Raw genomic sequence first — 56999 nt, 5'->3', positions numbered from 1 at the left:
GGCGTGCTGGAGCGGGTGGGTCAGGCTTCGGCCCGGTCGGCCCACGCCGCCCGGGCCGCCGCGGGCGTGGCCGCCTCGATCCAGGAGCAGGCCGACACCGCCGCCGCGGAGCGCGAGCGCCTCGCCGTCGCCGCCGAAGCCGCCGCAGCGACCGCACGCAGCGAGGCGGACGCCGAGGCTGCTGCCGTCGCCTCCGCCGCATCCGCCCTCGACCGCGCGTACGCCCGCCTGGCCACTGCGCGCGGCACGACGCCCGCGCGGGAGAAGCAGGCGCATCTGACCGAGCGGGCGGAGGCGGATGCGGCCGCCCCCGGTGGCGCGGGAGCCGGCGGAGGCGGCCGGGGCGACGCGGCGCCACCCCCACCCGCGCCCGGACCGCCACCGGCACCGGTCCCTCCGCCACCCGGCGCGGGCCCGGTGATGTCGCCCGCCCAGGCCCAGGCCCACGCGCGCACGGCGATCTCGCGGTACGGCTGGGGCGAGGATCAGTTCTCGTGCCTGGTGCGGCTGTGGAATCGCGAGTCGGGCTGGCGCGCCGAGGCGCTGAACCGCTCCAGCGGCGCGTACGGGATCCCACAGGCCCTGCCGGCGGAGAAGATGGCCTCGGCGGGGCCGGACTGGCGCACCAACGCCACGACGCAGATCGCGTGGGGACTTGCCTACATCAAAGCCAGGTACGCCAGCCCGTGCGGCGCGTGGGACCACTCCGAACGCACCGGGTGGTACTGACCACGGCGGCGCGCTTAGGGTGGGGACATGAGCACTGAGGACAAGCCTGCGGGCAGCGCATCCGATGAGATGAAGCGAAAGTTCCGCGAGGCGCTCGACAAGAAGAACGCCGCCAGCCGCTCCGGTGAGGCGCACCTGGACGGCGACTCGGCCGTCCACGGCACACACGGTGCGATCGGCAGCAAGCGGGAGTTCCGCCGCAAGAGCGGCTGACCCCCGCCTGCACGCCGACATCTCTCGCGCAGGCCGTCACCCGGCCAGCGCGAGCGTGTGCGCGGCGGCCTCGGCGAGCGCGCGGCCGTACGCGGGGCCGTGGCCGGCGGCGTGCACGGCCAGCGGATGCAGCTGATGCACCGGGATGCGGTCCTCCCACCCCGCCCGCAGCGGCGAGCGCGCGTGGTAGGCGTCGCGGATGACGTCCAGGAACGGGCAGCCGAACAGCTCCAGCATGGCCAGATCGGTCTCGCGGTGCCCGCCGTGTGCTGCGGGGTCGATCAGCACGACCTCCTCCCCCGTCCACAGCACGTTCCCGTTCCACAGGTCGCCGTGCAGACGCGCGGGGGTCTCATCGTCGTCGAAGGCGCCCGCCGCGATCACCGCGCAGGCGCGCTCCACCAGGGCGGCATCCTCGCGCCGGAGATTGCCGGCGGCCACGGCCGGCGCCACGAACGGCAGAACGCGCTGCGCAGCGTAGAACGCGCCCCACGTCGCGGTGGGTTCCGCGCTCTGCCGCCGCCGGCCGATGAAGCTCGGCCCGGTCCATCCCGCCGGCGGGGAACCGAACGCCGCGGCGCCGGCCGCGTGCGTGTCGGCGAGCGCCCGCCCGAAGGCCGCCGCGGCCACCGCATCCGCCGGGCCGGCGGGGATCCGCTCGAGCTCGATGCGGCCGGGGCCCACCGAGAGCACGCGGGCCACGCGCACCCCGCCGGCCGCGGCGAGCCACCGCAGGCCCGCCGCCTCGGCCTCGAAGAACCCCGGCGGGGCGTCGGCGCGCTCCTTGACGATCCGATCCACGCCTGAACTACTCCCCGGCGAGCCCGCCGAGGAGATGCCCGAAGGAGCGCCCCTCCCCCAGGTACGACGCCGGATCGTACGGGTCCTCCTCGCGGATCGGCGCGCGTGCAGCGACCGCCGCGGCCAGTTCGCGCGCCGCCCGCTCCACGCGTGCGCCCAGGGGCGCGACCTCGTCCGCCCTGGCGCCCCAGTCCCCGGATGCGGCGAACACCCCGGTGGGCACCGGGTTGGCGTGCAGGTAGGTGAACAGCGGCCGGAGGGCGTAGTCGATCGCGAGCGAGTGCCGGGCCGTGCCCGCGTTGGCGCCGAGCAGGACGGGCGTCCCGGTCAGAGCGTCGGGGTCGAGGATGTCGACGAAGGACTTGAACAGCCCCGAGTAGCTCGTGGAGAAGATCGGCGTGACCGCGATGATCGCGTCGGCGGACACGACCGCGTTGATCATCGACTCCAGCGCGGGTGCGGCGAACCCGGTGAGCAGGTTGTTCGTGATGTCGTGCGCGTAGTCGCGCAGCTCGAACACGTCCACCTCCGCCTCGATGCCGTCCGGATCCGACGGCGTGGTCATCGCGCGCAGCGCGGAGACGGACGCGGCGGCCAGGCGGTCGGCGAGCATGCGGGTGGAAGAGGGGTTGGACAGTCCCGCCGTCACCACGGCGATCCGTCGAACGGCCATGTCAGGCCCCCGTCCGCGCGGCCGCGGCGCCGAAGGCGCTCCCGGCGGATGCGGCGGTGTCGCGGTACGGCGAGCCGCCGGTGAGGTTGTCGCCCCGGTTCGCGTTCGGACGCGCCTCCCGGGGCGCGGCGTCGCCGTACGCGGCGGCGACGAGGTTGGCGTGGGTGGGAGCATCCGGCACCGACGCGGGGCGGTTCTGCGCGAGCTCCTTGCGGAGCACCGGCACCACCTCGCCGCCGAGGATGTCGAGCTGCTCGAGCACGGTCTTCAGCGGCAGGCCGGCGTGGTCGATGAGGAACAGCTGACGCTGGTAGTCGCCGAACGCGTCGCGCATGCCGGCGTAGCGGTCGATGACCTGCTGCGGCGAACCGACGGTCAGCGGGGTCATCTCGGTGAAGTCCTCCAGGCTCGGACCGTGCCCGTAGACGGGGGCGTTGTCGAAGTAGGGGCGGAACTCGCGCACGGCGTCCTGCGAGTTCGCGCGCATGAACACCTGCCCGCCCAGGCCCACGATCGCCTGCTCGGGCGTGCCGTGCTCGTAGTGGGCGAAGCGCTCGCGGTACAGCGTGATGAGGCGCTGGTAGTGCTCCTTGGGCCAGAAGATGTTGTTGGCGAAGAAGCCGTTGCCGTAATAGGCGGCCTGCTCGGCGATCTCGGGCGTGCGGATGGATCCGTGCCACACGAAGGGGGGTACGCCGTCCAGCGGCCGGGGGGTGGAGGTGAACCCCTGCAGCGGCGTGCGGAACTTCCCCTCCCAGTCCACGACGTCTTCGCGCCACAGGCGGTGCAGCAGGTCGTAGTTCTCGATCGTCAGCGGCAGGCCCTGACGGATGTCCTTGCCGAACCAGGGGTAGACCGGACCGGTGTTCCCGCGCCCGAGCATGAGGTCGACCCGGCCTCCCGCGACGTGCTGCAGCATCGCGAAGTCCTCGGCGATCTTCACCGGGTCGTTCGTGGTGATGAGGGTGGTGGAGGTCGTCAGGATGAGCCGCTCGGTCTGCGCGGCGATGTAGGCCAGCGTCGTGGTGGGCGAGGACGACCAGAAGGGCGGATTGTGGTGCTCGCCGAGCGCGAAGACGTCGAGACCGACCTCCTCGGCGTGCCGGGCGATCGTCAGGGTCGCCTGGATCCGCTCGGCCTCACTGGGGGTGCGGCCGGTCGTGGGGTCCTCGGTGATGTCGCTCACCGTCATGATGCCGAACTGCATGCCCGGCCAGGATGTCTCGTTCACGTCTTCTCCCATGTCACCACCCACACTTCTATGCGGATGAATATACCCGGTGCAACGCTCGGACGCTCAGGCTATTCCCGCTCAGGCGGTGGCGAACAGGTCCAGCATGTCGCGCACCACCTGGTGCGGAGCGGTCTCGCACGGACTGTGGCCGGTGTCGTACACGGCGAAGCCCGCGCCGATGCGCACCGCGTACGCCCGGTGCTGCGCCGTGGGCCACAGGTCATGGCTGCCGACGGCGGACAGCAGCGGCACCCCCGCCTCCCTGAGCCGATCCACCACGTCGGGCATGTGCATCATGAGACCCACCATGTCGTCGACGCTCTCGCGCCGGGTCAGCGCGAAGCGCGCGCGGACGAACTCCAGGCGGCGCGGCGGCACGCCGTTGAGGTTGTTGCGGATCCCCCACAGCATGAGCGTCGCCCCGCGGTGCGGCGTCGCGAGCGAGGTGAGGCGCCCGATGCGCTTGATGCCGCGGAAGACGTTGCCGGTGGCGGGGGGTGTGGACAGCAGTGTGAGCGACGCGAAGAGGTCGCTGCGCCGCGCGAGCGCGACCTGGCCCACGAGGCCGGCGAAGGAGTAGCCCAGCACGTGCGCGGGCGTGGCGCCGTCTTCGAGCACGGCGACGAGATCGTCGACGAAGAGGTCGTAGTCGTAGTGCCGCCGCGGCGGGGACAGCCGCTCGGGGCCGGCCCGGTAGGACTCGTACTGGCCGGCGAGGTCGAACGCCTCCACGCGGTAGCCCGCATCCGCCAGCAGCGGCAGCATGAGGGCGAAGTCCTCCTTCGACCCCGTCGCCCCCGGGACGAGCACGACGCGGCCGCGCTCCCCCGATCCCATGGCCACGCGGGCCAGTCCGCCACTGGGTGCGGCGAAGACGTCGCTGACCGCCCCGACCGGCAGCTGCCGCCAGTCGAGATCGGACAGCGCCTGGTCGCGCTGCACGGCGTCGTCGAGGGTCGTCATCCCGCCGTACACTATCCCGCGCTCCCGCGAGGAGGGGTCGTCGGCACGCCAGGGCCCGGGATAGGGTGGCGCCGACATGAGCGACGCGACCGCCCCCGGGGGCGCTGATCCGACCACCGGCGGGACGGCTGCCGTCCGACCACGGCGACGCGTGCACTTCTGGGACAACGCCCGCTTCGCGTGCATCGTGCTGGTCGTGCTCGGGCATGCCGTGCAGCGGCTGACCTACGACTCCGACATCGCGCTGGGCATGTACCTCCTCGTGTACGCCTTCCACATGCCCGCGTTCGCGCTGATCTCCGGCTACTTCTCCAAGGCGGGAACCCCCACGCGCCCGCAGATGGCCCGCGTGCTCACCGACATCCTCGTGCCGTACGCCATCTTCGAGGCGCTGTGGACGCTGACCAAGTGGCTCGTGGAGGGCCAGGCCAACCCCAACCCGACTCAGCCGTCGTGGACGCTGTGGTTCCTGGTCGCACTCGGGATCTTCCGTGTCGTGCTGCCGTATCTCGCGCTTCTGCGCTGGCCGCTGCTGTGGACGGTCGTCATCTCGGTCGGCGTGGGGTATCTGCCCAACATCGACTCGACGTTCGCGCTCACCCGCACGCTGGGACTGCTGCCGTTCTTCACGTTGGGCTGGTGGCTGCGCGAGAACGACATCGTCGAGCGCCTGGGTCTGCTGCGCCGGCGCCCGTGGTGGGTGATCGCGGGTTCGGTCGCGACGTTCGCGGCGGCCGCCCTGGCGTGCTGGTACTTCGTGGACGTGTGGCGTGACGTCGATCTGCGCGCCTGGCTCTTCTACGACACCGCGTACGGCGAGATGGTCGGGCCGCAGTGGTGGGCCGGCGGGGTGCGGATGCTGCTGCTGGTGGTCGCGCTCATCCTGTGCACGGCGTTCTTCGCGCTGCTCCCCCGGCGCCAGACCTGGTGGACGCAGTTCGGCCAGTACACGATGTACGTCTACCTGCTGCACTCCTTCGTCCTGTACCCGTTCCGGGAGTCGGGGATCCTCCGCGACGCCGAGCCGACCTGGCTGTGGCTGCCGCTGGTGGTCGTGGCGAGCGTACTCATCGCGCTGGCGCTGGCCACGCGCCCGGTCCGCCGGGTCTTCCGCCCGCTCATCGAGCCGCGGCCCGGGTGGTTGTTCGCCGATCCCACACTCGCCTCCCGCGAGGGCCGGCGCAATGACCCGACGGGTTCGCGGCGCCCCCGCGACGGCGCGACGCGCGAGAAGGCGTCCGGCCCCGGCGACCGGTAACGCGACGCAACATTCGTGCGCCGCGCGAGGAACGCGATCTAGCCTCGGGGCATGTCCGATCTGAACCTTCCCGTGCTGGATCTGTCCCTCCTCGACCAGGGTCCGCAGGCCGCGGAGCGCTTCCGCGACGAGCTGCGCGCCGCGACCCACGACGTGGGCTTCTTCTACCTCACCGGCACCGGCGTCACGCCCGAGCTGGAGGGCAAGCTCCTGCAGGCGGCGAAGGACTTCTTCGCCCTCCCGGAGGCGGACAAGCTCGCGATCGAGAACGTCCAGAGCCCCCACTTCCGCGGGTACACCCGCGTGGGCGGCGAGCGCACGCAGGGCAGGGTCGACTGGCGCGAGCAGATCGACGTCGGCCCCGAGCGGGAGCCGGTCACGGATGCGGACGCCCCCGACTACGCGCGGCTGATCGGCCCGAATCTGTGGCCCGACGCCCAGCCCGAGCTGCAGGAGGTCGTCAGCGAATGGCACGACCACCTCACCGGGGTCGCCCGCAAGCTGCTGCGCGCGTGGGCGCTGTCACTGGGCGCCGAGGAGTCGTACTTCGACCGCCACTTCGGTGAGCCGCAGACCCTCATCAAGATCGTCCGCTACCCGGGCAAGGAGGACCCGTGGGCCCAGGGCGTCGGCGCGCACAAGGACTCCGGCGTGCTGACCCTGCTGTGGGTGGAGCCGGGCAAGGGCGGCCTGCAGGTGCAGCGCGACGGCGAATGGGTGGATGCTCCGCCGGTGCCCGGTGCGTTCGTGGTGAACATCGGCGAGCTGCTCGAGTACGCCACGCAGGGCTACCTCACCGCGACCAACCACCGCGTGATCTCCCCGCGCTACCCCGACGAGCGCATCTCGGTGCCGTTCTTCTTCAACCCGGCGCTGGACGCCCGCCTGCCGATCATCGAGCTGCCCGCCGAGCTCGCCGCCCAGGCGCGCGGCGTCACGGAAGACCCGAGCAACCCGATCCACGCCACCTACGGCGAGAACGCGCTGAAGTCGCGCCTGCGGGCCCACCCCGACGTGGCCGCCATCCACCACCCGGACCTCGTTTCCGCCCGCGCCGCCACGCCCTGACCCCCTCGCGCCCGCGCGGCTTCCGCGCGCCCGCGCGGCTCAGGTCCGCCCCTCCGCGAGACTGCACGCACGTGACGAGACCGCGACATCATGTCGCGGTCTCGCCGGTGGCGTGCAGTCTCGCGGATGGACGTGCGCGCGGGAACGAAAACGAGGGCCGCCCCACACCTGGGACGGCCCTCGAGAAGTGCGATATACGCCGGGTGGCGGTGCCTTAGCGGCGGAGCCCCAGACGCTCGATCAGCGAGCGGTAACGCGCGATGTCGATGTCCTGGAGGTAGCCGAGCAGACGACGGCGCTGACCCACCATCAAGAACAGACCACGACGCGAGTGGTGGTCGTGCTTGTGCTCCTTGAGGTGCTCGGTGAGGTCCTTGATGCGCTGCGTCAGCATCGCGACCTGCACCTCGGGGGATCCGGTGTCACCGGGGTGCGTCGCGTACTCTTCGATGATCGCCTTCTTAGCGTCTGACTCGAGTGGCATAGATGGGATCCCCTTTCTGCTTGTTGCGCGGCGCCCGACGCCTGATGCGTGGGCTCTCTTTCTCCGCGGCCGATCCAACGGCAACCGAACAAGTCTACCAGCGCGAAGCGGCAGGGGCGAACGCTCCCGCCGGCGACCGGACTAGCCTGGACGGATGCGTCGACACTCCCCCGCCGTCCGCGCGCGGCGACCGTGACCACCGGCCCCCGCCCCTCGCGTCGCCGAATGCTGCAGCGACACCATCTCGTCGATCTCCGACCGCTGAGCACACCCGCCTTCGCCCGGCTGTGGGTGGGATCCGCACTGGCGGGCCTGGGCGGACAGCTCACGGTCGTGGCGGTCATGCTGCACGTGTACGAGCTCACCGGCGATACCCTCGCCGTCGCCATGATCGCCGTCGCCGGGCTGCTGCCGATGATCGTCGCAGGACTGTACGGCGGGATGCTGGCGGATTCCTTCGACCGCCGCTCGGTCGCCCTGATCGCCGCCTCCGTGACGTTCACCTCCACCGTCCTGCTGTCGGCGCTGGCGTGGGCCGGCGGGGAGACGGTGTGGTGGCTCTACGCCCTGAGCGTGGTCAACTCCGCCGCGAACTCCGTCGTCATGGCCACGCGCGCGGCGATCGTGCCGCGTCTCATCCCGCGCGAGCAGCTCCCCGCCGCCGCCGCGCTGCAGGGGATCTCAGCCGGGATCATGGTGATGGGCGGCCCGGCGCTGGCGGGTCTCCTGGTCGCCTTCACGGGGTACGCCTGGACCTACACGATCGACGTCGTGCTCATGCTCGGCCTCTTCCTGGGGCTGTGGACCCTGCCGAAGATCGCCCCCGAGGGCGATGTCGTCAAGGCCGGCCTGGAGTCGCTCCGGGATGGCTGGCGGTTCCTGCGCCGCGCGTCGAACATCCGCCTGCAGTTCATCCTCGACGTCGTCGCGATGACGTTCGGTCAGCCCCTCGCGCTGTTCCCCGCCATCGGAGCCGTGCTGCTGGGCGGCGGCGCGATCACCACCGGCGCGCTGACCTCCGCGATCGCCGCGGGTGTGCTCCTGTCGAGCCTGTTCTCCGGACCGGTCGGACGCGTGCGCCGGCAGGGGCTGGGCATCGAGCGGGCGATCCTGGCATACGGGGCGGCGATCCTGCTGTTCGCCCTCGTCCTGGTGGCCGCCGCCCTCGGCGTGTCCGCCCCCGACCGCGTCGACGCCGAGTCCGCGAACGTCCCCCTCATCGTGGCGGCCATGGTCGCCCTGGCCCTCTCCGGCGCTGCCGACAACGTCAGCGCCATCTTCCGATCCACGATGCTCCAGGCCGCCGTCCCCGACAACATCCGCGGACGACTGCAGGGCGTGTTCATCGTGGTCGTCGCCGGCGGCCCCCGCCTGGGCTCGCTGTACGCCGGTGCGCTGGCCACCGTGACGGCGCTGTGGTTCCCGCCGCTGCTGGGCGGCCTCGCCATCCTCGCCCTCGTGGGCGTGCTGGTGCGCCTGAACCCCCGCTTCCGCCACTACGACGCCGCCGATCCCGTGCCCTGACGACGGCGGACGGCCGACCGTCGGCGGATTCCGGACGTCGCAGTCGGAACCGCCCGGAGGTGTCGCACGACGGCGCTATCGTCGGCGGGTGGCTGCTCCCCCGCTCGTGCGCACCCCCTCCTCCCTCTCCGTCGGCGTGCAGTTCGTCCTCGCCGGCATCGTGTGGGGGTCGAGCTTCCTGTTCATCGCCGTCGCCCTCACCGGGATGACCCCGGCGCAGGTGGCGTGGGCGCGCCTCGTGTTCGGCGCCATCGCCCTGACCGCGATCATCCTCATACGCAGGGAGCGGCTCCCCCGCTCACCGCGGGTGTGGGGTCATCTCACGGTGATCGCCGTGACCTTCTGCGTCATCCCGTACCTGCTGTTCGCGTGGGCGCAGCAGTACGTCACCTCCAGCCTCGCCAGCATCTTCAACGCCACGACCCCGATCATGACCGCGCTGATGGCGTGGGCGGCGTTCCGCGTCGAGCGACTGCGCACAGGGCAGCTCGTCGGCATCGCGATCGGCGTGGCCGGCGTAGTCCTCATCATCGCGCCCGGCGCGACCCTGGGCGCGACCAGCACCGTCGCCCAGGTGGCGATCCTCGGCGCCACCGCGTGCTACGGCTTCAGCCTGGCGTACATGCGCCGCTTCCTCGCCACCACGGGTCTGTCGGGGATCGCCCTGGCCGGCGGGTACATCGGGGTCGGGGCGGGGATCATGCTGCTGCTGTCGCCGGTGGTCTTCCTCGAGCCGGTGCGATGGAGCCCGCCTGTGCTCATCAGCGTCCTTCTGCTCGGGTTCCTCGGCACCGGTTTCGCGTACATCTGGAACCAGAACGCCCTGGCCGCGTGGGGGCCCACGCGCGCATCCACGGTCACCTACATCACGCCCGTGGTGGGGGTGATCCTCGGCGTCGCCGTGCTCGGGGAGAGCCTCTCGTGGAACGAGCCGGCCGGCGCGGTCATCGTGATCCTCGGCATCCTGCTCGTGCAGGAGCGGATCCGGTTGCGCCCGCGCAGCGTCGTGTGACGCGGGTCACGACGTCTTCGACGTGCCCGCCTCCAGGATGGACACGATCGAGAACAACGTGAAGCACACCGCGCCGAGTCCCGTGAGCACGCGCGCCGGGATGAAGAAGTCCGGATCGGTGGCGGCCGCCTCGGCGAGGAACGCGGCGAAGAACAGGCACGCAAGACACGTGAACACCGGGATGAGCGGCACGCGGTCGGCGAGGACGAATTCGCGTCGCCACACCGAGGCCAGCAGGAACACCTTCGAGATGATGCTGAAGCAGATGAGCCCCAGCCCGATGAGGATGCACCCGGGTGGGATCCGGTCGGCACGGTCGGATCCGAACAGCACGAACAGGCCCCAGACGATCGCGGCGCTGCCCATCGCCAATACCCAGATCGACCACATCCACCGCTCGCGCTCCCCGAACTCGTTGCGCACTTGGCGCCCGACCGTGGCCACGAGCGAGATGAGGCTCGCGCAGATGGCCGCGAGGCCGATCATGACGTGCCCGGCGACGTACCGTGGAGCATCGGCGGAGTCCGCCAGCAGGATCCCGGCCCACACGACGAGCACGGCGGCGGCGGCGGCGGCCGGCAGGCACATGAGCCCCACCGCGACGGCCCGACCGTAGGCTTCGTCGGGCGGGCCGTCCTCGGGCCGTCCCGCGGCGTTCTTGGTGATGAGGGTGAAGGCGCTCGAGGCGACGGCGACCGTCGTGACGCAGGCCGCGATGAGCCCCACGCCGAAAACGACGTGCCCGGCGACGAAGTCGGCGTTCGTCGGGCCGCTGCGGATTCCCAGGCCCCACACCGCGGTGGCCACCGCGACCCCGTAACCGACGATCGGCAGCACGACCTTCCACACCGGTGCGAACGTGTGCGTGAGCTGCCGGATGATCATCGCCGCGGTCGTGAACAGGGCGATGCAGATGGCGGTGAGCGAGATGAGCACGTGCCCCGCCGTGCGGTGGGCGGCATCGTCGCCGCCTGCGAAGACGTACCAGCCGAAGCTCAGGCAGACCGCCCCCATGAGAAGGGGGATCGCCCGGAAGAGGATGCTGATCCCGTAGTTCACCGCGCCGGCCCCTCACCGGGCGACCAGGACGCCGCCCTCGCCGCGCGAGCCTAAGATCCTCCCCCCGGCGACGGTAGAGTCCGCATGATCCGCCCGCGGGCACGGAGACGGCGATGGGGCCGGACGCCGCAGCATCCGACCCCATCGGGACGCCGGGCTCAGCCGACGGCGAGCAGATCGATGATGAAGATGAGGGTCTTGCCGCCGAGGAAGTGGCCGCCGGCGGGTCCGTACGCGAGGTGCGGCGGGATGACGAGCTCGCGGCGTCCGCCGACCTTCATGCCGGGGATGCCGTCCTGCCACCCCTGGATGAGGCCGCGCAGGGGGAACTGGATGCTCTCGCCCCGGCCCCACGACGAGTCGAACTCCTCGCCGGAGTCGTACTCCACGCCCGCGTAGTGCACGGTCACGGTGTCGCCGGGCTTGGCCTCGGGTCCGTCGCCGACGATGAGGTCGCGGATGACGAGGTCGGTGGGAGCGGGGCCCTGGGGTGCGTCGAATTCGGGCTTGGTGCGTTCGGTCATGCCTTCATCCAAGCACGCCGGGGCGCCCGGCCGCGGCACCCCTTGACACTCCCGGGCGCCCGCGCGATCCTGGGGACAGGCCAACTCAGCGCTCGGGAGACACGCAGGCATCGCCGCGGCACCGGGCGCTGAGTCCTGTTCCGCCCGGCGACACGACTCCCGGGTCAGGGTGCGAACAGTGCCAGTCGGGTGTGCGAGGAACGCGCGAGAAGCTCGCGTTCGGCCTCGGCGGCGTGCGGATCGCGGCCCGTGAGAGCGCGCTCCCTGGCGGCGGCGAGCGCCGTCGCGTCGGCGATGAACGAGCGCATGAGCGCACGGCGGTCGCCCCGCAGCGTGCGCGCCCACGCGAGCGCTGCGCGCCGGCCGGGCCCGGTGGCGAGCATGTCGACCTCCTGCGGCGTGAACCACCCGGCCGCGGCGTACTCGCCCAGGCGGGCGCGCGTCAGCCGTGCCTCCTCCCGCCGCAGCAGCACGATCCCCAGGATGAACACCACGAACAGCGGAACCTGGAGCGTGATGTACATGCCGAAGAAGTCTGCGAACACCGCCGAGCCGTTCCACAGCGCATGCAGCGCGATGGCCACGACGAGCCCCGCCAGGAAGTACCCCAGCGTCGTGCCGGCACCCGCCGCGCGGCGGGCCGCCAGGCCGAGGGCGAACCCCGTCATGGCGGTGAACATGACGTGCGCGAACGGGGAGAGCACGGCGCGCAGGAAGAAGGTGAGCGTCAGCTCGGCCACACCGCCTTCCAGCAGGCTCACGGCGAAGTACTGGATGTTCTCCGTGAAGGCGAACCCCGCACCCACCAGCGCGCCGTACACCACTCCGTCCACCGGCCCGTTGAAGGCCCGGCGCGCGGTGGCGTAGATGAGCAGGACCCCCAGGCCCTTCGCCACCTCCTCCACGATGGGCGCCTGCACGACGGAGCCCACCCACGACTCGCCCATCCCGAACAGCAGGACGAGCCCGAGGTCCACGGCCAGCGCGATGGCCACCGACGCGATCGCTCCCCACGCGATGGCGAAGACGACCAGTCCGCGCGGCTCCGGCTCCCACCGGTCGACGATCCGCACCGCCAGCCACACGCCGACGAACGGGATGGCGGCCAGGATCATGCCGGCCACGGATGCTCCGGGCCCGAGGAAGCGGACGAAGTAGGCCACGAGCGCCAGGAGTACGAGCACCAGCACGCCGCCGACCCAGATGAGGGCGGCGCCCGTGCCGCGGGACCGGCGTGGCGCGGGAGGCGGAGCGGGCGCCGCGGGGGCGGGGCGGATGGATGCGCCGACGCCGGGATGCGGCTGCGACAGCGGCGAGGGATACGACATGCGCTCAGCATAGGGGCGGCGGCGACCCCCTCCCGGCCGGGCGGAGCAGCCTGTCGCGACCGGTAGCGTGGAGGGATGCGTTTCGCCCATGTGGTCCCCTCGGCCTCGGCCGCGCCCCGCTTGATCCTCGTGCGCGAGGGCGAGAGCACCTTCGTCGACGAGCTGTTCCCCGGGGCGCCGGGCACCCTCGAGGAACTGATCGCCGGCGGCGATGAGCTGCTCGATCGCGTGCGGGATGCGCAGGACGACGCGTCGTGGCATCCGCTGAGTCGGCCCGTCTTCGCCTCGGCCGTGCTGACCCCTCCGGTCATCCTCGCGGTGGGCCTGAACTACGCCGCCCACTCGGGGGAGCTCGGGCTGAAGACCGACGCGACCCCGACGGTGTTCGTGCTGTGGCCGAACTCCCTCACCGCTCATGACGCGACCACCTCGTGGCCCCGCAGCCTCAGCCAGTCGGTCGATTACGAAGCCGAATTGGGCGTGATCATCGGGCGCCCGGCCAAGGACGTCACCGTCGACGACGCACTGGACCACGTGTGGGGGTACACCGTCGTCAACGACATCACCGCGCGCGACATCCAGTTCTCGGAGGCGCAGTGGTCGCGGTGCAAGTCCTTCGACGGATTCACCCCGACGGGCCCGTTCGTCGTGACGGCGGACGAGATCCCCGACCCGCAGGACCTCCACATCTGGACGGTGGTGGACGGGCACCGCGTGCAGGACGCCTCGACGGGCCAGATGGTGCGCTCGGTGGCGGCGCTCATCTCGCACCTCTCCCACTCGGTGACGCTGCTGCCCGGGACCCTCATCTCCACCGGCAGCCCGGGCGGAGCCGGCTACTCCCGCGACCCGCAGATCTTCCTCCGCGACCGCTCGACGGTCACCGTCGGGGTCGATGGCATCGGTGAGCTCACGACGCACTGCCGCATCCTGGACTGAACGCCCGGCGGCGTCAGTCCTCGGCGACGGGGTCAGTCGTCGGCGCGGGCGACGACGTTCTCGGCCGCGTGGATGATCGGCACCGCCTCCGTGATCGCCTCCAGCCCCGACAGCCGCATGGGCGAGAGCTGCTTGGTCACTTCCTCGCGCGTCATCAGCCCCGCCTCCACGACGAGGTCGGCGACGTTGTGTCCGGTCAGCAGCGCCGTCTTGGCCAGCGCCGCCGCCGCCGCGTAGCCGATGAACGGGGTGAGAGCCGTGACGACGCCGACGGAGGCGCCGACCATGGCCCCGAGCCGCTCGCGGTTGGCGGTGATGCCCTCCACGCAGTTGACCCGCAGCGTCCACATGGCCTGCTGCATCCACGTGAGCGACTGGAAGATGGAGTGCGCGATCACCGGCTCGAAGGCGTTCAGCTGCAGCTGGCCGCCCTCCACGGCCATCGTCACGGTGAGGTCGGCACCGGCCACGGCGAAGGCGACCTGGTTGACCACCTCGGGGATGACGGGGTTGACCTTGCCCGGCATGATGCTCGAGCCGGCCTGACGGGCGGGCAGGTTGATCTCCCCGAACCCTGCCTGCGGGCCGCTGGAGAGCAGCCGCAGGTCGTTGCAGATCTTCGAGAGCTTGATGGCGTTGCGCTTGAGCGAGGAGGAGAACGACATGAACGACCCGGTGTCGCTCGTGGATTCCACGAGGTCGGTCGCCGTCTCCAGATCCAGGCCCGTGATCTCGCGGAGGTGTCGCAGGACGGCGGCCCCGTAGGCCGGATGCGTCGTGATGCCGGTGCCGATCGCCGTGGCGCCCATGTTGATCTCGTACATGAGGTAGGCGTTCTCGGTGAGGCGGTTGTAGTCCTCCCCCAGCGTGGTGGCGAACCCGTTGAACTCCTGACCCAGGGTCATGGGCACGGCATCCTGCAGCTGCGTACGGCCGACCTTCAGCACGTCGCGGAACTCGGCGGCCTTGGTCAGGAACGCCTTGCGCAGCAGGTCGAGTTCGCCCAGGAGGGTCAGCAGTGTCAGCGACAGCCCCACCTTGATCGCCGTCGGGTACACGTCGTTGGTGGACTGACTGCGGTTGGTGTCGTCGATGGGCGAGAGGAAGGCGTAGTCGCCCTTGGCACGGCCCGCCATCTCCAGCGCCACGTTGGTGATGACCTCGTTGGCGTTCATGTTCGTCGACGTGCCGGCGCCGCCCTGGATGACACCAACCACGAACTGGTCGTGGAACTCGCCGTCGATCACGCGCTGGGCGGCAGCGTCGATCAGGTCGGCCTTGGCGGGATCGAGCACGCCGATCTCACGGTTGGCGCGTGCCGAGGCCTGCTTGACCATCGCGAGCGCGCGCACGAGGTTCGGGTAGACGGAGATGGGCCGCTTGGAGATGGGGAAGTTCTCCAGAGCCCGGGCCGTATGGATGCCCCAGTAGGCATCGGCGGGGATTTCCAGCGAGCCGAGGGAGTCGGTCTCGATGCGGGTGCGCGTCGTTGCGTCCAGTGCCATGTGTGGTGTCCTCGTGGGTCGTCTCACGGCGGTCGGGGGTTCTCCGAGCCTACCCGCCGCAGGCCTCCGGTCTCGCCGCCACCGTGTACCCCCGCCGCCCGGGACTGTACCCGGCGTACACCTCAGGGCGCGGGCGGTCGCTTGCGGGAGAAGGCCTCGAGTCGCTCCTCGGGCGTGAGCGCCGCCATTTCCTGCACCCATTCCGCGGTGAACGCGCCGGACGTCTCGGCGTCCACGACGGGCACCACGGCCGAGGTGATCGTGTCCTCGTACACGTGGACGAGATGGAAGGACTGGCCCGCGTCCATCCCGTTGACCTCCTCTGCCGGGCGCGCGAGGTCCATCGTGTAGCACGTGGCCGCCGCGACGCTCACGGGGACGCCGGCGAACATGCCGCTGGTGGAGTAGTGCAGGTGACCGGCGAGGATCTGCCGTACGTCCGAGCCGGCGATCGCGGCCGCGAGCCCCTCCTGGTCGCGCAGCTCCAGGATGTCGAACAGTGGGATGTGCGAGGGCAGCGGCGGGTGGTGCAGGGCGAGGATCGTTCCGAGCTCGGCCGGGGTGGCGAGCACCTCGCGCAGCCACTCCAGCTGCGCCGCATCCAGGTCGCCGTGATGCCAGCCGGGAACCGAGGTGTCCAGGGCGATCAGCCGCAGTCCGCCCAGATCCCACACGCCCGTGACCGGTTCCTCGGTGGGCTCCAGGCCCAGCAGCTCGCGGCGCAGCGCCGGGCGCTCGTCGTGGTTGCCGGCCACCCACACCACCGGCGCGCCCAGCCGGGCCGCCGCCGGCTCGACCGTGGCGCGGAGTGTGCGGTACGCCTCCGGCTCACCGAGATCGGTGAGGTCGCCGGTGAACACGATCGCGTCGGGTCGTACCCCCAGCCCTTCCACGGCCTCGAGGGTGCGGGTGAGGTGGCCGGCGGTGTCGTATCGACCTCCGAGCGGCCGGTCGCCGGCGAGCAGGTGCGTGTCGCTGACGTGGACGATCACCCGCTGGGCGGGTGGGTGCTGACCGAAACGGACCGCTGTGCGCATGGCTCCACCCTAGAGTCGGGCGCGGACGTCCTCAGTGCCCCACGACGATGAGGACGAGCCCGGCGAGCACCGCCAGAGTGCACACGAAGAAGCACGCGTAGGCCCCGTAGAGCGCGAGGCGCTTCTGGCCGGGCGTGAGCGGGTTCTTCTTCGCCGCCTTGGCCGCGGCCTTCTCCGCACGGCGGCGCTGCTTGTCGGTGACCACGGCGATCGCGTCGGTGAACGTCGCCGGCGCGACGACGGGCACGCGCCCGGCGCGCACGAGCAGCCGCAGTCCGAGCGCGTAGAACAGCACCACCAGCACGGCGCCCACCAGCGCCGCGGCGAACACCTGCAGGAACGACGTCCAGTCGATGGCGATCATGACCGGCTCCCCTCATCCGTGCGGGAGGGCTGTTCCTCTGCCGCCGCATCCGCACGCCGGCGCTGACGCCGCGTGGGGGGCGGATTGGGCGTGACCTTCACGGCACGACCCGACACCGCGACCTCGCTCATGGCGTTGGAGGAATCCACCCGGTTCCGCCGCGAGCGCAGGAAGAGCCCCAGGATGATCGCCAGCGCCAGCACCGCGTCGAAGGCGATGCCCCACGGGCCCAGCCACACCACGATGAGCGCCGCGAACGCGCCGACGGCGCCGGCTGCCGGCAGCGTCAGCAGCCATCCGATCATGATGCGTCCCACGGTGCCCCACCGCACGATCGATCCGCGCCGGCCCAGGCCCGACCCGATCACGGAACCCGAGGCCACCTGCGTGGTCGACAGCGCGAAGCCCAGGGCGCTGGAGGCGAGGATCGTCGCCGCCGTGGAGGTCTCGGCGGAGAAGCCCTGCGCGGGCTTGACGTCGGTGAGGCCCTTGCCCAGGGTGCGGATGATGCGCCATCCACCCATGTACGTGCCCAGGGCGATCGTGACCGCGCACGCCACCACGACCCACAGCTGCGGCTCGGGGTGCGCGGTGGACTGCCAGCCGACCGTGATCAGGGCGAGCGTGATGACGCCCATGGTCTTCTGGGCGTCGTTCGTGCCGTGCGCGAGAGCGACGAGGCTGGAGGTGAAGATCTGGCCCCAGCGGAACCCGTCGCGGCCGTCGGGCTTGGCGTCGTAGCGGCGAGTCACGGCGTAGGCGATCTTGGTCACGACGAACGCGATGATCCCCGCCGTCAGCGGTGCGATCAGGGCCGGAAGGATGACCTTGGACATCACCACGCCGAAGTCGATCGCTGTCGTCCCCACGCCCACCAGCGTCGCGCCGATGAGCCCGCCGAACAGCGCGTGCGAGGAGCTGGAGGGCAGGCCCAGCAGCCACGTCAGCATGTTCCACGTGATGGCGCCGATGAGCCCGGCGAAGATGATCGCCGGGAAGATCGTCACGGAGATCTCATCCTCGCGGATCATGCCTCCGGAGATGGTCTTGGCGACCTCTGTGGACAGGAACGCTCCGACGAGGTTCAGCACGGCAGCCAGCAGCACGGCGACGCGCGGCTTGAGCGCCCCGGTGGCGATGGGGGTCGCCATCGCGTTGGCGGTGTCGTGGAACCCGTTGGTGAAGTCGAAGAACAGTGCCAGCACGATCACCAGCACGATGACGAGAGTTGCGGTCTCCACCGTTCGCTTTCCGTAAGGGGATGTGGGGGGCGGCCGACGACGCGGCCGTGTGACGAACGAACAGTTCACCGTCTAGTCGTGTCCCGTTTTCCGGGCACCGCAGAATCCTGACACCCTCGTCCCCGTGGGTCAAACTTGCGCCCGCGCCCTGGCACGACACGCTCCACTACCGTGGGAGCGTGACCGACACCGCCGCATCCCCCCTCGCACCGCACACCGAGCGCAAGCCCGTCGCCCGCACGCACCACGGCGACACCTTCGACGACCCGTACGAGTGGTTGAGGGCCAAGGAGGACCCCGCGGTGATCGCGCATCTGGAGGCCGAGAACGCCTTCACGCAGGCGCGCACGGCGCACCTGTCCGGATTGCGCGAGCAGATCTTCGGCGAGATCAAGGGCCGCACCCTGGAGACCGACCTGTCGGTGCCGACTCGGCAGGGGCGGTGGTGGTACTACGGCCGCACGGTCGAGGGCAGCCAGTACGGCATCCAGTGCCGTGCTCCCATCGCCTCCCCCGACGACTGGACCCCGCCCGAGCTGTCGCCGGATGCCGAGGTGCCCGGCGAGCAGATCCTGCTGGACGCGAACGTCGAAGCCGACGGACACGACTTCTTCTCGCTGGGCAGCTTCGACGTCTCAGAGGACGGGACGCAGCTGCTCTACGGCGTCGACGTCGCAGGGGACGAGCGCTACACGCTGCGGGTGCGCGATCTCGCCACCGGCGAGAACCTGCCCGACGAGATCCCCGGGACCTTCGCGGGGGCCGGGTTCTCCCCCGACGGCCGCTTCATCGTGTACACGACGGTGGATGACGCGTGGCGGCCCGACACGGTGTGGTTGCACGAACTCGGCACCCCCGTCGCCGATGACGTGAAGCTGTTCACCGAGCCCGACGAGCGGTATTGGGTCGGCGCCGGGTTCACGCGCAGCCACCGCTACCTCATGATCGAGGTCGGCTCCTCCATCACGAGCGAGGAATGGCTCGTCGACGCAGACGACCTGCGGTCCGAGCCGCGCGTGGTGTGGCCGCGGCGCGAGGGCGTGGAGTACTCCGCATCCCACGCCGTCGTGGACGGGCAGGACGTCCTCTACGTCCTGCACAACGACGGTGCGCTGGATTTCGAACTGGTCCGGGTGGCTGCATCCGACCCCCAGGGACAGCGCTCGGTCGTGCTCCCGCATGAGCCGGGCCGGCGGCTGCTCGACCTCGACACGTTCCGCGACTGGGGTGTGGCCGCCTACCGCCGGGACGGGCTCGCGCGCGTCGCGCTGCTGGACTACGCCGACGGGACGCTGCGGGAGGTGGGGTTCGAGGAGCCGCTGTACAGCGTGGGGACGGCGGGGAACCCGGAGTGGGCGCCGCCGCTCGTGCGCCTGGGCTACGGCTCGTTCGTGACCCCCGGGACGATCTTCGACTACGACGTCTCCACCGGCGAGTTGCTGCTGCGCAAGCGCCAGCCGGTCCTGGGCGGCTACGACCCCGCCGATTACGCGCAGGAGCGCGTGTGGGCCACGGCGCAGGATGGAACCCGCGTGCCGGTGTCGGTCGTGTGGAAGCGTTCGTTCGGCGAGGCCGGCGCGGAGCCCCGCGCGCTGCACCTGTACGGGTACGGCTCCTACGAGCACTCGATCGAGCCCGGCTTCTCGGTCGCACGGCTGTCGGAGCTGGACCGCGGCGTCGTCTTCGCCGTGGCGCACGTGCGCGGCGGCGGTGAGATGGGTCGCCAGTGGTACGAAGACGGCAAGCTGCTGGCCAAGCGCCACACCTTCACCGATTTCGTCGACTGCGCACGGCATCTGATCGACGCGGGCTACACCACCCCCGACCGGATGGTCGCGGAGGGCGGCAGCGCGGGCGGCCTCCTGATGGGCGCCGTCGCCAACCTCGCCCCAGAGCTGTTCGCCGGGATCCTCGCCGATGTGCCGTTCGTGGACGCCCTGACGACGATCCTGGATCCCTCGCTCCCGCTCACGGTGATCGAGTGGGACGAGTGGGGCGACCCGCTGCACGATCCCGACGTCTACGCCTACATGAAGTCGTATACGCCGTACGAGAACGTGCGCGAGGGGGTGCGGTATCCCCGCATCCTCGCCGTCACCTCCCTCAACGACACCCGCGTGCTGTACGTCGAGCCGGCCAAGTGGGTCGCGCGCCTGCGGGAAGTGGGCGCCGACGCGATGCTCAAGTGCGAGATGGTCGCCGGGCACGGCGGTGTGAGCGGCCGATACAACGCATGGAAGGAGCGCGCGTTCGAACTCGCGTGGCTCCTCGACGTCGTCGGCCTCGCCGACGCCTGACCCCGCCGCGCGGCCCCCGTTTTCGGCAGGCTGTGTTGGGGCGCTCCCGGGTCAGCCGAAGAGTGCGGCGGCCTCTTCGTAGCGGTAGTAGGGGACGCTGTTGAGCTCACCGAGGGCGTCCGCGAAGGGAACGCGCACGATGTCGGTGCCGCGCATCGCCACCATCTGCCCCCACGCCTCGTCCATCAGCGCGTCGGCCGTGTGCAGGCCCAGGCGCGTGGCGAGCACGCGGTCGAAGGCGGACGGCGATCCGCCCCGCTGGATGTGGCCGAGCACCGTCGAGCGGGTCTCGATGCCGGTGATGCGTTCGATCTCGGGGGCGAGCACCTCGCTGATCCCGCCCAGGCGCGGGCGGTTGAAGGCGTCCAGGCCCTTGTCGCTGTAGGCCTCGTCCATGCCCTTGAGGGTGAAGCCCTCGGACACGACCACGAGCGGAGCGCGACCGCGGTCGTGCGCGCGGGAGACCTGCGCGCAGATCTCCTCGATCGACATCGGCACCTCGGGGATGCAGATGACGTGGGCCCCCGCGGCGATGCCGGCGTGCAGCGCGATCCATCCGACGTGACGGCCCATCACCTCGGCGACCATGCACCGCTGATGCGAGTCGCCCGTGGTGCGGAGGCGGTCCATCGCGTCGGTCGCGATGTTCACGGCCGTGTCGAAGCCGAACGAGTAGTCGGTGGCCCGGAGGTCGTTGTCGATGGTCTTCGGGACGCCCAGGACGTTGATCCCGTCCTTGGCGAGCCGGTCGGCTGCCGCGAGGGTGCCTTCGCCGCCGATGGCGACGATGCCGTCGATGCGGTGCCCGTACAGGGTCTTGGCGATGTTCTCCGCTCCCCCGCGCGGCCCCTCGTAGGGGTTCGTGCGGCTGGTGCCGAGGATCGTCCCGCCGACCTTGGACAGGCCCTTCACCTCGTGGCGGGTCAGCGGGAAGAAGTCGGCGTCGACGACGCCGCGCCAGCCGTCGCGGATCCCGACGAACTCGATGCCGTAGGTGGTCGTGCCCTTGAGCACGGTGCCGCGGATCACCGCGTTCAGGCCGGGGCAGTCCCCGCCGCTCGTCAGAATGCCGATCTTCATAGCTGGAGTCCTCGCTGTATCGGAGTGAAGTCGCGGCGACGCTGCCACCCTGACCCTAGCGGCCGCACCGGGCCGCTGCCACACGGCCCGGGTGGGTCCTCAGTCGCCGCCGAGAGCCTGACGCAGCAGGTGCGTGAGCGCGCTGAGCTGCACGGAGTCGCTGGATGCGGCATCCATTGCCACGCCGTCCAGGGCACGCAGCGCGAGCCCCTGCTTGGAGTCGATGAGCTCGGCGATCTTCGTGTCGATCGTGTGCGCGGCGATGATGCGCCACGCGGTGACCGGCTCACCCTGTCCGATGCGGTGCACGCGGTCGATCGCCTGCGTCTGCTCGGCGGCGGTCCAGCTGAGCTCGGCCAGCACGACGTTGGATGCGGCCTGCATGTTCACCCCGACGCCGGCGGCGGTCAGGGAACACACCGCGATGCCCACGCCCGGGTCGTTGTTGAAGGCGTCGATCGCCTCCTGGCGCGCGGGCGTGGTCTGGTCACCGCGGAGGGAGACCGTGCGCACACCGGATGCGGCGAAGTGGGCCTCCGCGGCATCCATCACGTCGATGTGCTTGGCGAAGAACACGACCTTGCCCACCGAGCGCTGCAGCTGCACGGCGTAATCGGCGGCCAGCTGCGCCTTGGCCTTGCCGATGCGGCGGACCATCGTGAACACGTTCTCGGCGCCCGAGCCGGCGGCCTTGGACTCGTCGAGCTCGTTCTGGGCGACCAGGCGCACGATGTCGTGGTCGATCTCGCCCGCCGCGAGTCCGCGATTCCCGCGGGCTTCCAGGATGCGGCGGTACTTCGCGGCGAGCCGGTCGGCCAGCTCGCGCTCGGCACGCCGGATCGAGCGGCCCTCTTCGTCGTCGAGCTCGACGGGCAGGTCGGCGATGAGCTTGTCGGGCAGGTCGGCGGCGACGTCCTTCTTCTTGCGCCGGACGATGCCCATGTCGATCACGGCGCTGCGGGCCTGCGGATAGAACGCCTTGTCGGCGGGGGTGAGCCCCGTCTCCTCCAGCTTCTCCATCAGCTCGGGTCCGGGCTTCTCGCCGTTGGTCCAGCCGAGGAAGCGCCAGATCGCGTCGAAGTCCTCGACGTCGTTGATCAGCGGGGTACCCGTCAGCGCGAGCAGCAGCGGGTCGCGCACCTGCTCGCGGATGCGGCCGGCCAGCGCCAGCACGTTCTGGGAGCGCTGCGAGGAGAGGTTCTTGATGAAGTGCGCCTCGTCGACGACCATGCCCTTCAGGCCGATCGAGCTGAGCCAGGACAGGTGGCGGTCGAGGATCTCGTAGTTGACGATGAAGACGTCGGCGAAGGCGTCCATGTCCTCGCCGTCACCGGAGATGACCGTCGCGCGCCGGTGCGGCGTCCACCGCTCCACTTCGCGCGCCCAGTTCATCTTCACGACGTTGGGGACCACGGCCAGCAGCGGGTATGCGCCGGCGACGGATGCCGCCAGCACCGATTCGGCGGTCTTGCCCAGGCCTGGCTCGTCGGCGAGGAGGAACGTGCGGTGCCCGGCGCGCACCGCCTCCAGAAACCGCGACTGGTGCGGCATGACGCCCAGGCCCTTGGGCGACAGACGGTCGAACTCGGGCACCTCGGGCAGGTCCATGGACGCCGCCGAGCCACCGGCACCGGTCTCGAACGCCTTGTAAAGCGGGCCCATGAGCTCCCAGCCATCGAGCCGTCGGCGGGGGGTGGGCTGGGGAGAGCGGGCGGTGAGGTCGGGGGCGAGGAAGGGGTTGGCCATCATCCGCGCCTCCACGGCGGGGGGCACGACCTGTCTCTCGGCGAGGGCGGCGGGAACGACCTGCTGCGTGGCGGGGGCGACGTCGGTGATGATCAACTCGTCCGGCGGCAGCTCCGCGCCGGATTCCAGGAGCCAGTCGCGTCGCATGCGGCGCGCCACCGGAGAAGCGACCTGGTCGGCCTCCAGCAGCTGGATGAGCGATGTGTCGCGTGCGGCGGTCTTGGCCAGGATCGTCGCGACCCCGTCCAGGCGCTTGAGCAGCTCGGAGCGGGTGGAATCGCTGATCTCGGAGTCGGCCTTCACGCGCGCCCGCTCCTCGCGGACGAGGAAGGCGATGACCTGGAACTTGACCCGGTTGGTCGGGCCGAGCTTGCCGCGCTGGGCCTTGGCCTCCACCTCGCGCACCTTGCGCGCGAGGATGGGGATGAGTGGGGCCTCGTCGTCGCGGCGTGCGGACGAGGATTTCCTGCGCTTCTGCGTGGAGCCGGAAGCGGCGGTCGCCGTGGTCGGCATGCTCCTCCTGAGCGTGTCATCCGGTTCGGCGTCGACGACGACAGATCCGGTCGGTGTGCGATCCCGGGGGGCGGTGTGAACCGTGACTCCCGCGGGGCGGCCCCTCAGCCGGTCGGAGGCGTTCGCTGAGCGAACTGCGTCGGCGGAGAAGGGGTTTCCGCCATCCAGTCTAGCGCGTCGGGGGCGCCTCACCCGCCGACTGTGTCGAGGATGTCCTCCGAGTATCCGTCGGGGGCGATGTTGAGCCACCCTGTCGCCACCCACAGTCCCTCGCAGGCACCCGCCCGCCCGCGGATGCCGAGGCCTAGGGTGGTGCCCATGGCGGAGCGCATGACGGAGCCCATGACGCGCGACCAGCGCCTGGTCCTGTGGATCGCGATCCTCGGGTCGTTCGTGTCGTTCCTGGATGGAACCGTCGTCACCGTCGCCCTGCCGGCGATCCAGGAGGAGCTCGGCGGCGGCCTGACGACGCAGCAGTGGGTGGTCGACGCCTACCTCATCACACTGGGCGCGCTCATCCTGGTGGCCGGCTCCCTCAGCGATGTGCTCGGGCGCCTGCGCGTGCTCACGATCGGGCTCGTCGGGTTCGGCGTGACGTCGATCGCGATCGCGGCGGCCCCGACGCCGGAGTTCCTCATCGTCGCGCGCGCCCTGCAGGGCGTGGCGGGGGCGCTGCTGGTGCCCAGCTCCCTGGCGCTGATCACGGCCAACTTCCGGGACGCCGCGCAGGCACGGGCCATCGGGATCTGGACGGCGGCGACGACCGCCGCCATGATCGCGGGGCCCGTGCTCGGTGGTCTCTTCGTGGATTTCGCGTCGTGGCGGCTGGTGTTCCTGATCAACGTGCTGCCCCTGGCGGTCACCCTGTGGCTGGTGGTGCGCCTCGGCCACCGTGATCAGCGCCGCCCGGGGGCGACGGTGGATCTGCTCGGCGCGGCGCTGTGCGCCGTGGGTCTCGGGGCCGGAGTGTTCGGGCTCATCGAGCAGTCCAGCCTCGGATGGGCGTCACCGGCGATCTGGGGCTCCCTCACGCTGGGCATCGCGGCCTTCACGGCGTTCCTCGTGCGCCAGCGGTTCGCGCGGCAGCCGATGATGCCGCTGAGTCTGTTCCGCGTGCGCAACTTCTGGACCGGAAACCTCGCGACCGCGTTCGTCTACGCCGCACTGTCGCTCAACGGATTCGTCATGGGCGTGTACCTGCAGCAGGGCGCGGGACTGCCCGCCACCCTCGCGGGACTGGCGACCCTGCCGGTCACGATCCTCATGATCCTGTTCAGCTCGCGGGTGGGATCCCTCGCCGGGCGATGGGGGTCACGCCTCTTCATGACGGCCGGTCCCCTCGTCATGGCCGTGGGCGTCCTGGTGCTGCTGACGGTGTCGGAGGACTTCTCGTACTGGTGGCAGGTGCTGCCCAGCGTGCTGGTGTTCGGGATCGGGCTGACCCTCACCGTCGCGCCCCTGACCTCGACGATCCTCGGCTCCATCGACGAGAGCCGCTCGGGCATCGCCTCGGCGGTCAACAACGCCGTGGCGCGGGTGGCGGGCCTCATCGTGATCGCCCTCCTGGCAACGATCGTCGGCGGCTCGCTGGATCTCCCCGGGTTCCACCGTGCGGCGGTGGTCACCTCGGTGCTGCTGGCGGCAGGGGGGATCGTGTCGTTCCTCGGCATCCGCGACCGCGCTCCGGCGCAGTCGCCCGATCGCGCGTCGGCCTAGGCTGGAGTCATGCCCGCCCTCACCGAACGCGACGTCGCCGCGACCATCGACCACGCCATCCTCAAGCCGGAGCTGACCCGTCCGCAGGTCGACGCCGAGCTGGACATCGCCGCGGAGTGGGGGGTGTTCAGCGTGTGCGTGCGACCGTCCGACATCGCCCACGCCGTCCGCCGGCTCGAGGGCACGGGAGTGGCGGTGGGCACCGTGATCGGCTTCCCGCACGGCACCACCTCCACCGCCGCAAAGGTGGCCGAGGTCGGCCAGGCGCTGGCCGACGGCGCCGTCGAGGTCGACATGGTGGTCAACATCGGGTTCCTGCGGTCGGGGTTCGACGACGCCGTCGTGGACGACATCCGCGCCGTCGTGGATGCGGCATCGGGCCGTATCGCGAAGGTGATCCTGGAGACCTCCTACCTCGACGACGAGCAGATCGCCCGCGGCAGCCGCTTGACCGAGGCCGGCGGTGCCGCCTTCGTGAAGACCTCGACCGGGTTCGGCGGCGGCGGCGCGACGGTCGAGCACGTCCGCCTCATGCGCGCGAGCGTCGGCCCCGGCGTGCAGGTGAAGGCCTCCGGTGGCGTGCGGGGACTGGAGACGGCCCTGGCGATGCTGGAGGCGGGAGCCACGCGCCTGGGCACCAGTGCGAGTGCCACCATCCTCGGAGAGCTGCGCGCCATCGGCAGCGGCGCGGGCCCCACCGGCTCGCGGGACGACTCGTCCTACTGAGCCGCGCGCTCCTGGGGCTCGGCCAGCACGGCGCGCACGCGCGCGACGTCGTCGGTCATCTGGGCCTTGAGCGCGTCGATGCCGTCGAAGGCGACCATTCCGCGGATGCGGGTGACGAAGCGCACCTCGACCAGGTGGCCGTACAGGTCCAGGTCGGTCTCGTCCAGCACGTACGCTTCGACCTGCCGCACCGGCACGTCGTCGAACGTGGGGTTCAGCCCCACACTGATGGCGGCGGCGTAGCGGGTTCCCGAGCGCAGGCCGTCCTGGGAGCGCTCGTCGATCAGCCAGCCGGCGTACACGCCGTCGGCGGGGACGAAGCCCTCCAGCCGCGGTGACAGGTTGGCGGTGGGAAAGCCCAGTTCGCGGCCGCGCTTGAGGCCGTGGACGACTTCCCCCCACACCGACGGAGCGCGCCCGAGGAGCTTGGCGGCGCGGGCCACGTCTCCCTCGGCGAGCAGTTCCCGGATCCAGGTGGAGGACACCCGGCGGTCGTCGTCGATCGCGCGGACATCGTCGACGACGTCGACGCGGAACCCGTACTCCGCCCCCATCGTGCGCAGCAGAGCCGGATTCCCCGCCCCGCCCTTGCCGAAGCGGAAGTCCTGCCCCACCAGCACGGTGCGCACCCCGAGCGCCTGCACGAGCACGTGACGGACGAACTCCTCCGCCGTCAGGCTCGCCAGAGCCTCGTCGAAGGTCAGCAGCAACGTCGCATCCACGCCGGCGCGCTCGAGCAGACTCAGCTTCTGGTGCACCCCGATGAGGTCGGGCGGGCTCAGCTCGGGCCGCAGCAGACGCAGCGGGTTGCGGTCGAAGGTCACCGCGACCACGCGAGCCCCGCTGGCGGCATCCACGCGCGCACGGTCGATCACGGCCCGATGGCCGGTGTGGACGCCGTCGAACTTGCCGATCGCCACGACGGAGGGCCCGAATCCGGGCGGGATCTCGGCCGGGTCGCGGAAGACGATCACGATGCCGCCCCCGCCCTCTGCGGCGCGGTGTCGGCGCGGTCGGTCGCCGCCTCCCGGTGGGCGGCGAGCCACCACAACCCGAGGAAGGGCAGGACGAGCGGGACGAAGAGGTACCCGTTGCCGAAGAGCGACCACACCGTCGGATGCTGGAACAGCTCGGGCAGCACGAGGCTGAGCGTCCCGACCACCAGGACGCCGACCAGTTCGAACACGATCGCCACCCACGCCACCAGGTACCACGTGCGACGGCCCGCGAACACGAGGGCGAGCGTGGCGAGGATGTACACCAGCGCGCTCACCGCCGACAGCGTGTAGGCCAGGGGTGCCTGGTCGAACTCGCTCACGATCTGCACGAAGGAGCGCCCTGTGGCGGCGAGGGCCATGATGAGGTAGACGATGACCAGAACGCGGCCGATGCCGGTCATCCGGCGGGGGTTTCGGGTTGCCATGACCCTTCAATCCTAGGCGGGAGCGGGCACCGCCCTCCCCCGCTCACGCGACCTGGACGGTCCAGATCACGTGCATGCGCCACACCATGACGGCCACCGCGAGGGCGGCGACTCCCATGATGACGGTGCTCCAGCGGCTGCGCTCGACGAGCGCCCATGCCACCCCCACCGGGGGCAGCAGCGCCGCCGAGACGAGATACACCCAGAACTCCAGCAGGCTCCCGGTGGGCGGGTTGCCGGCCAGCGGCGCGATGATCGCCGTGACGATCTGGGCGATCAGGAGCACCTCGATGAGCGCGAGCCCGCCGACGGTGACGTCGCCGGGCCGGCGGCCGGACAGGCCCGCCACGATCGCGACGACCCCGGCGAGGCCGGCGACGGCGACCTGGGCGATGGTGAACCACAGGATCATGGCCGGGTCTCCTCTGGCATGTTCATGGCGCTCTTGAGGTCCGTTCCGCAGGGCTCCACGATGCCCACGAGCGCTCCGTCGGGATCGATCGCCGCGGCGCGGATCCCGTCGGGAATCCGGTCGGCGGCGCCGGGGAGCCGTTTGCCGTGCCGCAGATCGCGCGCTTCCTCGGCGGTGACGGGCACGGCGCCCAGCACCGCGGTCGCCGCGGCGGACGGTGACAGCATCCGCTCGGGGGCGAGGGCGTCCAGCCCGGTCGCCTCGGCCACGCCGAACGGTCCGACGCGCTCGCGCCGGAGGGCGGTGAGGTGCCCGCCGACACCGAGCGCGGCGCCGAGGTCGCGGGCGAGGGCACGGATGTAGGTCCCGCTCGAGCAGTCCACGATCACATCCAGGTCGACGTGAGCGTCGAGGCGGCGGGTGGCGAGCACGTCGAACCGCGACACCCGCACCTGCCGGGGGGCGAGTTCGACCTCGACGCCGGCACGGGCCAGGTCGTACGCGCGCCGGCCCGCGACCTTGATGGCAGACACGCGGCTGGGCACTTGGGCGATGGCGCCGGTGAGGGCGGCCACCTCGCGGGTCACCGCGGCGTCGTCGACCGCGGCGAGGGCCGCCGCATCCGCGCGAGTGGTCGTCCGCCCGTCGGCGTCGTCACTGTCGGTGCCCTCCCCCAGCCGGATCGTCGCGGTGTAGGTCTTGTCCGCCCCCACCAGGAACGTGAGCAGGCGCGTCGCCCCTTCCACGCCGAGCACGAGCAGGCCGGTCGCCATGGGATCGAGCGTGCCGGCGTGGCCGATCTTGCGCGTCCCCAGCGCCCGGCGGGCACGGGCGACGACGTCGTGACTGGTCATGCCGCCGGGCTTGTCGACGAGCAGGATGCCGCTGGCTGCCATCAGCAGAAATCCCCGAAGACGCGGACGGGAGCGGCGAGGTCGGAGTTGTCGACGAGAGCCGACGCGGCCCGGCGGGGGTCGGCCTCCCGCAGGTAGAGCTCCTGACCCTGACGGTAGCGCGCGTTGGTGGGCGCATCGGGATCGGGATCGCTGCCGTCGCGCACCGCCATGCGGGCATAGGCGACCGGGAAGGGCACCTCGAGCCACACCGACCAGTCCCACAGCCCCCGCAGTTCGGGCCGGTGCAGGAAGATCCCGTCGACGATGAGCACCGCATCGCGCGGGGCGGTGACCCACTCCGACTCCACGGCCGCGTCGCGGACGACGTCGTGGACGGCCAGCTGGAAGCCGGCACCTTCGCCGGTGCGGAAGGGGTCGATGAGCACGCGGCGGAAGGTGGCGTAGTCGTACGAGTCCCGGTAGAACCCCTCCGGCGACGTGCGGCCGCGGGCGTACCGCTCGGCGCGGGGACGGTGGAAGCCGTCGATCGAGGCACGGAAGACCGCCGTGCCCTCCTCCGCGAACACTTCCGCAAGGCGATCGGCGAACACCGTCTTGCCGGCGCCGTCGACCCCGTCCACCGCTATGATCACGCGCCCCGCGCGATAGTGCTGACGCACCTCGTCGCGGAGTCCGCGCAGCAGGGTCGTGACCGGGGTGGTGGGGAGACGCACCCCTCCAGCGTACGTGTCCTGCCCGGTTCGCCGTGCCCGCGACCACCCGGTGCGGGCACCTAGGCTGATCGGGTGCAGGACCTCGCCACCCCGCTCTCCGCCTGGTACACCACCGCCGCGCGGGACCTGCCGTGGCGTCGCCCCGGGTTCGGCGCATGGGGCACGCTGGTCAGCGAGTTCATGCTGCAGCAGACCCCCGTGGCCCGGGTCGTCCCGCACCTGGAGGCGTGGCTGTCGCGGTGGCCGGAACCGGCGGATCTGGCAGCGGATGCGCCGGCCGAGGCCGTGCGCCAGTGGGCGAACCTCGGGTATCCGCGGCGGGCGCTGTGGCTGCATCGCGCGGCGGTGGAGATCCGCGACCGCCACGGCGGCGTGGTGCCGCGGGACGTGGAGACCCTCCTGACCCTCACCGGAATCGGCGACTACACCGCGCGCGCCGTGGCCGTCTTCGCGTATGGCGACCGGCATCCCGTCGTCGACACCAACACGCGCCGCGTGCTCGCCCGCGTCGTGGACGGACGCGCCCAGCCCGGCCCGCCCTCGCGTCGGGATCTCGACGCGATGGAGGCGCTCCTGCCCGCCGACGTCGCCGCATCCACCGTCGTCAACGCCGCCGCCATGGAACTGGGGGCGACGGTGTGCACGGCACGCGCGCCACGGTGCGACGCCTGCCCGCTGGTGTCCGCGTGCGCCTGGCGGGCCGCCGGCTACCCCGTCACGGAGGACCGGAGGCGCCGGCAGGCGCGCTACGAGGGCAGCGATCGGCACGCGCGCGGCGCGGTGCTGCGGATGCTGCGGGACGCCGCACCGCGTCCGGTCGCACTGGCGGAGGTTCTCGCCGAGTGGCCCGACCCCGCTCAGCGGGACCGCGCGATCGACTCACTCATCGCCGACGGTCTGGCCGAGGCATCCGAGGAACTGCTCCGCCTCCCCCGATGACGCCGGCGGAGCGGAGCGGAGCGGAGCGGAGCGGAGCGGGGTCAGGGACGGGGGCCGTCGTCCTCGGCTGTGTCGTCCGCGGTGGCGTCCTCTGCTGAGGCGTCGTCGTCCGAGTCCTCTTCCACCTCGTCGCGGGGCTTGAGGTAGGGGTCGGCGTCGCCGGCGTAGGTGCCGGCGGCGGCGAGGGCTGCCACCGCCTCGTCGCGCTCACGGGCCTCGCGCAGGAGAGCCGCGATGTGATCCGCGTTCTCGGGGATGGCATCGAGGAAGAACTCCAGCGAGGGCGTCAGCCGCGTGTTCAGGTGCTTGCCCACCTCGGAGCGCAGCATCCCGGTCGCCGACTTCAGTGCCGCTGCCGTGTCGGCGCGCAGCGCCTCATCGCCCATGACGGTGTAGAACACCGAGGCGTGCTGCAGGTCGCCGGTCACCTTGACGTCGGTGATCGTGACGAAACCGAGGCGCGGGTCGCGCAGCCCCTTCTCGAGCCGCTCCGCGAGGACTACGCGGATGCGGTCGGCCACTCGTGCCTGTCGTTCGGATGCCATGTCTTTCACTCTCTCTCACATCGTGGATGTGTCGTACCTGTGGTGCTCTATGCCGCGGGACATCCGGAACCGTAGCCCCCGCGCGTGCGGGATGGAGAAGGGAGAAGGCCCCGGGCCGCAGCCCGGGGCCTTCATCGAGTCAGCCTCGCGGCTTCTCGACCATCTCGGTGGTCTCGATCTCGTCGCCGACCTGGATGTCGTTGAACTTGCCGAGTCCGATACCGGCCTCGAAGTCCGTGCGGACCTCGGTGACGTCGTCCTTGAACCGGCGCAGCGACTCGATGGCCAGGCCATCGGCCACCACGACGCCGTCGCGGATGACGCGCGCCTTGGCGTTGCGGGTGATCGTCCCCGAGCGCACGATGACACCGGCGATGTTGCCGAACTTGGAGGAGCGGAACACCTCCCGGATCTCGGCGACACCGGACTGCACCTCTTCGAACTCCGGCTTGAGCAGGCCCTTGAGCGACTGCTCGACGTCGTCGATCGCGTTGTAGATGACCGAGTAGAACCGGACGTCCACGCCCTCTCGGGCGGCGCGCTCGCGCGCCTTGGTGTCGGGGCGGACGTTGAACCCGATGACGATCGCGTTGTCGATCGTGGCCAGGTTGATGTCCGACTCGGTGATCGCGCCGACGCCGCGGTGGATGATCCGCAGCTGCACGCTGTCGTCGACCTCGATCTTGAGGAGCGACTCCTCCAGCGCCTCGACGGCACCGGACACGTCGCCCTTGATGATGAGGTTGAGCGACTCGACCTTGCCCTCTTCCAGAGCACGGGTGAAGTCCTCCAGCGAGATGCGCTTGCGCGCCTTGGCCAGAGCGGCGTTGCGCTCGGCGGCCTCGCGCTTCTCCGCGATCTGACGGGCCAGACGGTCCTCTTCGGTCACGATGAAGACGTCACCGGCGCGCGGGACGGAGTTCAGACCCTGCACCTGCACGGGGCGGGAGGGCGCGGCCTCGAGCACGGCGTCGCCGTTCTCGTCCACCATCGCCCGGACGCGACCGTAGGCCGTGCCGGCCACGATCGCGTCGCCGACCCGGAGGGTTCCGGACTGGATGAGCACCGTCGCCACCGAACCGCGGCCCTTGTCGAGCTTCGCTTCGATCGCGACACCGCGTGCCGCCTTGTTGGGGTTGGCCGTGAGGTCGAGCCCCGCGTCGGCGGTGAGGAGCACCGCATCCAGGAGGGCCTGGATGTTGGTGCCTTCGCGAGCGGACACGTCGACGAACATGACGTCGCCGCCGTACTCCTCAGCGACCAGTCCGTACTCGGTGAGCTGCTGGCGCACCTTCGCCGGGTTGGCGTCGGGCTTGTCCACCTTGTTGACCGCGACCACGACCGGCACTCCTGCCGCCTGCGCGTGGTTGAGCGCCTCCACCGTCTGGGGCATGATGCCGTCGTCGGCGGCGACCACGAGGATCGCGATGTCGGTCACCTGGGCACCACGGGCACGCATGGCGGTGAACGCCTCGTGACCCGGGGTGTCGATGAAGGTGATCGCGCGCTCGATACCGTCGTGCTCGGTCCACACCTGGTACGCACCGATGTGCTGGGTGATGCCACCGGCCTCACCGGCGACGACGTTGGTCTGACGGATCGCATCGAGCAGTCGCGTCTTACCGTGGTCGACGTGACCCATGACGGTCACCACCGGCGGACGGATCTCGAGGTCGTCCTCGCTCTCGGCCTCCAGCTCGGCATCCAGGTCGAGACCGAAGCCCTCCAGGAGCTCTTTGTCCTCGTCCTCGGGCGAGACCATCTGGATCTTGTAACCCAGTTCCTCGCCGAGTACCTCGAAGGTGGCCTCGTCGAGCGACTCCGTCGCGGTGGCCATCTCGCCCAGGTTGAACAGGATGGTCACGAGCGTGCCGGGCTGCACGGTGTAGCCGCGGATCGCCTCGAGCTTGTCGGCGAAGTCCGCGATCGACGCACCCCGGCGCAGGCGGATGATCTCGCCGTTGCCCTTCTGGACGTTGACGCCGCCGACGACCGGCGCCGACCGCATCTCGAATTCCTGCCGCTTCGCCCGCCGCGACTTGCGCTGCTTGGACTTGCCGCCGCCCTTGCCGAAGGCACCGGCGGTACCGCCGCCGGGTCCACGACCGCGGCCACCGCCGCCACCGGGACGACCGGCGAAACCGCCGCCGGGACGACCGGCGAAGCCGCCGCCGGCACCTCCACCGGCGCCGCCGGGACGACCGGGGCCGCCGGGACGCTGCTGGAACGGTGCGCCGGGACGACCGGCGCCACCGGGGCGACCTGCGCCGCCGGGACGCGGGGCCCCCGGACGCGGTGCGCCGGGACGCGGCGCCTGCGGCCGCGGGATGTTGCCGGGAGTCGGGCGCTGGCCCATCCCCTGCTGCGAGGAGAACGGGTTGTTGCCCGGACGCGGGCCGGCCGGACGCTGGCCCATCCCCTGCTGCGAGGAGAACGGGTTGTTACCCGGACGCGGGGCGCCACCGGGACGCGGCGGCTGAGGGGCGCCGGGGCCGGGACGCGGCGCGGCGGGTGCGGCCGGAGCGGCCTCCGCAGCAGCCGGGGCCGCCGGAGCGGGCGCGGACGGCGCGGGAGCCGAGGGTGCGGGAGCCGACGGTGCCGGAGCCGCGGGAGCCGCGGGTGCGGATGCCGCAGGCGCCGCGGGCGCGGCGGGCTGCGCGGGGGCGGCCGGAGTGCTGGCGGCGGGGGCCGCGGGGCGCGCGGGCGCGGCCGGACGTGCCGGGCCGGGCTTGGCACCCGATCGCGCGGCAGCGGGTGCCGGTGCGGCCGGTGCGGCGCCTTCGGAGGCGAGCGCGGCGCGCAGCTTGCGCGCGACCGGGGGCTCGATGGTGGATGAGGGGCTCTTGACGAATTCGCCGAGCTCCTTCAGCTTCGCGAGGGCGACTTTACTGTCGACGCCGAGCTCGGAAGCGATCTCGTGCACGCGTGGTTTTGCCACAATTCTCCTGTCTGGGGGCCTACCCCGGACAGGGCAGACCATTAGATGCGGACGGGTCTCATTTCGAGCCGTTCACTTTGAGTCCATAGCCGTTCAGCCGTTTCGCTGGAGGGTCTGTTGAAAGGTCTGCGTGTCGAGCGGACCCGACACACGCAATGCGCGGACGAAGGCGCGGCGCCGTAAGGCGAGGTCCACGCACGCATCCGTCTCATGCACCCACGCGCCCCGCCCCGGCATCATCGCCCGGTCATCGCGCACGAGGACCGAATCGACGGCCACGACCCGAAGGAGCGTGGACCGGGGAGCTCGCGTGCGACATGCGACGCACGTTCGTTCCGGTTCCATTCTACACGCGGGGGCGGGTCGACGACGGACAGTCGCGCCCGCTCACTCGTCCTCGAGGATGCTGTCGGGCTGGATGTCGATCTTGGCGCCGGTCAGCTTCGCGGCCAGCCGGGCGTTCTGCCCTTCCTTGCCGATCGCCAGTGACAGCTGGTAGTCCGGCACGAGGGCCCGCACGGCCTTCGTCGTCGGATCCAGGACGAAGCTCGAGGTCACCTTCGCCGGCGACAGGGCGTTCGCCACGAATCGCGGCAGCTCCGGGTCGTAGTCGACGATGTCGATCTTCTCGCCGCCGAGTTCCTCCGTCACCGCCCGCACGCGCCGGCCCAGTTCGCCGATGCACGCGCCCTTCGCGTTGATGGTGGGGTCGTTGGCCTTGACCGCGATCTTGGTGCGGTGACCCGCCTCACGCGCGAGGGAGACGATCTCCACGAGCCCCGATGCGATCTCCGGCACCTCCAGCGCGAACAGCTTCCGCACGAGCCCGGGGTGGGTGCGCGAGACCGTGATCGAGGGGCCCTTCGTGCCGCGGGAGACGGAGGTGACGTACACGCGCAGGCGGGACCCGTGCGGGTAGGTCTCCCCCGGAGCCTGCTCCTCAGGCGGGAGGATCGCCTCGACGGTGCCGAGGTCGACGTGCACCATGCGGGGGTTCGGGCCCTGCTGGACGACCCCGGCGACGATGTCGCCCTCCTTGCCGCGGAACTCCCCCAGCACGGCGTCGTCGGCGATGTCACGCAGCCGCTGGCTGATGACCTGCTTCGCGGCGAAGGCGGCGATCCGCCCGAAGTCCTCGGGGGTCTGCTCCTCCTCGCCGATGACGGCGCCCTCCTCATCGAGCACCGGCGTGAAGACGGCGACGTGACCGGTCTTGCGGTTGACTTCCGCGCGCGCCCCTTCGGGTGCGGCTCCCGTCGGCGAGGTGTGCTTGCCGTACGCCGTCAGGATGGCCTGTTCGATGATGCTCGCGAGTTCCTCGAAGGGAATCTCTTTCTCCCGCTCGATCGTCTTCAGCAGTCCGAGATCGATGTCCACCGTGGGGCCTCCGTATTCAGCTCTCGCCGACGCGAGAACGCGCCGACAACCCCAGAACGTTACCGGATCCACCCGTGCCGCGCCTGCGAGAGGCCTGAGCCGCTCACCGCCGGCCGCAGTCGTCCAGGATCTGCGGCGACCGGTCGAACAACCCCTCGGTCCACTGGATGAGCACGGGGAGGAAGCGCGAGCCGGGCATGATGGGGCGGAGGTGGTCGTAATCGCGGTAGGCCCGCCACCGCACCTGCTGCCCCTGTTCGCACAGTCCCTGGACGTACTGCTCCTGGAGGCTCGGCGGGAGGACCTCGTCCTCCTGCCCCCACGCCACCAGGATGGGCGAGCCGGTGGGCCCGGTCGCGGCGTTCTCGGCCAGTCGCCGGCCGAGGGCGCCCGTGGTCAGATCCGCCGCGTAGAGCGGACGGTCCTCCGACACCCCGAGCGCGGTCACCACCGACACCACCACACCGGGCTCGGTGGGGCACCGCTGCGTCATCTCCCGCACGATGGCCCGCGCTCCGGGCGCGACGTAATCGTCCAGGTGCACGTCGGCGTACGTCTCGGAGTACGGCACCAGAACCCATGACGTGAGCACCGACAGCAGAGCACCGGCATCCGAGTCCAGCAGCTCGTCGGCGAGGGCGAGTGGGTCGGCGGCGGGTGCGATCGCGGCGGTGCCGAGCACATCGATGCCCGGGGTGTACTCCTCCGCCAAGCTCGCCGTCCACAGCGCGGCGTGCCCGCCCTGGGAGTGCCCCCACACGACCGTGTCTGGTGACAGGGTCAGGTCGGGAAGCTCCGCCGCCGCCAGCACGGCGTCCAGCGAGGAACGCGCCTCGCCCTTGCCGATGAGGTACGGGAAGGTGCCGGGCGCCCCCTGACCGGAATAGTCCGACGCCACCACCACCCAGCCGGCATCCAGCGCCTCCTCCAGCGCCGGGATGGCCCATCGCGTCGCCGACGCATCGCGCAGGCTCGGTGCGCAGCCCTGCGCGACACCGGTCGTGCCGTGATTCCACACGATCACCGGGCGAGGGCCGGGCGGCGGATCGTTCGGCACGATCACGAGGGCGCTCGCGACGGCCGGCCGGCTGACGGCGTCGCGGGTGGTGTACAGGATGCGGCTGACCTCTCCGCCCTGCGGGGCGCGGCCGAGGTAGCCGTCCCAGCGGATCAGGCGGCCGTGGCCCGGCGGCAGACGGTCGGGCGGATCGTAGAACGCATCGACGACCGGTGCGCCCTCGGCGAGCCAGTCATCCAGAACCCAGCCTCCCGCTGCGGAGGTCACCAGCAGCAGCGACAGGGCGTACCGTCCGGCGGCGGTCCACGCCGACGCCCGCCGGGTCCGCTGGTTCGACGGGGCGACCGCGGGGAGCCCCCGCCGCACCCGTCCGGCCGCACGCATGCCGCGGACCCCGCGGATGAGAAGCGAGACCCCGAGAGCGACGGTGCGCACCCCGAACACGAGGGCCACGAGCAGGACGGTCACATCCGGCCACGTCAGCGACAGGATGCCGAAGGCGATCTGCGCCGCCCCGGAGGCCGCCGAGAGCACCCGCTGGCTGGGACGACCGCGTGCCACCGCGTCGCCCACCGAGGCCAGTCCACCGACCACGAGGAAGGCGGCCAGCACCGGCGGCAGCAGGTCCAGGCTCCGCCCCAGCCACACCAGCACCATCAGTCCGCCGGCGATCCACGCCACGGCGAACACGCGCGTCCACCACCGCTGCGAGCGCCGGGTGATGAGTTCGGCGAGCCCCGTGATGATCGCGCTGAGGGCGACGTACACCCCGAGCAGCACGAGCGAGGTCAGGGGGCGCGTCACGATGAGCGCACCGAGGATCACGATCAGGATCCCCGCCACCAGCAGCACCCGGGCCGGCGCCCGCCCGATCAGGTCGGGCAGTGCTCTCCACGGGGAGGACAGGTGCCGGCGGGGGGACATCCGCCCCATGATATGCGGCCTGCCGGTGCGCTCCCGACCGGTCGGAGGGACCATCGGGGGACGGTAATGTCGCCGTCATGCGCAGCGAGGTCCGCTCGGCAGCCCGGAGCGCCGAACACAATCCCGTGCTGCGCGTGCTGGCGCGCGCCGGCTACGTGGCCAACGGCATCATGCACGCCCTCATCGGCGTCATCGTCCTGGTCGCCGCCTCCGGTGGGCCCGGCGACGCCGATCAGACCGGGGCGTTCCGCTCCATCGCCGCCGCGCCGTGGGGCTTCGCGCTGCTGTGGGCCCTCGCGATCGGCCTGATCGCCCTCGGCGTGTGGCACGCCGTCGCCGCCGTCGGGGCACGCAGGGCCAAGCGCACGCAGCGCGTGGGCATCCTCGCCTCCGAGATCGGTCAGGCGGTCGTCTTCGCCGCGGTGGGAGCGGTGGCCGCATCCGTCGCCCTCGGTGCCCGGCCCAGCGCCGAGCGCGCCGCGGAGGACGCCAGCGCCGGTGTCCTGGCCATGCCCGCGGGCCCCTTCCTCCTCGGCGCGGTGGGGCTCGGCGTCGCCATCGCCGGCGTCGCGTTCGTCGTGATGGGCGTGCGACGCTCCTTCCGCACGAAGGTCGAGCTGCCGCACAACGGCTGGGGCCACGCCGTCGCCGGGCTCGGGGTCGTCGGATTCGTCGCCAAGGGCATCGCCCTGATCATCGTCGGGATCCTCCTCGCCGTCGCGGCGGTGGAGGTGGACCCCGGGCAGGCGGGTGGCCTCGATGGCGCGGTGCAGGCGCTCCTGCAGTTGCCGGCCGGACCGCTGCTGGGAGCGGCCGTGGGCGTGGGCTTCCTCGCCTACGGCGCGTTCACGATCCTGCGCGCGCGCTTCGCGAAGCTCTCGGTGTGATCGTCAGTCCAGGTCGGGGTCGCGTCCGGTGCGCACGCCCGTCTCCAGGCGCGCGATCGCGGCCCGATCGGCGTCATCCAGGGTGAAGTCGAAGACGTCGGCGTTCTCGCGGAGGCGGGCGATCGACGTCGACTTCGGGAAGAGCACGAGGCCGCGATCCAGGTGCCACCGGATCACCACCTGCGCGGGTGTCTTGCCGTGCGCGGCGCCGATGCGGGCCAGGACCGGCTCGTCCAGCAGGCCGCCGCGTGCCAGCGGCGCCCACGCCTCCGTCACGATGCCGTGCGCGGTGTGCCAGTCCTGCAGCCCGTGCTGCGGGAACCGCGGATGCAGCTCGACCTGATTGACCGCGGGGCTCACGCCGGTCTCCTCGATGAGGCGCTGAATGTGGGCGGGGGTGAAGTTGCTCACCCCGATCGACCGCGCCCGCCCCTCCTCGGCCAGGCGCACGAGCGCGCGCCATGTGTCCGCGTACCGGTCGGCGCTGGGCACCGGCCAGTGGATGAGGTACAGATCGACCGTCTCCATCCCGAGCCGACGCATGCTGGCGTCGAACGCGCGGAGGGTGCGGTCATAGCCCTGGTCGTCGTTCCACACCTTGGTCGTGACGAAGACCTCCTCGCGCGGCACTCCGCTGCGCCGCAGGCCCTCCCCCACCTCCGCCTCGTTGCCGTACAGGCTGGCGGTGTCGACGTGGCGGTAGCCGAAGCGGAGGGCATCGGCGACGAGGTCGGCGGTGAGGGCCGCGGGGACCTTGTACGTGCCGACGCCCAGCTGCGGGATGCTGCCGCCGCCGGCGAGCGGGATCAGCGGGGCGGGGATCACGGGTGTGGGGATACGGTCACACGGCGCTCAGGCGAGCGACGGCCTCGGCGGCGGGAACGACCTCGCGGGCGCCGGTGCGGCGGTCCCACAGCTCCACCTCGCCCGCGGCGGCCCCGCGGCCCACGATGACGATGCGCGGCACGCCGACCAGCTCGGCATCGCCGAACTTCACGCCGGGCGAGACCTTCGGGCGGTCATCGAACAGCACGTCCAGGCCCGCCGTCTCGAGGTCGGAACTGAGGCTCTCGGCGAGCTCGAAGGCCGCCGCATCCCGGCCCGTGGCCACCACGTGCACGTCGAACGGCGCGACCGAGGCGGGCCAGATGAGGCCCTTGTCGTCGTTGTTGAGCTCGGCGATGATCGCGAGGATCCGGGTCACCCCGATGCCGTAGGAGCCCATCGTGACGGTGACGAGCTTGCCGTTCTCATCGAGCACCTTGAGCCCGAGGGTCTCGGCGAAGAACCGGCCGAGCTGGAAGACGTGACCGATCTCCATCCCCCGGGCCAGTTCCACGGGCCCCGAGCCGTCGGGGGCGGGGTCGCCGGCGCGGACGGTGGCGACCTCGATGAACCCGTCCGCGGTGAAGTCACGGCCGGCAACGAGGGAGTGCACGTGCTTCTGGTCGATGTTGGCGCCGGTGATCCAGCTCGTGCCGTCCACGACACGAGGGTCGAGGAGGTAGCGGATGCCGGTCGCGGACTCCTCGCCGAGCACCGCCCCGGTGGGCGACCACGGGCCGATGTAGCCCTTCACGAGGAAGGGGTGGCGCTCGAAGTCGGCCTCGGTGGCCTGCTCGACCTCGGCGGGCGCGAAGGCGACCTCGACGCGCTTGTCGTCGACGTCGCGGTCACCGGGAAGCCCCACGACGACGAGCTCGCGCGTGCCGTCGATGTGCTTGAGGGCCAGCACGACGTTCTTCAGCGTGTGCGCGGCGGTCCACTCCCCGCCCTCTGCGGGCGGATCCAGCACGGCGTTGCAGTGGTCCACGAGCGTCGTGATCGTGGGGGTGTCGGGCGAGTCGAAGATCACCGGATCGGGCAGCCCGTCGAACGGGATCGCCTCGGGTACGAGCGTGGTGAACGCCTCGACGTTGGCGGCGTAGCCGCCCGCCGACCGGACGAAGGTGTCCTCCCCGACGGGCGTGGGATGCAGGAACTCCTCGCTGCGCGCCCCGCCCATCAGCCCGTTGTCGGCGTTGACGATGACGTACTCAAGCCCCAGGCGCTGGAAGATCCGCTCATACGCGTCGCGCTGCCGCTGGTACGAGGCATCCTGACCCTCGTCGGTGTAGTCGAAGGAGTAGGCGTCCTTCATCGTGAACTCGCGCCCGCGCAGGAGGCCGGCGCGCGGGCGGGCCTCGTCGCGGTACTTGTCCTGGATCTGGTAGATCGTCAGCGGCAGGTCTTTGTACGACGAGTACAGGTCTTTCACCAGGAGCGTGAACATCTCCTCGTGCGTGGGCGCGAGCAGGTAGTCCGCGCCCTTGCGGTCCTGCAGGCGGAAGATGCCGTCGCCGTACGACTCCCACCGGCCGGACGCCTCGTACGGCTCGCGCGGCAGGAGTGCCGGGAAGTGCACCTCATACGCGCCCGCGTTGGCCATCTCGTCGCGGATGATGGCTTCGATCTTGCGCTTGACCTTCAGCCCGAGCGGCAGCCACGCGAAGATGCCGGGCGCGTTGCGGCGGATGTAGCCGGCGCGCACGAGCAACCGATGGCTCGTGACCTCCGCATCGGCGGGGTCTTCGCGGAGAGTGCGGAGGAAGAAGTGCGACAGACGGGTGACCACGAGGGTCAAGTCTAGGCGCGCGGGCTGAGCGGCCTCATCGCCCCTGTGCGACGACGGCCGCGGCTGCCGCCTGCAGGGCGTCGAGCGACATGCCGTAACCGCCCAACGTCCAGCGGTGATTGTCCCCCACGACGACGACGGCCGGTGCGTCGGCGCGCCCGGTGAGCGTGTAGGCGACGTCGGCTCCCGGCACGTCGATCGGCTCGGCGGCGACCTCCGCCAGTGCCTCGTCCGAGGGCGGGCCGGCGTCGGCCTGCCAGAAGACCTCGACACCGACGGCGGCGTCGTACCACGCGCACCACTCGACCAGGCCCTGGGAGCGCAGGACCTCCCATGTGGGGCCCTCCGGGAAGAGGTCGGTCGGGTACCCCGAGACGGGTTCGCTCACGCCCACCGCCTGCTGTACCGGGCCGGCCAGCGTGTCGCAGGCGGGGAGCACGCGCTCGGTATCCGGTCCGGGCGAGCCGGCCAGCGCCGCACCGTGGGCCCGCAGCGCCTGGAACGCGGCGTCGAGCCGTCCCTGGACAAGGGCCGATTCCTCCGGCGTCGGCTCACGCTCGGCTGCATACACGGGTGGGACGACGACCAGTGCCCACGTGTCGCCGATCACCTCGCTGCGCTGACAGTGCACGAGGCACGGCTCATCGGCCGGCACCTGGGCGAGCTCGGCCGGCACGACGGAGGCGGGGATGAGCGTGACCCACACGTACGCGCCGCCGGCGCCATCGCCGCGCCATCCGCAGTCCAGCCCACCCACAACGGCTGCGCTGGCCGGGAGATCGGGCGGGATGGCGTTCAAGGAGCCCCCGGAGTGCGTCGACGACTCCCCTCCGGTGATCGTCACGAGATCGTCGTCCGTGAAGATCCGTGCGCAGTCGCCGTCGAAGGGGACCCGGACCGGTTCGACGGTCGCCGACGCCGTGGGCGAGGGCGACGCACTCGGCGTGGCCGTGGGCGTCGAGGCGGCCGGAGCCGGCTGTGCGCAGCCGGCGAGTGCGAGGAGGACGATCGCGACGGCGAGCGCGGCGGGTGCGCGCCGGAGGGTCATCATGCGCATACTCTAGGGCTCTGCGCCGCGCCGGAGGGGTGGAAAACGGCCTGTCATCGCCGAAAACAGGACGATCGCCGAGGTCAGGACCGAACCGGCGGTATCCGTCCTGATCTCGGCGATTCTCCTGTTCTCGGCACCACGGCCGGGGGCGGAGACGCGGGGTCAGCGGCGCCCGGCGTGCAGGACGGTGCGGACGAGCAGGCCGGCCACGAGGGCCCAGAAGGCGGCGCTGACCCCTCCGACGGCGACACCGGATGCGGCGACGAGGAACGTCACGACCGCCGGAAGCCGCTCCCCCGGGTCGTCGATGGCCTGCTGCACCGCGGATCCGAACGCCGCGAACAGTGCCACGCCCGCGACGGCGGGGATGACCGCCGCCGGCGCCACGACGACGAGCGCGACGAGCGCCGCAGACAGGCCGCCCAAGACGATGCCCGTCACGCCGGTGGACACGCCCGCCACCCACCGCCGCGTCGGGTCCGGGTCGGCGTCGGGGGCGGCGGCGAGCGCGGCGCTGATGGCCGCGAGGTTGATCGCATGCCCGCCCGCCGGTGCCGCGAGGGCCGTGCCCACCCCGGTGACGAACATCGCCGGACGCCACGGGACGGTGTAGCCGTAGCTGCGCATCACCGCGACACCGGGGACGTTCTGCGAGGCCATCGTGACCAGGAACAGCGGGAGCGCGAGCCCCACGACCGCCCCGAGGCTGATGCCGGGAGCGGTCAGCTCCAGGCGCGGGATCAGGTCGACGGGTGCGACCGCCGCACCCGTCGCGGCGACGTGCACGGCGACGACGACCGCGGCGGCGAGGAAGGCGAGCGGGACGGCCCAGCGCGGCGCGAGGCGCACGCACACGAGCCACGTCAGCAGCACCGGCGCCACTTCCCACGGGTTGGCGACCAGCCCGGCGACGGGGGCCAGGCACAGCGGAAGGAGGATCCCCGCGAGCATCGCCTGCGCGATCGAGGGTGGGATGCGGGCGATGAGCCGGCCCAGCTGCGGCCACAGCGCCGTGAGGAGGATGAGCCCGGCGGTCACCAGGAACGCGCCCACCGCCGCGGGCCAGCCGCCCTCCACCGCCCCCGTCGCGGCCAGGAGCGCGGCCCCCGGGGTGGACCACGCCACCGTGATCGGCATGCGGTATCGCCACGCCAGCACGATGGAGCCGACGCCCATCGTCACGCACAGCACGAGCAGCCCGCTCGCCGCCTGTGCGGGCGTCGCGCCCACCGCGTCAAGCCCCGTGAGCACGACGGCGAAGCTGCTCGTGAAACCCACGAGTGCCGTGAGGACGCCGGCCGCGATGGGGCGGGCGAGGGTCGCTCGGGGTTCCGTCGAGTCGGTCATGAGATGTCCGACGGTACTGGACGCACCGCCATCGCACCGACGCGAGGACCGGGCCTTCCGGGTCAGGCGGTGATGACCTGCGCCGTCCCGATCTGAGCGTCGGGGCCCATCTCGTCGGCGATGCGGTTGGCCTCCTCGATGAGGGTGGCGACGATCTCGGACTCCGGCACGGTCTTGATGACCTGTCCCTTCACGAAGATCTGGCCCTTCCCGTTACCGGATGCCACGCCGAGGTCGGCCTCGCGGGCCTCACCCGGACCGTTCACGACGCATCCCATGACGGCCACACGCAGCGGCACCGTCATGTCCTTCAGGCCCTCTGTGACGTTGTCGGCGAGGGTGTAGACGTCCACCTGCGCCCGCCCGCACGAGGGGCACGACACGATCTCGAGCTTGCGCTCCCGCAGGTTCAGCGACTGCAGGATCTGGTGCCCGACCTTGACCTCCTCAGCCGGCGGGGCGGAGAGGGACACGCGGATGGTGTCGCCGATGCCCTCCGAGAGCAGGATGCCGAAGGCCGTCGCGCTCTTGATCGTCCCCTGGAAGGCGGGGCCCGCCTCGGTGACGCCCAGGTGCAGCGGCCAGTCGCCCATGGCGGCCAGGAGCCGGTAGGCCTTGACCATGATGACCGGGTCGTTGTGCTTGACCGAGATCTTGAAGTCGTGGAAGTCGTGCTCTTCGAAAAGGGATGCCTCCCACCGCGCGCTCTCGGCGAGCGCCTCCGGTGTGGCCTTGCCGTACTTCTCCAGCAGGCGCTTGTCCAGCGAACCGGCGTTCACGCCGATCCGCAGCGACACACCGGCGGCCTTGGCCGCAGCGGCGATCTCCCCCACCTTGTCGTCGAACTGGCGGATGTTGCCGGGGTTGACCCGGACGGCGGCGCACCCGGCGTCGATCGCCTGGAAGACGTACTTCGGCTGGAAGTGGATGTCGGCGATCACCGGGATCTGGCTCTTCTTGGCGATGATCGGCAGCGCCTCGGCGTCGTCGGCGCTGGGCACCGCGACACGCACGATCTCGCACCCGGATGCGGTCAGCTCGGCGATCTGCTGCAGGGTCGCGTTGATGTTCGTGGTGGGCGTGGTGGTCATGGACTGCACGCTCACGGGAGCGTCACCCCCGACGAGCACCTTGCCGACGCGGATCTGACGGCTCTTGCGGCGAGGCGCGAGCACCTCGGGGATCCGAGGCATCCCGATGTTCACTGCTGGCACGCCTTCAGCCTACGCCGCCGTGCTGACCGCCGGCTCGGAGCGGGCGTGTGGTACCTTCGGCGCATGTCCGCGAACCGCACTTGGTGGCTCACCGTTTAGGCGGTGTCTTTCGTGTGACAGACCGCCCTCGGGGCGGTCTTCTTCGTTTGGGCGGCCGCCCCCCGACGAAAGACCGACGATGAACCGGCCCGACATCCCGCTCCTGCTGCGCCGCCTCGCCGAGGCCAGCGCGCCCTTCGCCCTGCTCGCCCGCGATCCCGAGACCGTCGAGGTGCTCACCGGCGACGTCGTGGACGTCCCCCTCCTCGCCGACATCCCGCTCGAGGACGCGAGCGGCCGCGCCCGCGAGGTGCTCGCACTCGTGCCGTACCGGCAGGTGCGCGAGCGCGGCTTCGTCAGCCACGACGACGGCGCACCGCTGCGCTGCCTGATCGTGGACGAGCACGTGTCACTCCCCCGCGCCGAGGTCCTCGCCGCTCTGCCGGCTGACCCGGTTCCCCTGATCGATGCCGGATTCGACATCGCCGACGACGAGTACGCCGACATCGTCCGCCGCGTCATCGCCGACGAGATCGGCCGCGGCGAGGGGGCGAACTTCGTCATCCGGCGCGATTTCACCGCGGCCGTCGGCACCGACCCGCGCGTGGCGGCGCTGACGTGGTTCCGCGCCCTGCTCGAGCACGAGCGCGGGGCGTACTGGACGTTCGCAGTCGTGACCGACGGGCACGTCGCGGTGGGGGCCAGCCCGGAGGCGCACGTGAGCGCACGCGGCGGGGTCGTGACGATGAACCCGATCTCCGGCACCTTCCGCCACCCCGCCGGCGGCGCCACGGCGGAGACCCTGACGGAGTTCCTCGAGTCGACCAAGGAGACCGAGGAGCTCTTCATGGTCGTCGACGAAGAACTCAAGATGATGTCGGCGGTGTGCTCGGACGGCGGCCGCATCACCGGCCCGCACCTGAAGGAGATGTCGCGGCTCACCCACACCGAGTACATGCTGCGCGGGCGCAGCCGCCTGGACCCGCGGGACATCCTGCGCGAGACGATGTTCGCGCCCACCGTCACCGGCTCACCCATGCAGAACGCCTGCGCGGTGATCGCCCGGCACGAGACCACGCCCCGCGGGTACTACTCCGGCGTCGCGGCGCTGTTCACGCCATCGGCGGAGCAGGGCGGGGCCACGCACGACCTCGACGCACCCATCCTCATCCGCACGGCGTACCTGCAGGAGGGGCGCCTGCGCGTCCCCGTGGGGGCGACGCTCGTGCGCCACTCCGACCCGCACGGCGAGGTCAGCGAGACCCATGGCAAGGCGGCGGGCGTGCTGGGGGCCATCGGCGCGATCCCCCGTGACGTGCCGGCACCGGACCCGGATGCGCCGGCCGGCCGGCGCCGCGTCCTCGCCGACGACCCTGCCATCGCGGAGCTGCTCGCCTCGCGCAACAGCAGGCTGGCCGCGTTCTGGCTCCAACCGCAGGACAGCGCCCCGGCGGGGCCGTTCCGCGGCCTCGATGCGATCGTCGTGGACGCGGAGGACCGCTTCACCACGATGCTCGCCCACCAGCTGCGCCACCTGGGGCTCGAGGTCAGGATCCTCCCGTGGGGAGAGGTGACCGATGCGCAGGTGGCGGCGGCCGCCCTGGTCGTGGCGGGACCGGGCCCGGGGGATCCCCGTGATGCGGACAGCGCGCGGATGCGGCGGATGCGCGAGGTCGTGGCTCATCGCCGCGGGACGGGCCGCCCGCTGCTGGCGGTGTGCCTGAGCCACCAGATCCTCGCCGATGCGCTGGGGCTCGGGCTGGCGCCGCTCGCCCGCCCTCACCAGGGTCTCCAGCTGAACGTCGACGTGTTCGGCGAGCCCGCCTCGATCGGCTTCTACAACACCTTCACCGCGCGCGTGCCCGCGGGAACGGCGAGCGTGGGCGAGACCGAGGTGGCCGCGCATCCGGACAGCGGCGACGTGTACGCGCTGCGCGGCCCCGGCTACGCCTCCGTGCAGGGGCACCTGGAGTCGATCCTCTCGCGTGACGGCATGCGCACGCTGGAGCGCCTGGTCGCGCACGCGCTGTCGTAGCCTCATTCCGGCAGGCGCGTGCGCAGCAGCCGCCGTTCGGCGTCGTTGCGGCGCGGTTCCGGCGCACGATCCGTTGCCGACCCGGCGCCGCCAGACCGAACTCCTCAAATCCGCGCGTGGATGCGGCGGAAACCACCCCTCACGACGCCGAAGGCACCGGCCTTGAGGAGTTCGGGCTTGAGCGCGACCGGGCCCCGAGCGCCTCCGGCTCTGCCCGCAGCGCGGATGCGACCACCCGCGTACGCGCACGATCCGTTGGCCGACCCGGCGCCGCCAGACCGAACTCCTCAAATCCGCGCGTGGATGCGGCGGAAACCACCCCTCACGACGCCGAAGGCACCGGTCTTGAGGAGTTCGGACTTGAGCGCGACCGGTCGGAAGGTGAACGTCGCGGGGCGAGCGGGAGGCGCGACCCGCTCGGCCAGCGTCCCTCCGCCAGCGCCGCGTCGGACGGGCGCGCTCCGGCCGGCCCGCCGCGCGGGCCGGCCGGAGCGCGGGCGGTCATTCGAACTGGCTGTAGTCGGTGACCATCGGTCGGATCTCCACGCAGCTGCCGGGCATGCTCAGCGATGGCCACGTCTTCACGAGCGCGATCGCGGCATCCATGTCCGGGACGTCGATGATGCTGAATCCGCCGATGACCTCGCGGGCTTCCGAGAACGGTCCGTCCACGACCATGACATCGCCGCTGTCGTGGCGCACCGTGGTGGCCGTCTCCACCGGTTGCAGCTCCGCCCCGCCCTCGTCGATGACCGCGGCGTTGTCCTGGAACCACCGGTAGATCCGGGCGTAGTCCTCCTGCACGCGCTCCGGCGGCTGAGCCGCGTCCAGCTCGGGATCGGAGGCGAACATGATCACGTACTTCATCGGAGTCTCCTTCGCTCTGTGGGAACCTTCCCACCCCGTCAGCGAACGGGCCAGAGCGATTTCGACATCTCCGCCGATTCCGGCGGGATCAGAACAGCGACACCGGGTTGAACAGGTCGGCGAGGATGAGGACGGCCCCCATCCCGATCAGCAGCACGACCACCACGAAGGTCACCGGCACGAGCCTGGTCGCATCCACGGGCTTCGGCGGGGGCCGCCGGAACAGCTTCGCCCAGGCGCGCTTGATGCCATCCCACAGCGCCACCGCGACGTGGCCGCCGTCCAGCGGCAGCAGCGGGATGAGGTTGAACACGAACAGCGCGATGTTCAGCGACGCCAGCAGCCCGATGAGGCTCGCGACCCGGTCAAGGACCGGCGCGTCCGTGGCGGCGACCTCGCCGGCCAGCCGTCCCGCGCCCACGACGCTGAGCGGACCGTTGGGATCGCGTTCCTGGCCCGTGAACAGGTCGACGGCGGTGTCCCACACCCGCACGGGCAGCTGCGTCATGATCCCCGCCACGGCGCCGACGTTCTCGAACGCCGCCTGCGGCCCCGCCCACACGGGCTGCGCGACGTGGGTGACCTGCGCGCCGACGCCGACGAAGCCGACCTCCTCGGTCTCCGGGGCGCCATCGGGTCCGATGACGGTCGCGCCGTCGTCGCCGATCACCTCCCGGCTCGTGCGCACGGGAGTGAGGGTGACGCTCTGCTCGGCACCGTCACGCTCGAGCACGACGCGCAGGGGCACGCCGGGGTGGTCCTGGATGATCGCGGATGCTTCCGCGAACGTCGAGACAGCCGTGCCGTCCACCGACACCAGCACGTCACCGGGCTGGATGCCCGCCTGCGCCGCCGGGGCGCGGGGGTCGGACGGCTTGCAGTCGGTGCGGTCGGTGCCGGCGGGGAGCACGCACTCGCTCACGGAGGCGATCGTGGTCGTCGCGGTGGGGATCCCGATTCCGCTGAACAGGAGCACGAACAGCACGACGGCCAGCACGAGGTTCATGAGCGGCCCGCCCAGCATCACGATGACGCGCTTCCACACCGGCAGGCGGTAGAAGACGCGATCGTCGTCGTCGCCGACGAGGGTCTCGTCGTTGGCGGCCCTGGCATCCTGGACCATCGTGGCGAAGAAGCCTCCGCCCGCACGCCCGGAGCGCTCCCCGGCCAGCGCCGCCTCGCGTTCGCGCGGGGAGGGGGGATACATCCCCGCCATCGAGATGTAGCCGCCGAGCGGGATCGCCTTGAATCCGTACTCGGTCTCGCCGATGCGGCGGGACCACAGCGTCGGCCCGAAGCCGATCATGTACTGGCCGACGCGGACGCCGAACTTCTTCGCGGGCACCAGATGGCCGATCTCGTGCAGCGCGATCGACACCGCCAGCCCGACGACCATGACGAGCACGCCGACGACGAAGGCGATCACTTCCACAGCCTCACCGTACCGGCGGCGCCCTAGGAATTGGCCGTGACCGAAGTCTCTGTTGGCGCCGGCGGATGCGGCATACGCTCGCGCCGAGTCGAGCGACCAGATTCGGAGAGAGCCATGACTTCACCGCAGAACGACAACGAGACGACGCCGCGGTTCGCGCGGCCGGGCGAGGCCACCATCGCCGCACGCCACGTCATCCCCCAGGAGGAATCCCTCCCCGACACCGCCAAGCAGATCGTCGACGATGAGACGATGCTGGACGGCAATTCCCGCCTGAACCTCGCCACCTTCGTCGGCACGTGGATGGACGAAGACGCCAAGCAGGTGTACGAAGCGTCCTTCGACAAGAACATGATCGACAAGGACGAATACCCGCAGACGGCGGCCATCGAAGACAACTGCTGGCACATGCTCGCGAACCTGTGGAATGCGCCGGAGGCATCGCAGAGCATCGGCACCTCCACGATCGGCTCGTCGGAGGCCTGCATGCTCGGCGGCCTCGCCTTCAAGCGGCGCTGGCAGCAGTCCCGCCGGGTCGCCGGGAAGGACACGTCCAAGCCCAACCTGGTGATGTCCTCCGCCGTGCAGGTCTGCTGGGAGAAGTTCTGCAACTACTTCGACGTCGAGCCCCGCTTCGTGCCGATCAGCATGGAGCACAAGACGCTCGACGGGTACGACCTGGAGAAGTACGTCGACGAGAACACGATCGGGGTCGTGGCGATCATGGGCGTCACCTACACCGGCATGTACGAACCGGTGGCCGAGATCGCCAAGGCGCTGGACGAGATCCAGGCCAAGAAGGGGCTCGACATCCCCATCCACGTGGACGGGGCATCCGGCGCGATGATCGCGCCGTTCCTGCAGCCCGATCTGGTGTGGGACTTCCGTCTCGAACGCGTGCACTCCATTAGCACGTCCGGTCACAAGTACGGATTGGTGTACCCGGGCCTGGGCTGGGTCGTGTGGCGCCACACGCAGTGGCTGCCCGAAGACCTCGTGTTCGAGGTGAGCTACCTCGGCGGGCAGATGCCGACCTTCGCCCTGAACTTCTCCCGACCCGGCGCGCAGGTGCTGCTGCAGTACTACATGTTCCTGCGCCTCGGCTTCGAGGGTTACCGCGCCGTGCAGCAGGCGTCGCAAGACGTCGCGAAGTACCTCGCCGAGGGCATCGCCAAGATCGGTGCCTTCGAGCTGTGGAACGACGGCAGCGACATCCCTGTCTTCGCGTGGTATCTGAAAGAGGGGCACACCAAGAACTGGAACCTCTACCACCTGCAGGACCGGCTGCGCATGAAGGGCTGGCTCGTGCCCGCCTATCCCATGCCCGATGACCTGAGCGACCTCACGGTGCAGCGCATCGTGGTCCGCAACGGGCTGAGCATGGACCTGGCCGCCGAGCTGCTCGAGAGCATCGAGACCGAGACGGCGTACCTCGACGCCCTCGAGTCGGCCATGCCCGTCGAGGGTCAGCACCCCGCGTTCCACCACTGAGGCGAGGACATGTCCAGCACATCGAAGCAGTCAGCGGATGCCGCGGCCCGCGCCGCGTCCAATCATCCGCTCGCCCCCCGCAGCACCGTCGTCAACTATCTCGGAGTCGGCCAGCTCGCACTGCTGACGCTCGTGGTGGTGGCGAGTCTGCGCTCGCTCCCCGCGATGGCCGTGTACGGGCTGGGAAGCGTCACGCTGTACATCATCCCTGCCGTGCTGTTCCTCATCCCCACGGCGCTCGTGGCCGCCGAGCTGGCCACGGGCTGGAAGGGCGGCGTCTACGTCTGGGTGCGGGAGGCGTTCGGCAACCGCTGGGGCTTCACGGCGGTCTGGCTCCAGTGGATCCAGAACGTGGTCTGGTACCCCACGCAGATCGCCTTCATCGCCGCCGCCCTGGCCTTCGTCTTCGTCGACCCGTCGTTGTCGAACTCGGGGCTGTTCACCGCGATCGTCATCCTGGTGCTGTACTGGGGCTCGACGCTCATCACGCTGCGCGGCGGCAACCTGTTCGCCAAACTCGGCTCGTGGGGCGGCATCCTCGGCACGCTGCTGCCGGCCGTGCTGCTCATCATCTTCGGCTTCATCTGGCTGGGCACGGGGCAGAAGAGCGAGGTGCCGCTGGATGCCTCCGCGATCATCCCGCCGTTCACCGGCATCGCCTCCATCGTGCTGATCGTCTCCAACGTGCTCGCCTATGCGGGCATGGAGGTCAACGCGGTGCATGTGAACCAGATGAAGGACCCCGGCAAGGGATACCCGCGGTCGGTGCTGCTGGCCTCGATCCTGATCCTGCTGGTGTTCATCCTCCCGACGATCGCCATCTCGATCGCCGTGCCGGAGAAGGAACTGGGGCTCACCAACGGCATCATGCTCGCCTTCCAGGCCTACTTCGACAAGTGGGACCTCGGCTGGGGAACCGCGGTGGTCTCGGCGCTGATCGCGGCGGGCGCCCTGGCCTCCGTCATCACGTGGATCGCCGGTCCTTCGAAGGGCCTGCTCGCCGCGGCCGAGACGGGGCTGCTGCCTCCGGCGCTGCAGAAGCGCAACAAGGCGGGCGTCCAGTCCGGCATCCTCATGCTCCAGGGGACGATCGTGACGATCCTGGCGGCGATCTTCGTCGTGGTGCCCAACGTCAGCGCCGCGTTCGTCGCGCTCGTCGACATGGCGGCGGCGATCTACCTCATCATGTACATGCTCATGTTCGCCGCCGCGATCGTCCTGCGCCGGAAGGAGCCGAACGTCACGCGCACGTACCGCGTGCCCGCGATGAACCTCGTCGCCGGCGTCGGGTTCGTCGGCTGCCTCGCCGCCTTCGTCCTCGCGTTCATCCCGCCCTCGGGGTTCACAGCGTTCTCCCCGGAGGTGTATCCGTGGATCGTGGGCCTGGTCATCATCGTGCTGGGTGCGCCGCCGCTGGTGTTCTACGCCCTCCGCCGTCCCGGCTGGGACCGCCGCAGCCCCGAGGACAAGGCAAAGCACGGCACCCACGACGAGGACGAAGCGACCGCATCCACCCCACCGGCGACCGCGACCGGGTGAATCTCCCCGTCGTGGCGTACGAGATCGCCCGCCTGGCACCGGACGGGCGATCTCGTGCGGGCGGTGAGAGGATGGAGTCGCCATGCCGACCGATGCGCCCTCCTCCCTCCCTCCCGTCCTCCGACCCGACGCGCCGCCCCAGCACACGCTGGACGAGCTCGTGGCGCGTTTCGCGATCGGCGTGCGCGGCGACACCGCCGGGGTCCGCCTGTCGGGCCTGACCCTCGCCACCGCCGACCTGCGGCCCGGTGACGTCTTCGTCGCCGTGCAGGGCGTGAACCGCCACGGCGCGGAGTTCGCCGCTCAGGCCGCGGACAAGGGCGCGGTCGCGATCGTCACCGACGCAGCCGGCGCGGATGCAGCGGAGGCGGGCGGGCTCCCCGTCGTCCTGGTCGAGGACCCCCGCGGCATCCTCGGCGAACTGTCGGCGTGGGTGTATCGCACCGGTCGCGACGACACGCTGCCCCTGCTGCTGGGAACGACCGGCACGAACGGGAAGACGAGCGTCTCGCACCTGCTGGAGGGGATCCTCGGGCAGCTGGGCGTGGTCACGGGACTGTCCTCGACCGCGGAACGGCACATCGCCGGCCACGTGATCGTGTCGCGGCTGACGACGCCCGAGGCGTACGAGATGCACGCGCTCCTCGCCCTCATGCGCGAGCGCGGAGTGGAAGCGGTGGCGGTCGAGGTGAGCGCGCAGGCGCTGAGCCGGCGCCGCGTCGACGGCATCGTGTTCGACGTCGCCGGATTCACCAACCTCACCCACGATCACCTCGACGACTACGCCGACATGCGCGAGTACTTCGAGGCCAAGCTCCCGCTGTTCCGCCCCGACCGCGCCCGCCGCGCCGTGGTGTGCATCGACACCGAGCCGGGTGCGGAGGTCGTGGCCCGCAGCGAGGTCCCGACGGTGACGGTGGGCACGCCCGCCCTCGCGTCCGACCCCGACGCGGCCGCGGCCGCGGACTGGGTCGTGGAGATCCTGGACGAGCGGCCCACGGGGACGCAGTTCCGCCTGAGCGCGCGCGACGGGCGCACGCTCACCACGGTCGTCCCCGTCATCGGGCGGCACATGGCCGCCAACGCGGGGCTGGCGATCGTCATGATCCTCGAGGCCGGCTACGCGTGGGAGCGGATCGCCGCGGCGCTGGACGGTGACCGCATCCAAGCCCACCTGCCGGGGCGGACGCAGCTGGTCTCGGGCGAGCGCGGACCGGCGGTGTACGTCGACTTCGGGCACTCCCCCGATGCGTTCGAGAAGACCCTCGCCGCGGTCCGCCGCGTCACGCCGGGCAAGGTGCTGATGCTCTTCGGAGCCGACGGCGACCGCGACGCCACGAAGCGGCACGATATGGGGCGCACGGCCGTCGAGGGCAGCGACATCCTGGTCCTCACCGATCACCATCCGCGCTTCGAGGATCCGGATTCCATCCGCGCGACCCTGCGCGAAGGCGCCCTGCGCGCACGTCCGGATGCGCAGATCCACGAGTTCTCCCCGCCCGAGCGCGCGATCGTGGAGGCCGTCGCGCTCGTGGGCGAGGGCGACGCGATCCTGTGGGCCGGCCCCGGGCACCAGGACTACCGCGACATCCGCGGGCGGCGCACGCCGTATTCGGCGCGTGAGCTCGCCCGCCGGGCGCTGCGGGCGGCCGGCTGGCCCGTCCCCGACCCGACGTGGCCGGTCCCCTATCCGGACGACGCGACCCCGTCCTCCGATCCCGAGCGCCCCTTCACCTCGCCACTCTGACGCGAGAGTGCACCATCTCGGCGAAACGGCATCGAATCCGGTGCACTCTCGCCGGGCTGATGCACTCTCGGCGAGGCGCGGGTTCAGGATGCGGCGGAGATCGCCCGGTCGGCGGCGGCGCGGGCCCACGCCTCGGCGTCGGCCAGGGACTCCCGGCTGAGCGCATCGGGCGGCTCGTGCGCCTCGACCACCCGCTCGACGGTGTCGAGGATGCCGAGGAAGCTCAGCCGCCCCTCGTGGAACGCATCCACGGCCTGCTCGTTGGCGGCGTTGAACACCGCGGGATACGTGCGCCCGACGCGCCCCACCTGCTTGGCCAGCGACACGGCAGGGAACGCCTCGGTATCCAGCGGCTCGAACGTCCAGGACGTGGGCGCGGTCCAATCCAGCGGGCGCCCCACGTTCTCCACCCGGTGCGGCCAGTCCAGCCCGAGTGAGATGGGCAGGCGCATGTCCGGCGGCGAGGCCTGCGCGAGAGTCGACCCGTCGATGAACTCCACCATCGAGTGCACGACCGACTGCGGGTGCACGACGACGTCGATGCGGTCGTAGGGGACGTCGAACAGGAGGTGCGCCTCGATGACCTCGAGGCCCTTGTTCACCAGCGTCGCCGAATTGGTCGTGACGACGCGCCCCATGTCCCACGTGGGGTGGGCGAGCGCCTCGGCCGGGGTCACCTCGGCGAGTCCGGCGCGATCGCTCCCGCGGAAGGGGCCCCCGGATGCCGTGAGCACGAGCCGGCGCACCTCCCTCGGCTCTCCCGACCGCAGGGCCTGCGCGATGGCGGAGTGCTCGGAGTCCACCGGCACGATCTGACCGGGCCGGGCGAGGGCGGTGACGAGATCGCCGCCGACGATGAGCGACTCCTTGTTCGCCAGCGCCAGCGTGCGGCCCGCTTCCAGCGCCGCCAGGGTCGGGCCGAGGCCCACGGAGCCGGTGATCCCGTTGAGCACGACGTCGGCCTCGACGTCGCGGACGAGCTGCTCGGCCTCCGCGGCGCCCACGGCGGTGTGCTCGACGCGGAAGAGCTCCGCCTGCGCGCGCATGCCGTCGCGGTCGCTGCCCACCGCCAGCCCCACCACCTCGAACCGCTCCGGGTGGGCCTGGATGACCTCGAGGGCCTGGGTGCCGATCGAGCCGGTGGATCCGAGGACGAGGACGCGCCGCATCCGCTCAGCCTACCGACCGTGCCGCAGGCTACTGGCCCGCGTGTTCGGTGGCGAGGATCTCCACGACGAAGACGAGGGTCTCCCCGGCCAGCTCGTGCTGCGACGAGGCCTTCTCGCCGTAGCCGCACACCGGGGGCATCGACACGAGCACCGTCGAGCCGACGGTGTGCTCTTCCAGCGCGCGCTGGAAACCGGCCACGACACCGTCGGTCGTGAACGCCGCGGGCTCGCCGCGCTCCCAGCTGGAATCGAAGGTCGAGCCGTCGGACCACTTGACTCCGGTGTAGTTCACCTCGACCGCGTCGCCGGCCTGCACGGTCTCGCCGTCACCCTCGGTGAGCACCTGCACCGCGACCTCCGCGGGCGGATCGCTCGCCGGGATGCCGACGGCCGGGGCACCGGCCTCGTCGAAGGTCACCGTGGGGGCGTCGCCGGAGAACTCCCCCGCCACGCACCACTCCGACTCCGGAGTGACCTCGAGCACGTCGAACACGTACACCTGCGCGCCGTTCTGGCCGCCGTCGCCGGGCAGCGCCGCCACGACGCGCGAACCGGCCGTGGCGCATCCGAGGACCTGCCCGAGGGGGTTCTCCGGGGAGATCTGCTGAGGCTGCAGCGGTGCGTCGTAGCCTGCGGCCGCCAGCTCTTCGCCGCTCGCGGCATCGAACGCGGTCAGCGCGTACGCGACGTAGTCGCCCGCGGCGGCTTCGTCGCCCGACCCCTCCGTCACGACCGTCCGCTCCAGCTCGACGACGTCGAGGGGCGCGGGGAAAGTGGCGGTGGCCGGCGAACCGATCTCGCCCTCCACCGTGACGGCGTCCGAGACGGCACCGGAGGGGGCCGCCGCGGCGCACAGGTCTCCGGGTGTCCCGGTGGGGCTCTCCTCCGGCGCCGATCCGCCCGAGCAGCCGGCGAGGACGACGGCCGCCGCGGCGAGCAGCGACACGGTGGCGAATGAGCGGATGCGCACGGGGAGACCTTCCGAAGAGACAGGGGGCTCCCATCCTGGCGCATCCGGCCTAGGGATCGCCTGGGAGAAGGACATGCCCGGCGGAGAATGAAACGCGGAGTAGCCTCGTCGGGTGACGATCGAGGAAGGCCGACCCCCCGCCGACAGTCCCGACACCCTCCCGATGAAGCGCGTGGGCGCGGCGTACGCGTTCGGTCGAGGCGTGGTGGCGCCCTTGGCGCGCCTGATCTACCGGCCGCACATCGTCGGCCGCTCGCTCGTGCCGCGCACGGGCCCCGTGATCTTCGCGAGCAACCACCTCTCCTTCATCGACTCCGTCGTGATCCCCATCGCCGCCCCCCGGCCGGTGCACTTCCTGGCGAAGTCGAGTTACTTCGAGTCGTGGGCGTCACGGCAGTTCTTCACCGCCATCGGCGCCATCGCCGTCGAACGCGGCGCCGGGCAGGCGGCCCTGGACGCCCTGGACCAGCAGCGTCGCCTCCTGGAGGAGGGACGCGCGGTCGCGCTGTACCCCGAGGGCACCCGCTCGCTGGACGGCCGGCTCTACAAGGGGCGCACCGGCGTGGCGTTCCTGGCGCTGCAGACGGGCGCTCCGGTGGTGCCCGTGGGCTTGATCGGCACGGACGTCGTCATGCCCGTCGGCGCGCGCTTCCCTACTCTGCGCCAGCGGGTGACGGTGAAGTTCGGCGAGCCCATCGACCTCACCGCCCACGGATCGGCCTCCTCCGGGCGTGCGCGCCGGGCAGCCACCGACGAGATCATGGCCGCGATCCATGCGCTGTCCGGGCAGGAACTGGCCGGCGTGTACAACGAGGCCCCCGCCGCCAACCCCCTCGAGCGCATCCGCCAGGTCCTCCCCCACGAGCGCCGCTGACGGCAGGGCCCCCGCCCTTGACAGCGGGACGGGCGAGGGGGAGATTCTCCCTGACCGCACCGTCGCGCCAGGGAGAGAGCCATGAAGAAACTCATCAACGCACCCGCCGGTGTCCTCACCGACTCCCTGCGCGGCGTGCAGGCCGCGCATCCCGAGCTGCGCGTGGACACCGAGCACCGTGTCATCTACCGCGGGGAGCCCACCCGCGCCGGCAAGGTGGCACTGGTCTCCGGAGGCGGTTCCGGCCACGAACCCATGCACGGCGGTTTCGTCGGCCTCGGGATGCTCGACGCCGCAGCGGCGGGCGAGGTGTTCACCTCCCCCACGCCCGACCAGGTGCTCGAAGCCACCAAGGGCGCCGACTCCGGCGCCGGAGTGCTCCACATCGTGAAGAACTACACCGGAGACGTCCTGAACTTCGAGATGGCGGCCGAGCTCGCCGCCGCCGAGGGGATCAGGGTCGAATCGGTCGTGGTCGCCGACGACGTCGCGGTGCAGGACTCCACGTGGACGGCGGGACGGCGCGGCACCGGCACCACCGTG

Annotated in this window: 52 protein-coding genes (2 of these 52 cut by a window edge); 18 read left to right on the top strand and 34 right to left on the bottom strand. The window is 71.3% G+C overall.

Translation table 11 applies throughout. The features are described 5' to 3' along the window. Both E4K62_RS06065 and E4K62_RS06060 read left to right on the top strand, forming a co-directional pair. Positions 1-729, top strand: partial view of an aggregation-promoting factor C-terminal-like domain-containing protein gene (locus E4K62_RS06065; protein WP_167747744.1) — the 3' portion only. Its footprint begins 399 nt before the window's first position; the window shows 729 of its 1128 coding nt (coding positions 400-1128); its start codon lies beyond the left edge, outside the window; the stop codon is at positions 727-729. Positions 730-756: 27 nt separating this feature from the next. Continuing rightward, positions 757-942: a DUF5302 domain-containing protein gene (locus E4K62_RS06060; RefSeq protein WP_135064892.1), complete on the top strand. Its 186-nt coding sequence runs from the start codon at positions 757-759 to the stop codon at positions 940-942. A 36-nt stretch (positions 943-978) separates the two neighbouring features. Here the strand turns inward: E4K62_RS06060 and E4K62_RS06055 are convergent, their stop codons facing one another. The 4 genes from E4K62_RS06055 to E4K62_RS06040 all read right to left on the bottom strand — a co-directional run bounded on the left by E4K62_RS06055 (position 979) and on the right by E4K62_RS06040 (position 4613). Next, a complete protein-coding gene (locus E4K62_RS06055) occupies positions 979-1734 on the bottom strand; it encodes a fructosamine kinase family protein (RefSeq protein WP_135070996.1) in 756 nt (251 codons plus the stop codon). A gap of 16 nt (positions 1735-1750) precedes the next feature. Further along, positions 1751-2416 carry a CE1759 family FMN reductase gene (locus tag E4K62_RS06050; protein WP_135064889.1) on the bottom strand — a complete coding sequence of 222 codons (666 nt, stop codon included), beginning with the start codon at positions 2414-2416 and terminating at the stop codon, positions 1751-1753. A gap of 1 nt (position 2417) precedes the next feature. Further along, positions 2418-3623 carry an LLM class flavin-dependent oxidoreductase gene (locus E4K62_RS06045; protein ID WP_167747850.1) on the bottom strand — a complete coding sequence of 402 codons (1206 nt, stop codon included), beginning with the start codon at positions 3621-3623 and terminating at the stop codon, positions 2418-2420. Positions 3624-3728: 105 nt separating this feature from the next. Next, a complete protein-coding gene (locus E4K62_RS06040; RefSeq protein ID WP_135064883.1) occupies positions 3729-4613 on the bottom strand; it encodes an alpha/beta fold hydrolase in 885 nt (294 codons plus the stop codon). A gap of 76 nt (positions 4614-4689) precedes the next feature. Between E4K62_RS06040 and E4K62_RS06035 the strand changes: the two genes are divergently transcribed. Both E4K62_RS06035 and E4K62_RS06030 read left to right on the top strand, forming a co-directional pair. Further along, complete coding sequence (locus tag E4K62_RS06035) at positions 4690-5871, top strand: acyltransferase family protein (RefSeq protein ID WP_135064879.1); 1182 nt, start codon at positions 4690-4692, stop codon at positions 5869-5871. A gap of 51 nt (positions 5872-5922) precedes the next feature. Then, positions 5923-6939: an isopenicillin N synthase family dioxygenase gene (locus tag E4K62_RS06030; RefSeq protein ID WP_135064876.1), complete on the top strand. Its 1017-nt coding sequence runs from the start codon at positions 5923-5925 to the stop codon at positions 6937-6939. A 214-nt stretch (positions 6940-7153) separates the two neighbouring features. Here the strand turns inward: E4K62_RS06030 and rpsO are convergent, their stop codons facing one another. Then, a complete protein-coding gene (gene rpsO, locus E4K62_RS06025; RefSeq protein WP_019180606.1) occupies positions 7154-7423 on the bottom strand; it encodes a 30S ribosomal protein S15 in 270 nt (89 codons plus the stop codon). 225 nt (positions 7424-7648) lie between these two features. Between rpsO and E4K62_RS06020 the strand changes: the two genes are divergently transcribed. Both E4K62_RS06020 and E4K62_RS06015 read left to right on the top strand, forming a co-directional pair. Then, entirely contained in the window at positions 7649-8947 is a 1299-nt protein-coding gene (locus E4K62_RS06020; RefSeq protein ID WP_135064873.1) for an MFS transporter, read from the top strand. An 88-nt stretch (positions 8948-9035) separates the two neighbouring features. Further along, positions 9036-9959: a DMT family transporter gene (locus E4K62_RS06015; protein ID WP_135064870.1), complete on the top strand. Its 924-nt coding sequence runs from the start codon at positions 9036-9038 to the stop codon at positions 9957-9959. Between the two features lie 6 nt (positions 9960-9965). Here E4K62_RS06015 and E4K62_RS06010 read toward each other — a convergent pair whose 3' ends face one another. The 3 genes from E4K62_RS06010 to E4K62_RS06000 all read right to left on the bottom strand — a co-directional run bounded on the left by E4K62_RS06010 (position 9966) and on the right by E4K62_RS06000 (position 12870). Continuing rightward, positions 9966-11018: a DUF2776 family protein gene (locus E4K62_RS06010; RefSeq protein ID WP_135064867.1), complete on the bottom strand. Its 1053-nt coding sequence runs from the start codon at positions 11016-11018 to the stop codon at positions 9966-9968. Positions 11019-11176: 158 nt separating this feature from the next. Then, the gene (locus tag E4K62_RS06005; protein ID WP_135064864.1) at positions 11177-11542 is read right to left on the bottom strand and encodes an FKBP-type peptidyl-prolyl cis-trans isomerase; all 366 of its coding nucleotides are present in this window, start codon (positions 11540-11542) and stop codon (positions 11177-11179) included. Positions 11543-11706: 164 nt separating this feature from the next. Further along, a complete protein-coding gene (locus E4K62_RS06000; protein ID WP_135064861.1) occupies positions 11707-12870 on the bottom strand; it encodes a PrsW family intramembrane metalloprotease in 1164 nt (387 codons plus the stop codon). 75 nt (positions 12871-12945) lie between these two features. Here E4K62_RS06000 and E4K62_RS05995 point away from each other — a divergent pair, with 75 nt between their 5' ends. Then, positions 12946-13809 carry a fumarylacetoacetate hydrolase family protein gene (locus tag E4K62_RS05995; RefSeq protein WP_135064858.1) on the top strand — a complete coding sequence of 288 codons (864 nt, stop codon included), beginning with the start codon at positions 12946-12948 and terminating at the stop codon, positions 13807-13809. Between the two features lie 32 nt (positions 13810-13841). On the opposite strand, the gene E4K62_RS05990 is transcribed toward E4K62_RS05995, so the two are convergent. The 4 genes from E4K62_RS05990 to E4K62_RS05975 all read right to left on the bottom strand — a co-directional run bounded on the left by E4K62_RS05990 (position 13842) and on the right by E4K62_RS05975 (position 17956). Next, positions 13842-15314 (bottom strand): aspartate ammonia-lyase, encoded by a 1473-nt coding sequence (locus tag E4K62_RS05990; protein ID WP_135064856.1) that lies wholly within the window; start codon positions 15312-15314, stop codon positions 13842-13844. A 122-nt stretch (positions 15315-15436) separates the two neighbouring features. Next, entirely contained in the window at positions 15437-16351 is a 915-nt protein-coding gene (locus tag E4K62_RS05985) for a phosphodiesterase (protein ID WP_135064853.1), read from the bottom strand. Positions 16352-16382: 31 nt separating this feature from the next. Then, positions 16383-16715, bottom strand: coding sequence for a peptidase (locus E4K62_RS05980; protein ID WP_135064850.1), 333 nt, complete (start codon positions 16713-16715; stop codon positions 16383-16385). After that, a complete protein-coding gene (locus tag E4K62_RS05975) occupies positions 16712-17956 on the bottom strand; it encodes an inorganic phosphate transporter (RefSeq protein WP_135064847.1) in 1245 nt (414 codons plus the stop codon). Before E4K62_RS05975 ends, E4K62_RS05980 begins: the two co-directional genes overlap by 4 nt. A gap of 179 nt (positions 17957-18135) precedes the next feature. On the opposite strand from E4K62_RS05975, the gene E4K62_RS05970 reads away from it, so the two are divergent. After that, positions 18136-20253 carry a S9 family peptidase gene (locus E4K62_RS05970; protein WP_135064844.1) on the top strand — a complete coding sequence of 706 codons (2118 nt, stop codon included), beginning with the start codon at positions 18136-18138 and terminating at the stop codon, positions 20251-20253. A 51-nt stretch (positions 20254-20304) separates the two neighbouring features. Here E4K62_RS05970 and E4K62_RS05965 read toward each other — a convergent pair whose 3' ends face one another. The 3 genes from E4K62_RS05965 to E4K62_RS18980 all read right to left on the bottom strand — a co-directional run bounded on the left by E4K62_RS05965 (position 20305) and on the right by E4K62_RS18980 (position 23912). Next, positions 20305-21333, bottom strand: a complete 1029-nt coding sequence (locus tag E4K62_RS05965; RefSeq protein WP_135064841.1) for a 6-phosphofructokinase — start codon at positions 21331-21333, stop codon at positions 20305-20307. 99 nt (positions 21334-21432) lie between these two features. After that, complete coding sequence (locus E4K62_RS05960; RefSeq protein ID WP_135064838.1) at positions 21433-23592, bottom strand: DEAD/DEAH box helicase; 2160 nt, start codon at positions 23590-23592, stop codon at positions 21433-21435. A 188-nt stretch (positions 23593-23780) separates the two neighbouring features. Further along, complete coding sequence (locus tag E4K62_RS18980; protein ID WP_261799173.1) at positions 23781-23912, bottom strand: hypothetical protein; 132 nt, start codon at positions 23910-23912, stop codon at positions 23781-23783. Here E4K62_RS18980 and E4K62_RS05955 point away from each other — a divergent pair. Together E4K62_RS05955 and deoC are read left to right on the top strand one after the other, a co-directional pair. Further along, positions 23911-25308, top strand: coding sequence for an MFS transporter (locus E4K62_RS05955; RefSeq protein ID WP_240742833.1), 1398 nt, complete (start codon positions 23911-23913; stop codon positions 25306-25308). The two genes, E4K62_RS18980 and E4K62_RS05955, sit on opposite strands and share 2 nt — an antisense overlap. A gap of 9 nt (positions 25309-25317) precedes the next feature. Beyond that, complete coding sequence (gene deoC / locus E4K62_RS05950; RefSeq protein ID WP_135064835.1) at positions 25318-26034, top strand: deoxyribose-phosphate aldolase; 717 nt, start codon at positions 25318-25320, stop codon at positions 26032-26034. Here the strand turns inward: deoC and E4K62_RS05945 are convergent. The 5 genes from E4K62_RS05945 to E4K62_RS05925 are packed head-to-tail and all read right to left on the bottom strand — an operon-like array spanning position 26028 to position 29439. Beyond that, positions 26028-27008, bottom strand: a complete 981-nt coding sequence (locus tag E4K62_RS05945; protein WP_135064832.1) for a bifunctional riboflavin kinase/FAD synthetase — start codon at positions 27006-27008, stop codon at positions 26028-26030. The two genes, deoC and E4K62_RS05945, sit on opposite strands and share 7 nt — an antisense overlap. Then, positions 27005-27457: a hypothetical protein gene (locus E4K62_RS05940; protein WP_135064829.1), complete on the bottom strand. Its 453-nt coding sequence runs from the start codon at positions 27455-27457 to the stop codon at positions 27005-27007. The genes E4K62_RS05945 and E4K62_RS05940 overlap by 4 nt, the downstream gene beginning before the upstream one ends. A 43-nt stretch (positions 27458-27500) precedes the next feature. Then, complete coding sequence (locus tag E4K62_RS05935; RefSeq protein WP_135064826.1) at positions 27501-27869, bottom strand: hypothetical protein; 369 nt, start codon at positions 27867-27869, stop codon at positions 27501-27503. Beyond that, a complete protein-coding gene (gene truB, locus E4K62_RS05930; RefSeq protein ID WP_135064823.1) occupies positions 27866-28765 on the bottom strand; it encodes a tRNA pseudouridine(55) synthase TruB in 900 nt (299 codons plus the stop codon). The genes E4K62_RS05935 and truB overlap by 4 nt, the downstream gene beginning before the upstream one ends. Further along, positions 28765-29439 carry a nucleoside/nucleotide kinase family protein gene (locus E4K62_RS05925; RefSeq protein WP_135064820.1) on the bottom strand — a complete coding sequence of 225 codons (675 nt, stop codon included), beginning with the start codon at positions 29437-29439 and terminating at the stop codon, positions 28765-28767. Before E4K62_RS05925 ends, truB begins: the two co-directional genes overlap by 1 nt. Positions 29440-29511: 72 nt before the next feature. On the opposite strand from E4K62_RS05925, the gene E4K62_RS05920 reads away from it, so the two are divergent. Further along, entirely contained in the window at positions 29512-30378 is an 867-nt protein-coding gene (locus E4K62_RS05920; protein ID WP_135064818.1) for an HhH-GPD family protein, read from the top strand. 41 nt (positions 30379-30419) lie between these two features. On the opposite strand, the gene rbfA is transcribed toward E4K62_RS05920, so the two are convergent. From rbfA to E4K62_RS05895, 5 genes are all read right to left on the bottom strand, one after another. Further along, positions 30420-30923, bottom strand: a complete 504-nt coding sequence (gene rbfA / locus E4K62_RS05915; protein ID WP_135064815.1) for a 30S ribosome-binding factor RbfA — start codon at positions 30921-30923, stop codon at positions 30420-30422. Between the two features lie 139 nt (positions 30924-31062). Then, entirely contained in the window at positions 31063-33861 is a 2799-nt protein-coding gene (gene infB / locus E4K62_RS05910; RefSeq protein ID WP_374108144.1) for a translation initiation factor IF-2, read from the bottom strand. Between the two features lie 93 nt (positions 33862-33954). Continuing rightward, a complete protein-coding gene (locus E4K62_RS05905; RefSeq protein WP_135064812.1) occupies positions 33955-34206 on the bottom strand; it encodes a YlxR family protein in 252 nt (83 codons plus the stop codon). A 42-nt stretch (positions 34207-34248) separates the two neighbouring features. After that, positions 34249-35238 carry a transcription termination factor NusA gene (nusA, locus tag E4K62_RS05900; protein ID WP_135064810.1) on the bottom strand — a complete coding sequence of 330 codons (990 nt, stop codon included), beginning with the start codon at positions 35236-35238 and terminating at the stop codon, positions 34249-34251. Between the two features lie 103 nt (positions 35239-35341). Further along, positions 35342-37180 carry a lipase family protein gene (locus E4K62_RS05895; RefSeq protein WP_135064807.1) on the bottom strand — a complete coding sequence of 613 codons (1839 nt, stop codon included), beginning with the start codon at positions 37178-37180 and terminating at the stop codon, positions 35342-35344. Positions 37181-37257: 77 nt separating this feature from the next. On the opposite strand from E4K62_RS05895, the gene E4K62_RS05890 reads away from it, so the two are divergent. Beyond that, positions 37258-38067: a DUF1206 domain-containing protein gene (locus E4K62_RS05890; protein ID WP_135064804.1), complete on the top strand. Its 810-nt coding sequence runs from the start codon at positions 37258-37260 to the stop codon at positions 38065-38067. 3 nt (positions 38068-38070) lie between these two features. On the opposite strand, the gene E4K62_RS05885 is transcribed toward E4K62_RS05890, so the two are convergent. The 5 genes from E4K62_RS05885 to ispG all read right to left on the bottom strand — a co-directional run bounded on the left by E4K62_RS05885 (position 38071) and on the right by ispG (position 44272). Continuing rightward, positions 38071-38892 carry an aldo/keto reductase gene (locus E4K62_RS05885; protein WP_135064801.1) on the bottom strand — a complete coding sequence of 274 codons (822 nt, stop codon included), beginning with the start codon at positions 38890-38892 and terminating at the stop codon, positions 38071-38073. 16 nt (positions 38893-38908) lie between these two features. Continuing rightward, positions 38909-40681, bottom strand: a complete 1773-nt coding sequence (locus tag E4K62_RS05880) for a proline--tRNA ligase (protein ID WP_135064798.1) — start codon at positions 40679-40681, stop codon at positions 38909-38911. Positions 40682-40715: 34 nt separating this feature from the next. Beyond that, positions 40716-41732, bottom strand: a complete 1017-nt coding sequence (locus E4K62_RS05875; protein WP_135064795.1) for a hypothetical protein — start codon at positions 41730-41732, stop codon at positions 40716-40718. A 162-nt stretch (positions 41733-41894) separates the two neighbouring features. Then, entirely contained in the window at positions 41895-43079 is a 1185-nt protein-coding gene (locus tag E4K62_RS05870) for a benzoate/H(+) symporter BenE family transporter (protein ID WP_135064792.1), read from the bottom strand. Positions 43080-43141: 62 nt separating this feature from the next. Then, entirely contained in the window at positions 43142-44272 is a 1131-nt protein-coding gene (gene ispG, locus E4K62_RS05865; protein ID WP_135070987.1) for a flavodoxin-dependent (E)-4-hydroxy-3-methylbut-2-enyl-diphosphate synthase, read from the bottom strand. A 199-nt stretch (positions 44273-44471) separates the two neighbouring features. Here ispG and E4K62_RS05860 point away from each other — a divergent pair, with 199 nt between their 5' ends. After that, on the top strand, positions 44472-46367 hold the full coding sequence (locus E4K62_RS05860) for an anthranilate synthase family protein (protein WP_135064789.1): 1896 nt from the start codon (positions 44472-44474) through the stop codon (positions 46365-46367). Positions 46368-46868: 501 nt separating this feature from the next. Here the strand turns inward: E4K62_RS05860 and E4K62_RS05855 are convergent. Both E4K62_RS05855 and E4K62_RS05850 read right to left on the bottom strand, forming a co-directional pair. Then, positions 46869-47234, bottom strand: a complete 366-nt coding sequence (locus E4K62_RS05855; RefSeq protein WP_135064786.1) for a YciI family protein — start codon at positions 47232-47234, stop codon at positions 46869-46871. Positions 47235-47322: 88 nt separating this feature from the next. Next, positions 47323-48666 carry a M50 family metallopeptidase gene (locus E4K62_RS05850; RefSeq protein ID WP_135064783.1) on the bottom strand — a complete coding sequence of 448 codons (1344 nt, stop codon included), beginning with the start codon at positions 48664-48666 and terminating at the stop codon, positions 47323-47325. A 114-nt stretch (positions 48667-48780) separates the two neighbouring features. Between E4K62_RS05850 and gad the strand changes: the two genes are divergently transcribed. From gad to E4K62_RS05835, 3 genes are all read left to right on the top strand, one after another. Then, positions 48781-50157 (top strand): glutamate decarboxylase, encoded by a 1377-nt coding sequence (gene gad / locus E4K62_RS05845; RefSeq protein ID WP_135064780.1) that lies wholly within the window; start codon positions 48781-48783, stop codon positions 50155-50157. A 9-nt stretch (positions 50158-50166) separates the two neighbouring features. Beyond that, positions 50167-51696 (top strand): glutamate/gamma-aminobutyrate antiporter GadC, encoded by a 1530-nt coding sequence (gadC, locus tag E4K62_RS05840; RefSeq protein WP_135064777.1) that lies wholly within the window; start codon positions 50167-50169, stop codon positions 51694-51696. Between the two features lie 82 nt (positions 51697-51778). After that, positions 51779-53443 (top strand): Mur ligase family protein, encoded by a 1665-nt coding sequence (locus tag E4K62_RS05835; protein WP_135064774.1) that lies wholly within the window; start codon positions 51779-51781, stop codon positions 53441-53443. An 83-nt stretch (positions 53444-53526) separates the two neighbouring features. Here the strand turns inward: E4K62_RS05835 and dxr are convergent, their stop codons facing one another. Both dxr and E4K62_RS05825 read right to left on the bottom strand, forming a co-directional pair. After that, entirely contained in the window at positions 53527-54612 is a 1086-nt protein-coding gene (gene dxr, locus E4K62_RS05830) for a 1-deoxy-D-xylulose-5-phosphate reductoisomerase (protein ID WP_135064771.1), read from the bottom strand. Positions 54613-54640: 28 nt separating this feature from the next. Further along, the gene (locus E4K62_RS05825; protein ID WP_135064768.1) at positions 54641-55582 is read right to left on the bottom strand and encodes an FKBP-type peptidyl-prolyl cis-trans isomerase; all 942 of its coding nucleotides are present in this window, start codon (positions 55580-55582) and stop codon (positions 54641-54643) included. A gap of 163 nt (positions 55583-55745) precedes the next feature. On the opposite strand from E4K62_RS05825, the gene E4K62_RS05820 reads away from it, so the two are divergent. Further along, complete coding sequence (locus tag E4K62_RS05820) at positions 55746-56456, top strand: lysophospholipid acyltransferase family protein (protein ID WP_135070984.1); 711 nt, start codon at positions 55746-55748, stop codon at positions 56454-56456. Between the two features lie 81 nt (positions 56457-56537). After that, positions 56538-56999: the start of a dihydroxyacetone kinase subunit DhaK gene (dhaK, locus tag E4K62_RS05815; RefSeq protein WP_135064765.1), read on the top strand. 531 nt of this gene lie beyond the right edge of the window; only the first 462 of its 993 coding nucleotides appear in the window; its start codon is at positions 56538-56540; its stop codon lies off the right edge, out of view.

The organism is Microbacterium wangchenii (genome assembly GCF_004564355.1).
In the GTDB taxonomy this organism is placed as follows: domain Bacteria; phylum Actinomycetota; class Actinomycetes; order Actinomycetales; family Microbacteriaceae; genus Microbacterium; species Microbacterium wangchenii.
The sequence above is the reverse complement of the archived record's forward strand: the minus strand, read 5'-3'. Positions and strand labels throughout refer to the sequence as shown.

Bases quoted from the DNA above. Each gene is read 5' to 3' on its own strand.
- E4K62_RS06060 (WP_135064892.1), top strand. From the start codon at position 757: ATGAGCACTGAGGACAAGCCTGCGGGCAGCGCATCCGATGAGATGAAG.
- E4K62_RS06050 (WP_135064889.1), bottom strand. From the start codon at position 2,416: ATGGCCGTTCGACGGATCGCCGTGGTGACGGCGGGACTGTCCAACCCC.
- E4K62_RS06045 (WP_167747850.1), bottom strand. From the start codon at position 3,623: ATGCAGTTCGGCATCATGACGGTGAGCGACATCACCGAGGACCCCACG.
- E4K62_RS06040 (WP_135064883.1), bottom strand. From the start codon at position 4,613: ATGACGACCCTCGACGACGCCGTGCAGCGCGACCAGGCGCTGTCCGAT.
- E4K62_RS06035 (WP_135064879.1), top strand. From the start codon at position 4,690: ATGAGCGACGCGACCGCCCCCGGGGGCGCTGATCCGACCACCGGCGGG.
- E4K62_RS06030 (WP_135064876.1), top strand. From the start codon at position 5,923: ATGTCCGATCTGAACCTTCCCGTGCTGGATCTGTCCCTCCTCGACCAG.
- rpsO (WP_019180606.1), bottom strand. From the start codon at position 7,423: ATGCCACTCGAGTCAGACGCTAAGAAGGCGATCATCGAAGAGTACGCG.
- E4K62_RS06020 (WP_135064873.1), top strand. From the start codon at position 7,649: ATGCTGCAGCGACACCATCTCGTCGATCTCCGACCGCTGAGCACACCC.
- E4K62_RS06005 (WP_135064864.1), bottom strand. From the start codon at position 11,542: ATGACCGAACGCACCAAGCCCGAATTCGACGCACCCCAGGGCCCCGCT.
- E4K62_RS06000 (WP_135064861.1), bottom strand. From the start codon at position 12,870: ATGTCGTATCCCTCGCCGCTGTCGCAGCCGCATCCCGGCGTCGGCGCA.
- E4K62_RS05995 (WP_135064858.1), top strand. From the start codon at position 12,946: ATGCGTTTCGCCCATGTGGTCCCCTCGGCCTCGGCCGCGCCCCGCTTG.
- E4K62_RS05990 (WP_135064856.1), bottom strand. From the start codon at position 15,314: ATGGCACTGGACGCAACGACGCGCACCCGCATCGAGACCGACTCCCTC.
- E4K62_RS05985 (WP_135064853.1), bottom strand. From the start codon at position 16,351: ATGCGCACAGCGGTCCGTTTCGGTCAGCACCCACCCGCCCAGCGGGTG.
- E4K62_RS05980 (WP_135064850.1), bottom strand. From the start codon at position 16,715: ATGATCGCCATCGACTGGACGTCGTTCCTGCAGGTGTTCGCCGCGGCG.
- E4K62_RS05965 (WP_135064841.1), bottom strand. From the start codon at position 21,333: ATGAAGATCGGCATTCTGACGAGCGGCGGGGACTGCCCCGGCCTGAAC.
- E4K62_RS05960 (WP_135064838.1), bottom strand. From the start codon at position 23,592: ATGCCGACCACGGCGACCGCCGCTTCCGGCTCCACGCAGAAGCGCAGG.
- E4K62_RS05955 (WP_240742833.1), top strand. From the start codon at position 23,911: ATGGCGGAGCGCATGACGGAGCCCATGACGCGCGACCAGCGCCTGGTC.
- E4K62_RS18980 (WP_261799173.1), bottom strand. From the start codon at position 23,912: ATGGGCACCACCCTAGGCCTCGGCATCCGCGGGCGGGCGGGTGCCTGC.
- deoC (WP_135064835.1), top strand. From the start codon at position 25,318: ATGCCCGCCCTCACCGAACGCGACGTCGCCGCGACCATCGACCACGCC.
- E4K62_RS05940 (WP_135064829.1), bottom strand. From the start codon at position 27,457: ATGGCAACCCGAAACCCCCGCCGGATGACCGGCATCGGCCGCGTTCTG.
- E4K62_RS05935 (WP_135064826.1), bottom strand. From the start codon at position 27,869: ATGATCCTGTGGTTCACCATCGCCCAGGTCGCCGTCGCCGGCCTCGCC.
- truB (WP_135064823.1), bottom strand. From the start codon at position 28,765: ATGGCAGCCAGCGGCATCCTGCTCGTCGACAAGCCCGGCGGCATGACC.
- rbfA (WP_135064815.1), bottom strand. From the start codon at position 30,923: ATGGCATCCGAACGACAGGCACGAGTGGCCGACCGCATCCGCGTAGTC.
- E4K62_RS05905 (WP_135064812.1), bottom strand. From the start codon at position 34,206: ATGGAACCGGAACGAACGTGCGTCGCATGTCGCACGCGAGCTCCCCGG.
- E4K62_RS05895 (WP_135064807.1), bottom strand. From the start codon at position 37,180: ATGTCCCCCCGCCGGCACCTGTCCTCCCCGTGGAGAGCACTGCCCGAC.
- E4K62_RS05890 (WP_135064804.1), top strand. From the start codon at position 37,258: ATGCGCAGCGAGGTCCGCTCGGCAGCCCGGAGCGCCGAACACAATCCC.
- E4K62_RS05875 (WP_135064795.1), bottom strand. From the start codon at position 41,732: ATGATGACCCTCCGGCGCGCACCCGCCGCGCTCGCCGTCGCGATCGTC.
- E4K62_RS05870 (WP_135064792.1), bottom strand. From the start codon at position 43,079: ATGACCGACTCGACGGAACCCCGAGCGACCCTCGCCCGCCCCATCGCG.
- ispG (WP_135070987.1), bottom strand. From the start codon at position 44,272: ATGCCTCGGATCCCCGAGGTGCTCGCGCCTCGCCGCAAGAGCCGTCAG.
- E4K62_RS05860 (WP_135064789.1), top strand. From the start codon at position 44,472: ATGAACCGGCCCGACATCCCGCTCCTGCTGCGCCGCCTCGCCGAGGCC.
- E4K62_RS05855 (WP_135064786.1), bottom strand. From the start codon at position 47,234: ATGAAGTACGTGATCATGTTCGCCTCCGATCCCGAGCTGGACGCGGCT.
- gad (WP_135064780.1), top strand. From the start codon at position 48,781: ATGACTTCACCGCAGAACGACAACGAGACGACGCCGCGGTTCGCGCGG.
- gadC (WP_135064777.1), top strand. From the start codon at position 50,167: ATGTCCAGCACATCGAAGCAGTCAGCGGATGCCGCGGCCCGCGCCGCG.
- E4K62_RS05835 (WP_135064774.1), top strand. From the start codon at position 51,779: ATGCCGACCGATGCGCCCTCCTCCCTCCCTCCCGTCCTCCGACCCGAC.
- dxr (WP_135064771.1), bottom strand. From the start codon at position 54,612: ATGCGGCGCGTCCTCGTCCTCGGATCCACCGGCTCGATCGGCACCCAG.
- E4K62_RS05820 (WP_135070984.1), top strand. From the start codon at position 55,746: ATGAAGCGCGTGGGCGCGGCGTACGCGTTCGGTCGAGGCGTGGTGGCG.